The organism is uncultured Azohydromonas sp. (assembly GCF_937926365.1).
In the GTDB taxonomy this organism is placed as follows: domain Bacteria; phylum Pseudomonadota; class Gammaproteobacteria; order Burkholderiales; family Burkholderiaceae_C; genus Azohydromonas.
Window position 1 is genome coordinate 1 of sequence record NZ_CALAOH010000137.1, and the last position, 52,989, is coordinate 52,989.

General features: G+C 67.8%; 62 protein-coding genes (1 of these 62 only partly in view). 36 read left to right on the forward strand and 26 right to left on the reverse strand.

All coding sequences use genetic code 11. From position 1 onward, the window contains the following. Positions 1-299 precede the first annotated feature (299 nt). The 4 genes from Q0741_RS14405 (at position 300) to tcmP (ending at position 3,035) form a co-directional block, all read left to right on the forward strand. Positions 300-545, forward strand: a complete 246-nt coding sequence (locus Q0741_RS14405) for a hypothetical protein (protein ID WP_298233900.1) — start codon at positions 300-302, stop codon at positions 543-545. 4 nt (positions 546-549) lie between these two features. After that, positions 550-1,626, forward strand: coding sequence for a hypothetical protein (locus Q0741_RS14410; protein WP_298233901.1), 1,077 nt, complete (start codon positions 550-552; stop codon positions 1,624-1,626). Between the two features lie 16 nt (positions 1,627-1,642). Beyond that, positions 1,643-2,029: a thermonuclease family protein gene (locus Q0741_RS14415; protein ID WP_298233902.1), complete on the forward strand. Its 387-nt coding sequence runs from the start codon at positions 1,643-1,645 to the stop codon at positions 2,027-2,029. A gap of 160 nt (positions 2,030-2,189) precedes the next feature. Beyond that, on the forward strand, positions 2,190-3,035 hold the full coding sequence (gene tcmP / locus Q0741_RS14420) for a three-Cys-motif partner protein TcmP (protein WP_298233903.1): 846 nt from the start codon (positions 2,190-2,192) through the stop codon (positions 3,033-3,035). On the opposite strand, the gene Q0741_RS14425 is transcribed toward tcmP, so the two are convergent. Further along, complete coding sequence (locus tag Q0741_RS14425; RefSeq protein WP_298233904.1) at positions 3,016-3,771, reverse strand: phage Gp37/Gp68 family protein; 756 nt, start codon at positions 3,769-3,771, stop codon at positions 3,016-3,018. The genes tcmP and Q0741_RS14425 overlap by 20 nt on opposite strands. Positions 3,772-3,916: 145 nt before the next feature. On the opposite strand from Q0741_RS14425, the gene Q0741_RS14430 reads away from it, so the two are divergent. Continuing rightward, on the forward strand, positions 3,917-4,270 hold the full coding sequence (locus tag Q0741_RS14430) for a helix-turn-helix domain-containing protein (RefSeq protein WP_298233905.1): 354 nt from the start codon (positions 3,917-3,919) through the stop codon (positions 4,268-4,270). On the opposite strand, the gene Q0741_RS14435 is transcribed toward Q0741_RS14430, so the two are convergent. The 9 genes from Q0741_RS14435 to Q0741_RS14475 all read right to left on the reverse strand — a co-directional run bounded on the left by Q0741_RS14435 (position 4,236) and on the right by Q0741_RS14475 (position 9,713). Beyond that, a complete protein-coding gene (locus Q0741_RS14435) occupies positions 4,236-4,766 on the reverse strand; it encodes a hypothetical protein (protein WP_298233906.1) in 531 nt (176 codons plus the stop codon). The two genes, Q0741_RS14430 and Q0741_RS14435, sit on opposite strands and share 35 nt — an antisense overlap. Before the next feature lie 219 nt (positions 4,767-4,985). Beyond that, positions 4,986-6,245: a hypothetical protein gene (locus tag Q0741_RS14440; protein ID WP_298233907.1), complete on the reverse strand. Its 1,260-nt coding sequence runs from the start codon at positions 6,243-6,245 to the stop codon at positions 4,986-4,988. 65 nt (positions 6,246-6,310) lie between these two features. Then, positions 6,311-7,210 carry a YqaJ viral recombinase family protein gene (locus tag Q0741_RS14445; protein WP_298233908.1) on the reverse strand — a complete coding sequence of 300 codons (900 nt, stop codon included), beginning with the start codon at positions 7,208-7,210 and terminating at the stop codon, positions 6,311-6,313. A 15-nt stretch (positions 7,211-7,225) separates the two neighbouring features. Continuing rightward, on the reverse strand, positions 7,226-7,924 hold the full coding sequence (locus Q0741_RS14450; RefSeq protein WP_298233909.1) for a hypothetical protein: 699 nt from the start codon (positions 7,922-7,924) through the stop codon (positions 7,226-7,228). Positions 7,925-7,978: 54 nt separating this feature from the next. After that, positions 7,979-8,143 (reverse strand): hypothetical protein, encoded by a 165-nt coding sequence (locus Q0741_RS14455; RefSeq protein WP_298233910.1) that lies wholly within the window; start codon positions 8,141-8,143, stop codon positions 7,979-7,981. After that, the gene (locus tag Q0741_RS14460; protein ID WP_298233911.1) at positions 8,136-8,357 is read right to left on the reverse strand and encodes a hypothetical protein; all 222 of its coding nucleotides are present in this window, start codon (positions 8,355-8,357) and stop codon (positions 8,136-8,138) included. The genes Q0741_RS14455 and Q0741_RS14460 overlap by 8 nt, the downstream gene beginning before the upstream one ends. Beyond that, positions 8,354-8,704: a hypothetical protein gene (locus Q0741_RS14465; protein ID WP_298233912.1), complete on the reverse strand. Its 351-nt coding sequence runs from the start codon at positions 8,702-8,704 to the stop codon at positions 8,354-8,356. Before Q0741_RS14465 ends, Q0741_RS14460 begins: the two co-directional genes overlap by 4 nt. Position 8,705: 1 nt before the next feature. Beyond that, positions 8,706-9,062, reverse strand: coding sequence for a hypothetical protein (locus tag Q0741_RS14470; protein ID WP_298233913.1), 357 nt, complete (start codon positions 9,060-9,062; stop codon positions 8,706-8,708). Positions 9,063-9,239: 177 nt separating this feature from the next. After that, the gene (locus tag Q0741_RS14475) at positions 9,240-9,713 is read right to left on the reverse strand and encodes a transcriptional regulator (protein ID WP_298233914.1); all 474 of its coding nucleotides are present in this window, start codon (positions 9,711-9,713) and stop codon (positions 9,240-9,242) included. A gap of 135 nt (positions 9,714-9,848) precedes the next feature. Here Q0741_RS14475 and Q0741_RS14480 point away from each other — a divergent pair, with 135 nt between their 5' ends. Next, positions 9,849-10,295: a hypothetical protein gene (locus Q0741_RS14480; RefSeq protein ID WP_298233915.1), complete on the forward strand. Its 447-nt coding sequence runs from the start codon at positions 9,849-9,851 to the stop codon at positions 10,293-10,295. Positions 10,296-10,532: 237 nt separating this feature from the next. On the opposite strand, the gene Q0741_RS14485 is transcribed toward Q0741_RS14480, so the two are convergent. Next, complete coding sequence (locus Q0741_RS14485) at positions 10,533-11,681, reverse strand: PEP-CTERM sorting domain-containing protein (protein WP_298233916.1); 1,149 nt, start codon at positions 11,679-11,681, stop codon at positions 10,533-10,535. Between the two features lie 677 nt (positions 11,682-12,358). After that, positions 12,359-13,285, reverse strand: a complete 927-nt coding sequence (locus Q0741_RS14490; protein ID WP_298233917.1) for a LysR family transcriptional regulator — start codon at positions 13,283-13,285, stop codon at positions 12,359-12,361. A 116-nt stretch (positions 13,286-13,401) separates the two neighbouring features. Here Q0741_RS14490 and Q0741_RS14495 point away from each other — a divergent pair, with 116 nt between their 5' ends. Beyond that, positions 13,402-14,175 carry a 3-oxoacyl-ACP reductase family protein gene (locus tag Q0741_RS14495; protein ID WP_298233918.1) on the forward strand — a complete coding sequence of 258 codons (774 nt, stop codon included), beginning with the start codon at positions 13,402-13,404 and terminating at the stop codon, positions 14,173-14,175. 33 nt (positions 14,176-14,208) lie between these two features. Further along, positions 14,209-14,814: an NADPH-dependent F420 reductase gene (locus tag Q0741_RS14500; RefSeq protein ID WP_298233919.1), complete on the forward strand. Its 606-nt coding sequence runs from the start codon at positions 14,209-14,211 to the stop codon at positions 14,812-14,814. 40 nt (positions 14,815-14,854) lie between these two features. On the opposite strand, the gene Q0741_RS14505 is transcribed toward Q0741_RS14500, so the two are convergent. The 5 genes from Q0741_RS14505 to Q0741_RS14525 form a co-directional block, all read right to left on the reverse strand. Continuing rightward, a complete protein-coding gene (locus Q0741_RS14505; RefSeq protein ID WP_298233920.1) occupies positions 14,855-16,078 on the reverse strand; it encodes a diguanylate cyclase in 1,224 nt (407 codons plus the stop codon). A 225-nt stretch (positions 16,079-16,303) separates the two neighbouring features. Beyond that, on the reverse strand, positions 16,304-18,439 hold the full coding sequence (locus Q0741_RS14510) for an ATP-binding protein (protein WP_298233921.1): 2,136 nt from the start codon (positions 18,437-18,439) through the stop codon (positions 16,304-16,306). 201 nt (positions 18,440-18,640) lie between these two features. Further along, a complete protein-coding gene (locus Q0741_RS14515) occupies positions 18,641-18,967 on the reverse strand; it encodes a BrnA antitoxin family protein (RefSeq protein ID WP_298233922.1) in 327 nt (108 codons plus the stop codon). Beyond that, on the reverse strand, positions 18,939-19,232 hold the full coding sequence (locus Q0741_RS14520) for a BrnT family toxin (protein WP_298233923.1): 294 nt from the start codon (positions 19,230-19,232) through the stop codon (positions 18,939-18,941). Before Q0741_RS14520 ends, Q0741_RS14515 begins: the two co-directional genes overlap by 29 nt. A 321-nt stretch (positions 19,233-19,553) precedes the next feature. Further along, the gene (locus tag Q0741_RS14525; protein WP_367184119.1) at positions 19,554-20,729 is read right to left on the reverse strand and encodes an ATP-binding protein; all 1,176 of its coding nucleotides are present in this window, start codon (positions 20,727-20,729) and stop codon (positions 19,554-19,556) included. Positions 20,730-20,777: 48 nt separating this feature from the next. On the opposite strand from Q0741_RS14525, the gene Q0741_RS14530 reads away from it, so the two are divergent. The 5 genes from Q0741_RS14530 (at position 20,778) to Q0741_RS14550 (ending at position 25,100) form a co-directional block, all read left to right on the forward strand. Beyond that, positions 20,778-21,155 (forward strand): response regulator, encoded by a 378-nt coding sequence (locus Q0741_RS14530; protein WP_298233925.1) that lies wholly within the window; start codon positions 20,778-20,780, stop codon positions 21,153-21,155. 495 nt (positions 21,156-21,650) lie between these two features. Continuing rightward, the gene (locus tag Q0741_RS14535; RefSeq protein ID WP_298233926.1) at positions 21,651-22,985 is read left to right on the forward strand and encodes a patatin-like phospholipase family protein; all 1,335 of its coding nucleotides are present in this window, start codon (positions 21,651-21,653) and stop codon (positions 22,983-22,985) included. A gap of 128 nt (positions 22,986-23,113) precedes the next feature. Beyond that, positions 23,114-23,371, forward strand: a complete 258-nt coding sequence (locus tag Q0741_RS14540; protein WP_298233970.1) for a VF530 family protein — start codon at positions 23,114-23,116, stop codon at positions 23,369-23,371. A gap of 449 nt (positions 23,372-23,820) precedes the next feature. Then, the gene (locus Q0741_RS14545; RefSeq protein WP_298233927.1) at positions 23,821-24,450 is read left to right on the forward strand and encodes a hypothetical protein; all 630 of its coding nucleotides are present in this window, start codon (positions 23,821-23,823) and stop codon (positions 24,448-24,450) included. After that, positions 24,447-25,100, forward strand: coding sequence for an RES family NAD+ phosphorylase (locus tag Q0741_RS14550; protein WP_298233928.1), 654 nt, complete (start codon positions 24,447-24,449; stop codon positions 25,098-25,100). Before Q0741_RS14545 ends, Q0741_RS14550 begins: the two co-directional genes overlap by 4 nt. A 228-nt stretch (positions 25,101-25,328) precedes the next feature. On the opposite strand, the gene Q0741_RS14555 is transcribed toward Q0741_RS14550, so the two are convergent. Further along, positions 25,329-25,595 carry a hypothetical protein gene (locus Q0741_RS14555; protein WP_298233929.1) on the reverse strand — a complete coding sequence of 89 codons (267 nt, stop codon included), beginning with the start codon at positions 25,593-25,595 and terminating at the stop codon, positions 25,329-25,331. 104 nt (positions 25,596-25,699) lie between these two features. Between Q0741_RS14555 and Q0741_RS14560 the strand changes: the two genes are divergently transcribed. Further along, entirely contained in the window at positions 25,700-25,969 is a 270-nt protein-coding gene (locus Q0741_RS14560) for a DUF6516 family protein (RefSeq protein WP_298233930.1), read from the forward strand. After that, positions 25,966-26,319 carry a transcriptional regulator gene (locus Q0741_RS14565; RefSeq protein ID WP_298233931.1) on the forward strand — a complete coding sequence of 118 codons (354 nt, stop codon included), beginning with the start codon at positions 25,966-25,968 and terminating at the stop codon, positions 26,317-26,319. Before Q0741_RS14560 ends, Q0741_RS14565 begins: the two co-directional genes overlap by 4 nt. A gap of 389 nt (positions 26,320-26,708) precedes the next feature. Here the strand turns inward: Q0741_RS14565 and Q0741_RS14570 are convergent, their stop codons facing one another. Then, positions 26,709-27,689 (reverse strand): relaxase/mobilization nuclease domain-containing protein, encoded by a 981-nt coding sequence (locus tag Q0741_RS14570; RefSeq protein WP_298233932.1) that lies wholly within the window; start codon positions 27,687-27,689, stop codon positions 26,709-26,711. After that, positions 27,686-28,186: a hypothetical protein gene (locus tag Q0741_RS14575; RefSeq protein ID WP_298233933.1), complete on the reverse strand. Its 501-nt coding sequence runs from the start codon at positions 28,184-28,186 to the stop codon at positions 27,686-27,688. The genes Q0741_RS14570 and Q0741_RS14575 overlap by 4 nt, the downstream gene beginning before the upstream one ends. 252 nt (positions 28,187-28,438) lie before the next feature. Between Q0741_RS14575 and Q0741_RS14580 the strand changes: the two genes are divergently transcribed. Continuing rightward, entirely contained in the window at positions 28,439-28,804 is a 366-nt protein-coding gene (locus Q0741_RS14580) for a hypothetical protein (RefSeq protein ID WP_298233934.1), read from the forward strand. Positions 28,805-28,808: 4 nt separating this feature from the next. On the opposite strand, the gene Q0741_RS14585 is transcribed toward Q0741_RS14580, so the two are convergent. The 5 genes from Q0741_RS14585 to Q0741_RS14605 form a co-directional block, all read right to left on the reverse strand. Beyond that, positions 28,809-29,762, reverse strand: a complete 954-nt coding sequence (locus Q0741_RS14585) for a ParB/RepB/Spo0J family partition protein (protein ID WP_298233935.1) — start codon at positions 29,760-29,762, stop codon at positions 28,809-28,811. Then, positions 29,762-30,580 (reverse strand): ParA family protein, encoded by an 819-nt coding sequence (locus tag Q0741_RS14590; protein WP_298233936.1) that lies wholly within the window; start codon positions 30,578-30,580, stop codon positions 29,762-29,764. Before Q0741_RS14590 ends, Q0741_RS14585 begins: the two co-directional genes overlap by 1 nt. Then, positions 30,580-30,984, reverse strand: a complete 405-nt coding sequence (locus Q0741_RS14595; RefSeq protein WP_298233937.1) for a hypothetical protein — start codon at positions 30,982-30,984, stop codon at positions 30,580-30,582. Before Q0741_RS14595 ends, Q0741_RS14590 begins: the two co-directional genes overlap by 1 nt. Positions 30,985-31,080: 96 nt before the next feature. After that, positions 31,081-31,605, reverse strand: a complete 525-nt coding sequence (locus Q0741_RS14600; RefSeq protein ID WP_298233938.1) for a hypothetical protein — start codon at positions 31,603-31,605, stop codon at positions 31,081-31,083. 454 nt (positions 31,606-32,059) lie between these two features. Next, positions 32,060-32,608 carry a helix-turn-helix domain-containing protein gene (locus Q0741_RS14605; protein ID WP_298233939.1) on the reverse strand — a complete coding sequence of 183 codons (549 nt, stop codon included), beginning with the start codon at positions 32,606-32,608 and terminating at the stop codon, positions 32,060-32,062. 365 nt (positions 32,609-32,973) lie between these two features. Here Q0741_RS14605 and Q0741_RS14610 point away from each other — a divergent pair, with 365 nt between their 5' ends. The 16 genes from Q0741_RS14610 (at position 32,974) to Q0741_RS14685 (ending at position 49,084) form a co-directional block, all read left to right on the forward strand. Next, on the forward strand, positions 32,974-33,360 hold the full coding sequence (locus Q0741_RS14610; RefSeq protein ID WP_298233940.1) for a hypothetical protein: 387 nt from the start codon (positions 32,974-32,976) through the stop codon (positions 33,358-33,360). A gap of 14 nt (positions 33,361-33,374) precedes the next feature. Then, positions 33,375-33,875, forward strand: a complete 501-nt coding sequence (locus Q0741_RS14615) for a lytic transglycosylase domain-containing protein (RefSeq protein ID WP_298233941.1) — start codon at positions 33,375-33,377, stop codon at positions 33,873-33,875. After that, a complete protein-coding gene (locus tag Q0741_RS14620; protein WP_298233942.1) occupies positions 33,872-34,177 on the forward strand; it encodes a TrbC/VirB2 family protein in 306 nt (101 codons plus the stop codon). The genes Q0741_RS14615 and Q0741_RS14620 overlap by 4 nt, the downstream gene beginning before the upstream one ends. Before the next feature lie 6 nt (positions 34,178-34,183). Beyond that, on the forward strand, positions 34,184-34,519 hold the full coding sequence (locus Q0741_RS14625; RefSeq protein ID WP_298233943.1) for a VirB3 family type IV secretion system protein: 336 nt from the start codon (positions 34,184-34,186) through the stop codon (positions 34,517-34,519). Next, the gene (locus Q0741_RS14630) at positions 34,500-36,986 is read left to right on the forward strand and encodes a VirB4 family type IV secretion/conjugal transfer ATPase (protein WP_298233944.1); all 2,487 of its coding nucleotides are present in this window, start codon (positions 34,500-34,502) and stop codon (positions 36,984-36,986) included. The genes Q0741_RS14625 and Q0741_RS14630 overlap by 20 nt, the downstream gene beginning before the upstream one ends. A gap of 11 nt (positions 36,987-36,997) precedes the next feature. After that, positions 36,998-37,393: a hypothetical protein gene (locus Q0741_RS14635; RefSeq protein WP_298233945.1), complete on the forward strand. Its 396-nt coding sequence runs from the start codon at positions 36,998-37,000 to the stop codon at positions 37,391-37,393. Between the two features lie 7 nt (positions 37,394-37,400). Beyond that, the gene (locus Q0741_RS14640; protein ID WP_298233946.1) at positions 37,401-38,432 is read left to right on the forward strand and encodes a type IV secretion system protein; all 1,032 of its coding nucleotides are present in this window, start codon (positions 37,401-37,403) and stop codon (positions 38,430-38,432) included. A 27-nt stretch (positions 38,433-38,459) separates the two neighbouring features. After that, positions 38,460-39,188: a type IV secretion system protein gene (locus Q0741_RS14645; RefSeq protein WP_298233947.1), complete on the forward strand. Its 729-nt coding sequence runs from the start codon at positions 38,460-38,462 to the stop codon at positions 39,186-39,188. Positions 39,189-39,200: 12 nt separating this feature from the next. After that, a complete protein-coding gene (locus tag Q0741_RS14650; RefSeq protein WP_298233948.1) occupies positions 39,201-39,941 on the forward strand; it encodes a type IV secretion system protein in 741 nt (246 codons plus the stop codon). Beyond that, entirely contained in the window at positions 39,941-40,828 is an 888-nt protein-coding gene (locus Q0741_RS14655) for a TrbG/VirB9 family P-type conjugative transfer protein (RefSeq protein WP_298233949.1), read from the forward strand. Before Q0741_RS14650 ends, Q0741_RS14655 begins: the two co-directional genes overlap by 1 nt. Before the next feature lie 4 nt (positions 40,829-40,832). After that, a complete protein-coding gene (locus tag Q0741_RS14660) occupies positions 40,833-42,308 on the forward strand; it encodes a TrbI/VirB10 family protein (RefSeq protein ID WP_298233950.1) in 1,476 nt (491 codons plus the stop codon). Positions 42,309-42,323: 15 nt separating this feature from the next. Beyond that, entirely contained in the window at positions 42,324-43,343 is a 1,020-nt protein-coding gene (virB11, locus tag Q0741_RS14665) for a P-type DNA transfer ATPase VirB11 (RefSeq protein WP_298233951.1), read from the forward strand. After that, complete coding sequence (locus Q0741_RS14670; RefSeq protein ID WP_298233952.1) at positions 43,340-45,475, forward strand: type IV secretory system conjugative DNA transfer family protein; 2,136 nt, start codon at positions 43,340-43,342, stop codon at positions 45,473-45,475. Before virB11 ends, Q0741_RS14670 begins: the two co-directional genes overlap by 4 nt. 12 nt (positions 45,476-45,487) lie before the next feature. After that, positions 45,488-46,153, forward strand: coding sequence for an OmpA family protein (locus Q0741_RS14675; RefSeq protein ID WP_298233953.1), 666 nt, complete (start codon positions 45,488-45,490; stop codon positions 46,151-46,153). A 9-nt stretch (positions 46,154-46,162) separates the two neighbouring features. Continuing rightward, positions 46,163-48,625, forward strand: a complete 2,463-nt coding sequence (locus tag Q0741_RS14680) for an LPD7 domain-containing protein (protein WP_298233954.1) — start codon at positions 46,163-46,165, stop codon at positions 48,623-48,625. Positions 48,626-48,739: 114 nt separating this feature from the next. Beyond that, positions 48,740-49,084: a hypothetical protein gene (locus tag Q0741_RS14685; protein WP_298233955.1), complete on the forward strand. Its 345-nt coding sequence runs from the start codon at positions 48,740-48,742 to the stop codon at positions 49,082-49,084. A 438-nt stretch (positions 49,085-49,522) separates the two neighbouring features. Here Q0741_RS14685 and Q0741_RS14690 read toward each other — a convergent pair whose 3' ends face one another. Further along, complete coding sequence (locus Q0741_RS14690) at positions 49,523-50,050, reverse strand: hypothetical protein (RefSeq protein WP_298233956.1); 528 nt, start codon at positions 50,048-50,050, stop codon at positions 49,523-49,525. A 167-nt stretch (positions 50,051-50,217) separates the two neighbouring features. On the opposite strand from Q0741_RS14690, the gene modB reads away from it, so the two are divergent. The 4 genes from modB to Q0741_RS14710 form a co-directional block, all read left to right on the forward strand. Beyond that, the gene (gene modB, locus Q0741_RS14695) at positions 50,218-50,892 is read left to right on the forward strand and encodes a molybdate ABC transporter permease subunit (protein ID WP_298233957.1); all 675 of its coding nucleotides are present in this window, start codon (positions 50,218-50,220) and stop codon (positions 50,890-50,892) included. 40 nt (positions 50,893-50,932) lie between these two features. Then, a complete protein-coding gene (gene modA / locus Q0741_RS14700; RefSeq protein ID WP_298233958.1) occupies positions 50,933-51,688 on the forward strand; it encodes a molybdate ABC transporter substrate-binding protein in 756 nt (251 codons plus the stop codon). Continuing rightward, complete coding sequence (locus Q0741_RS14705) at positions 51,681-52,472, forward strand: ABC transporter ATP-binding protein (RefSeq protein WP_298233959.1); 792 nt, start codon at positions 51,681-51,683, stop codon at positions 52,470-52,472. Before modA ends, Q0741_RS14705 begins: the two co-directional genes overlap by 8 nt. A 137-nt stretch (positions 52,473-52,609) precedes the next feature. After that, positions 52,610-52,989 carry the 5' portion of a TOBE domain-containing protein gene (locus tag Q0741_RS14710; protein ID WP_298233960.1) on the forward strand. It continues 49 nt past the right edge of the window, so the window shows 380 of its 429 coding nt (coding positions 1-380); the start codon lies at positions 52,610-52,612; the stop codon falls past the right edge of the window.

Genomic DNA, 52,989 nt, shown 5'->3' on the forward strand with positions numbered 1-52,989 from the left:
TCGCTCGACAGGCTGCTCAATTACGCCGGGATTCGGGAGCAGTGAACAACCCTGGTTCTGGGGGCGTGCCCGTTCGGCGAGACGGCGCTGCTCCTCGATAGCCTCGAAAACGAGATCAAAGCTGCAGATCAAACGGCGAATTTAGATTCCACAGACGAGTACTTAGCTCGTCTCCGCGGCACGCAGAAACCGATGCATTCGCGGGCGACTGCCGTGCTGACGTCACTGAGCCCGGCCACAGCTTTTCCTGCCCCGGCAACGCGGCATCATCACGCCCCATGTACCAAACCGAAGACAACATGCCCAAGGGCTGGGTCAGGCCCGTTGCCAAGCCCACCCGCGAATCCCTGAAGGCCCGCGTGGCCGAGCTGCGCGCCGAACTGGCCGAGGCCGAGGCGCGGCTGCGTGAAATGGAAGAGGGGGCTCGATTGGAGGCGCTGGTGAAGATCAAGAACCTCATTCGTGCTTTTGAATTGACGCCGGCGGACCTGGGCCTTGTGCCGGCACCAAAGCGCCGCGGCCGGCCGCGAAAGGCGGCGCCCTGACACGATGGGCGTTCACCAGCACCGTGCTCGCCAGCGCCTGGACACCGTGGCGCCAAGGTATCGCCCCATCTGGGACGCGATAGAGATAGCACGCCGCGATGCGGCGACCTGGCCGGCCCATGTCTACGTGACGTCTGCTGCAGCCGGCGAGGCGGTAGCGGACACGCTGTGCTGCTCTCCCGAGCGAACCGTCGATGAACTGCTGAGCCTGGGCGAGCTCGGCATGGCCACGTTCATGTCAGCGGCCATCACGATGGGCACCTGGCGCATGACCCAGGGTATCTATCGCATCGACCCGGACCTCTACCCGGCGCTGATTGCCACCCCGGCGGCGAAGATCCCGGCCGATGTGCTTACCAGACTGCCCGAGTGGTGTTGTTATGTCGAGACGCCGGGCCTGCATTTGCCGCCGCACACGCCCGGCACGTCCGGCCCGCTGTTGCACGGCGCATGGGCACGGCTCGACGTGGGGAAGGCCGGCGCCCCACTGCTGGCCCTCACGCCCGACATCGACGAAACGGCGCCCCATCTGCCTCCGACGCAGCACATCGTGCTGAGCGCCGGCACGGTGGATGACGGCATCGAGGCCACGCTGCGCGAGTGGGAAGGTTCGGATGCGCCCATGGGCGGCATGTCGCCGCAGCTGGTCGTGAGCGAAGTCGCCGCCTGGGTACGCCCCGTGGTCAATGCCCTGCTCTACCTGTGCGCCGGTGCCGAGTTCACGCGTGGCGGCCAAGCCGCCACGCCGGCAAACCCACAGCCGGTGCCCACGAAGCGCGGGCCGCGGCTGTTCGCGCCGCAGCAGCCGACGACCTGGGACGTGGGCGTGCGCCTGGGAGCCGCGCTGCGCCGTGCCTACGCTGCGCGATGCGAGGCCTTGGGTGGCACGCATGCGGGACCGGTTCCGCATGTGCGCGTCGCGCATTGGCACGGCTTCCACACGGGGGCACGCAAACGGGCAGACGGCAGCGAGATTCCGCTGGCGCAGCGGCCTCTGGACGTGCGGTGGCTGCCGCCTATTCCCGTGGGGATCGAGGACGTGGACAAGCTGGCCAGCGTCATTCGGCCTGTGACGGCATAAGGTAGACACGCTGGCCATGGCCACGACACTCCCGGCGCTACTGGTGTGCCTTGTCGTTGGGATCTCGGACGGCGACACGTTGACGGTGCGCTGCGAAGCTGCGGCGCAGACGCTGCGCGTGCGGCTGGCGCAGGTAGACGCGCCCGAGAAGCGACAGCCCTTCGGTGAGCGCAGCCGCCAGGCGATGGCCGCGTTCTGTTTCCGGCAACAGGCTGAAATCCGACCGCAGGACACGGACCGCTACGGCCGCACTGTGGCGCATGTACGCTGTGCTGGCCGGGATGCCGGCACCGAGCAGGTACGCGCCGGAGTGGCATGGGCCCTACACCCGCTACCGGCCTGCGGCCGAGCTCGTGTAGTTGGAACGGCAAGCACGAGTTGGGCACCGCGGCTTGTGGGCTGATCCAGCGCCAGCGCCACCGTGGGATTGGCGTGCTGCATCGCGGCGCTGAGTGCCCTCACGCCTTCCCAGCCTTCAGGCACTATCTGCCCGGCAAGGCACGCATACATGGAGGTGAGGATTAGTACATCGCCGGACGTTACAGGATGTATATAGTTGCGCCATGACCCAACATCGATTTGGCGGCATGTGGACTCAGGACAAGCTGGGTGTCCTGCAGAAGTACCTGGGGTTCTACACGCAAGCGTTGAAGGCGCAACCGTTCGAATTGGTCTACATCGACGCTTTCGCCGGCACTGGCCGTTGTCGCATCAAGACTGGCCGAGGGCAGAGCGAGACCATTGACGGGTCGGCAACGATTGCTCTGAACTGCGCTCCTGCTTTCAGCCGCTACCACTTCATCGAGAAGAAGCCCAAGCATGTGCTGGAGTTGCGGGCATTGTTGGCAACTCACGCCAACGGCGGGCGCGCCATGCTGGAACCTGGTCGGGCGGAGGATGCGCTGCCTGGCATCCTGGGTAGGTACAACTGGCGACGTACTCGCGGGGTGCTGTTCCTTGATCCTTATGGCCTGCAATGCACTTGGCAGACGCTGGAGCGAATTCGTGAGACTGCGGCGTTGGACGTATTTTTCTTGGTCAGCCTGAGTGGGTTGTACCGGCAAGCAGCGGTGGACGAAAAGGCGATTGACGAGGGAAAGGCGGCACGACTGACGGCTTTCCTCGGGACCGACGCTTGGCGAACAGCCCTCTATACGAATGAGCAGTTCGACTTTTTCGACGGCTCAACTGTGACGCGATATCCGGGATACCAGGACATCCTTCGGTTCACGACCGAGAGATTGCGCAGCCTGTTCCCGCGTGTCGAGGAGCCATTGCTGCTGCGCCAGGGGAATGGCAAGGGCGCACCGTTGTTCGCCCTCTACTTCGCGGTAGCTAATCCACACCGCGCTGCCGTAGATCTGGCTGGGCGTGTCGCTCGCAACATCCTTAGCAAGCTGCGCTGCTAACCACGCGCACTGGGAAGTCGTTCCAGCGCTGGCCGGCAAGTTCTCGGCCGTTGCGCTTTTTGTCGCGGCGCACACCGTCGGGCCCCCAGGCCCCCCACTGCTTGAAGAAGAAAGCCACACCTTGAGCAAGCGCTTGGCGGCGCACGCTATCGGCCCAGGCCTCTTTCATCGGACGTGCCTTGACGCCGCTCTCGCCTCCAACGATGACCCAGTGGATGCCGGTGAGGTCCAGCTGGCCCAGATCCTCCAGCAATGGTTCTACCGACAAGAAACGCACTGACGCAGCCTGGACCTGCTGCAGCTGCGCGATACGCGGCACTCCGTACTTACGATCTTCCACAGACACGCCCAGCCACACGTTGTCCGGGCAACGGCGTGAAGCAAAGAAGGTCGGAAGGCGCTCGGCCCGTTTAGTGAGCACTTGGTAGGTGTGCTGCGGCGTGCGCGTGCACACGTCCAACACCTGCTCTATGAAGGCGTCCGGCACGCCTTCATGGAACAGGTCAGACATCGAATTGACGAAGTAAGTGGTTGGCGTCTTGCGCCGTAGCGGCTGCTCCAGCCTTTGCGGGTGCAACGTCAGCTCGAAGCCTCGGTCATAGCCGGCCGCACCCATGGCCTTGAGCCTACGTGCCATCGTCTCGGCATAGCAGTGCTTGCACCCCGGTGACACCTTTGTGCATCCGGTGACCGGATTCCAGGTGTGTTCGGTCCACTCAATCGACGACTCAGCCATGTTTTCTCCAGGCATGAGTGTAGGGCTCGAAGCTGTAAATTCTTACATGCTTAGCAGCGGCGCATGTCCGTGTGGTGGGCGTCCGAGGCCCTGACACGGACTGCCAGAATCCAGCCCATCGAATTTCCACGAGGGGCCACCATCCATGTCCGCGAGCAGCGATGCCGATACACTGCCCGAGCGCCCGAAGCGCGGCCGACCGAAGCTTTTTACCGAGCCGTTCTACCCGGAACTGCCTGAACCCACTGGAGAGCAGGTGCGTGATCTTCGGGTGCGTATGGGGTGGACGCTGAGCTACACCGCCGGCGTCGTGGGCCTCACGGATAGCTCGGCCGTCAGCGAGATCGAACGTGGCGAGGACCGCCGAGGCACACCACGCAGACTCAACAGCTGGCGCTGGACCTTGATGCTGCTTGCGGCAGGCGAACATCCAACGCTGGTCCTCTCTCCGCGCACCGAGCCAATCACGGCACCGCTGGCGCCAACCTCTCCGGAGTAGCACTGCAGTTGCAGTGACAGGCGCCAGAGCCGCGCGGCTGGTAGGCCCACTCGATCACGCGCGCCGCCACGGGCTGCCCAGCGGCTGAAAGCCACTCCGCGCCACTCCACAGGCAGCCACCTTCAACGAGCGAGCCACCTGACGTCTGCACGCGCAGCAGCACGCTCCTGAACGGGCGCGGCATGGCGCCTGGCACCGGCGGGAACCAAATGATGGTTTCGCGGCCCAGCGGCCGGGCGCGCGCCTTGCGCCGCGGCATCTCCACCGGCTCGGGAAATTCATGCGCGTGCCGCGCATCGACGTACACGCCGGGCACCTTGCCCTTGCACGGGCGCAGGTTCACGAGCAGGCGATTTCTCACCAGGCTGTAGAAGCTGTGCCGTGCGCCCTCCCCAAACTCGGCTTCAACGGCCTGCGTGGTGCGCGGCACACGACAGAACGCCACGATGCGCTTGCCAAAGGAGCCGTACTGGAAGCCACCACCGCGGCCGGACATGGGCCGTGCCCGCTGAGGTGCCGGCGCCACTGCTGGTGCTGCGCGATCAGTGCACGTCGTTGCCATCGTCTTTGCTCCAATGCTTGACCCAAGAGGGGGAAGAAGAAAGGGCGGCAGCGCGTGCGCTGCGCGAGATGGGAAGCAAGGGGGAGGACGGAGAAGCACCCCACCGCCGCTGGTGTCGCCCTGAAAACCTGTTCGACTTGGCGGCTGTTGCCGTCAGGGAGCAGTGCGGCGGCGCGGCGGCGGCACGGGAGCCGCAGGCGGTTGCTGGCGTGGCGGTTGGCCCAGCCCCGCACGCAGCCGCGCGTGCATGTCGGTGAGCGTGGCGCGCAAGTCCTCGTCCAGCACGTCCCGCAGTTGCTCGCCCAGGGCATCGAGCGTGTCGGCGTCGCCCTTGTCAGCCGCGCGCTGCATCTGCTCGGCGAAAGCGTCGGCGTCGAAGCCGCGGCGGGCCTGAGGCGGCGGCGCCATCGGGCGGTCGGGCGCAGAGGCCGCAGCCGGTGCTGGCGCGGCCTCGGGCTCTTGCCCCTCGCCTTCGGCCGCAGGTGCCGGCGCCGGTACCGCTGATGGCCTCGCGCGCTCGCGAAGCATCGCCTTGGCCTTGTCGGCAGCGGTGGGCGCCTGACCAGCAGCGCCAGCACCGCTTTCGCCTTGCGCATCGTTGGCCGCCGGCGCCACTTCCACCGGTTCGAACCAGTCGGCGGGCGTGCTCATCTCGTCGCGCAGGCTGACGTAGATGCGCTTCAAGCCCACCACCTGCGCCGGCTGAATCGACTCGATGCGGCGCTGGATGCGGCGCTCGATCTGCTCCTTGGTCACGCCGAACTCCCCGGCGAAGGTGTCGAGCAGCCGCTTGATGCCCTCGGGGCTGGTGTCGGCCTTGGCACGCAGCGTGGCGCTGGCCTGCTCCATCGCCATTTCCGTCACGTCTCCCGGGATCTGCGCCAGGATGCACGCCCGCTTGCGCCGCGCGGCCTGGTTGGCGCACAGCTCGTAGATGTCGCGCTCGTCCTTGAGCCGGTAGCCGCCATGCTTGGTGTCGCGCCAGTGGCGCACGAAAAACTGGATGACCTCGCGGTTGTTGGTTTCGTGGTCAACGCAAAACGCTTCGACCTCGGACACGCCCACGCCGTCAGGGGCGACGTAGCGGCCGATCTCACGCCACCCGCTGCTGACGTTGCCCCAGCTCTGGGCCATCGCTTCAGCGGCGCGGATGCTCGGGCCGACCACATCGCTGCCGCCACGGCTGTACTGGTACTGGGCTTTCTCGGCCAGGGTCTGCCGAGTAAAGGAATTCCTGATCCGGTCCGTGGCGCGGATCACATCGCGAGGAAAGCGCTTGGCCATCATCGCCAGCGCCATGACCTCGGCGCTCTCTCGGGCCTGCACCGCCCGCGCGCCGGCCCCTTCGGCCACGCTGCGGGAAGCGCCCGGCGCGGCGTCGAACGGGTTCTGGATGACTTCGATCTCGCTCATGTCGTTCTCCTGTGGAGGTGGACAGGGAAGGCCCTTGCTGCGCGCGCCAGCCTTCCCAAAAAGGCTCACTTGTCGTCCTTGAGCCGGAACTGCCGCCCTGGCTCGCCGGTGCGCAGGAACTCCCGATACAGCGTCGGGTGCGCGGCCTCGAAGGCTGCGGCGTCGAAGCGCCGCGCGGGCTTGGTGGCCCGCCATGTGGCGAGGGTGTGGCCCGTCGGGTCCACCAGCGTGTCGCGCTCACCCAGGGCGCCCATGAGCAGCGCCTTCAGGGCGGCCTCGGTGGCGTCCAGTTGCTCACGCTGCGCCTTGATGGCGTGCAGGTCGCGGGCCGCGCGCAGCACTTCGGCGTTGGCTGTCACCTGCTCGGCACGGCTGGCATGTCCGAAGCGCGCCAGCATGTCGTCCAGCGTGACGGGTTCCGGCGGTTCGCCGCGCTCCACAAGCCGCCAGAACTCATTGACGCCGTCCTCGATCAGCTCCTGCAGCTCGCGGTCGGCCTCGACCACGAATTCGTCGTACTCCGCGCCGCCGAACAGGACCGGCACGAAGGACACCGCCTCACCCGAAAGCAGCAGTTCTTGCTGGACCTGCAAGAGGTAGTGCTGCGGTATGTCAGGCGAGCCGGACTCGCCCCATCCCTGTCGAGTACGCGCGGTCTTGGCCTGCACGGAGAAGCGGCCGGGCACCCAGGCGTCCAAGTGCGCAAGAAGACGCCCGCGCCGCATGGTGTCGGGCGCAACGATCAGCAGATCATCAGGGTGCGCGCGCTGGAACTCGGAAAGGATGAAGGGCTCGGCCGCCAGGCCAAAGCGCATCGCCAGGTTGTCCGGGCCTTCCGGTGCCTCGCCGCGCTTGACCCGGTACAGATCGAACCGGGTCTGGTACGGACTCAGCCCCAGGGCCGCGGCGCATTCCGAAGCGCCCACGCCGGTGCGGCGCAGCGCCTTCTGAGCGTCAGAAAGCATGGCGCGGCCTTCCCCTCAGAACGGGCAGCCGTTGGGGCACTCCCAGGCACTGGCCTTGACCAGCAGCCGGAACGAGCCGCGACAACTCATGTCGCCGCACCATGCGCCGCCGCGCTCGAACACCACGCCCAGGCGCTGCGGCTTGATGAGCGACACGCGCCCGATGCGCCCGTCCATGCCCTGCACCGTGTCGCCCAGCGCCAGCGGCTCGCCGTAGGGGTCGAAGGCCGGGCTACTGGTCATGGCCGCGTGTTCGTCGTCGCCCTCGGCTGGCGGCGCGAGCACCAGGTATTCCGGCAAGAAGGTCCAGTGCTCGCTGTCCAGGCGGACCAACACCAGCCCGAGCAAGGCGCATCCCGGGTGCCCGATCACGACGCCCTCGCGGCCGGCCACGGCGGCGGCTTCGTCAGGCTCGAACGGGTGCCGCTCGTGCGTCAGCAACTCACCCACCGTGGCATCGACCCGCACGCGCTGTCCCGGCCGGAACGCGGAGCGTGGCATGGGGCGCCCGTCGCCCTCGATCCGATCCCAGCCGCGCAACGGGTCATCCTTCGGGGCGAAAGACAGCCGCCCGTGCTCGTCGGCATTGATGGTGCCCAGCGGCGTGCTGCGGCTCGCCAACAGCGCCAGCCGCTCGCGCAGGTGCGGCTTGAGCATGGCCCGGCGAGCGTCGGCGAGGCGGTTACCGATGACGGGGCCAAGAGCGTTCGACATGGCAGGTACTCCAACAAGGTCGGCAAGAAGGGCCGCCGACCGAGGCCCAGTGACTCAGAGCGAGAAGGCCGGCGCGGACAGCAGCGCCAGCACCAGCCCTGCAATGCACCCGGCGACTTCCCAGGCGAAGGAGCCGGTGCGGTCGTTGCGCGTGTGCGTGAAGGCGTCAGCCACGGCCTGCTCGGCCAGGGCCGCATCGGTGGCGTAGAGGTCACCCATGGCGGCGCTCCAGATCGCGTATCGGGCAGTCTTCGCCCGACTGGCAGCGGTGTCCGAACCGGCAAGGCGGGCAGTCCGGGTCGCTCAGTTCCTCGGCAACGCACTCGGCCTCGTGGTGTCCGACCAGGACCAGGATGCGAATGCGCTGCACCGGGTTGATAGGCAGGTGTGCGGTCAGCAGATGGATCGCTGACTGATGGGTGGCGCTGCTCATTGCATCGCTCCCAGGGCACGCGCCACGGCCACATGCGCCGCTTCAACCAGCACCGCCAGGGCTTCGGTGCTGGGTGCAGCAGGCAAATGCGCCAGGGCTTGAGCAACGGCGAACAGATCGGGCGCGGCCTTGAGCAGATGCGCGTTCGCCAGGACCGGCACCACGGCCACCAGACCGCCAGGGCTCGGCAAGTTGTCGTGAAGCACGGTTCGCCCGCTGGCTCCCAGGTAGTAGGGGCCGGGCTGAAAACCGAAATACAGGCGATCAGAAAAGGGCGTTTGGCTGGGTGCCGCCGCATGGCCCCGCGCCGGGGGCCACGGGCTGCGCGTGATGCACAGCCCTTCCATTTCAGTACCCCGCGCGGGCGTGGTGGATGCGCTCGCGCTCGGCGATCCAGCGATCCTCGGCAGCGGAGGCCGCCCAGGGATCGGCGTAGTCGTCGGGCTCGCTGTCGTCTTCGCCGGCCTTCTCGTGGTCGGCTTCGGCTTGCGCCAGCCACTTCTTCAACTGCTCGGGATGGAAGAAGCCGGCGTCTTCGCACAGATCGACCGCGTGGTCACCGATGACGCAGGCCGTCGGGATGACCACGACGTCCCGGCCACGGTGGTCCTCGTTGACTTCGACCTCGTACTGAATCTCGACCGGGATGCCAGCGAAGGTGCTCTTGAAGCTGTAGACGCAGTGGGAGAAATCAGAACCAACCATCTCTATCTCCTGTAGCACCTGCCCTGGTGCATGGAGACAATTCTAATTCAAATGAACGTATAATTGTTATTTCAAACTAAGTGACTTGTTCTAGATTGTAATTTACTGTTGGTCAGACAAAAGAAAACCCGCATGAAGCGGGATTGAATAAAGTTCTTAAATTAAATCATTAGTCCATCAGCCTGTACTGCTTGCAATAATGGCAGCTTGCACGCCTTGCAAGAACACTCTCACTTCGCGTTCGTCGCTCAGCCCATTGGCTACGGCGTGCTGGATGACACGTACCAAGTCCGAAATGGGCAACTCGATGGTGTCAGCGCGTCGCACACGGGTAGAAGCCGGTTCCTGAAGTACAGGTTGCACCGGCTTCAGCGGCTCCAGCAATGGCTGTTGGGTGGTCTCCTGTGGTTCCTTCAGCACCAGCAATTCGTCTACCGAAACACCATAGTTTTGCGCCATCCATCGCAGCGTCATGGCGTCGGGCAGCGCACGGCCCGTTTCCCATGATGAGACCGTTCCCTCACCCTTCTTGCCCAGAACGTCGGCGACCTCAATTTGTCGGAACCCCTGGCCGCCGCGTGCGCTCTTGCGGGCACGGCGGATGCGTTCGCCGATCTCCCGACGCAGTTGAGCTTCGTTGTCGATTTCCATGCAGCAGACTGTAATCATCATCACAGGGGCGCACTCTAAATTCCTTCAAGTTTTATAGTGACCCCATGGCAAGGCGGGTCCGAAACGAGGACGTCGAACGCGATTGACACTGCCAAGATTGCCACGGAGGAAGTAATGCCGCGCACTGACTTCGTTCAAGCCTTGTTCCACAGGCTCACGCTACGGTACGGCCGTGCGTTCCTAGCCCGCTGGGAAGACGTGTCGGTGGACGAGGTAAAGGCAGATTGGAAGCGCGAGCTGGCCAACTACGCAGAGCGCCCCCAGGCCATCGAATACGCGCTGGCGCTGATGGACCCGGCTGAGCCGCCTACCGCAGCTCGCTTCCGCGAGCTTTGCGCCAGCGCACCAGCACCAGCATTCCAAGCCGCTCCCGAGCCGAAAGAACCGCAGCGGGCGGCTGAGATTCGACGCAAGTACCTGCGCCCGGTTGCACCCATTGCCGGCCGGGAGCGGGCTTGGGCTGCACGGATGGTGCAGCGTGCCGATGCCGGCGAGCGCGTCTCGGGCTACAGCCTGCGCATGGCGCTGGATGCGCTCAAGCGGCCGGGCTCGCAGTTCTGAAAGCAGGTGGTTTAAGCGGCTCCTGCGCCGCACGTACAGGACTAGGCTTCGTGCTCCGCATCGAGCCCCTTCGGGCTTCAATCCCTGCCGCCTTGCGCGGCGGCCTGACGGCCGCCGCTGCGCGCTTCGCCTGCCCTCTTGGGGGACGGGCTGACGCCCACCCCCCGCCGCGCTGGCGCTTGGCATCCCCCCTGAATACCGCCGACTAGGCTGCGCCTGATCGGCCTACGCGCCGGCTCACGCCGGCGCTGCCATGGACTGGCACGAAGACCCCTTGCGCCGGGCCGCCACCGCGCCCACCACGCCCAGCCCCGCCAGCAGCAACATCCATTCCGCTGGCTCGGGCACCGGCGTCATCAGGAAGGGACGGAGCTGGCCGCTGTCGAGGAACAAGGCCGAACCGATGATTTGCCCACGGTCGTTGATCGCCGTGGCATCTCTGAGCCGCCAGTGCGCCGCGACCTCGTCCGGGATCAGGTCGTTGAGATAAATCAGTTCCCCGTCGCGGAGCAACACCGCCTCCGTTTCACCACGGCCGCCATAGCCCACGATCCAGCCGTGATTGTTGATGTCGCGGGCGCTGCTCACTCCCGGCAGCGGGGTCATGACGCCATCGCTATAGAGGTAGCCAATGTTGTTGGGAGAGTCGGCGGTGAAGGTGTGACCTACCGCCTGGCCGGCATCGTTGATGCCGTAGGCATAACTGTAAGGGCCACCCAGCGTGGGCAGCACGGTGGCTCGGGTACCGTCATGCACGAAGCCCAGGTATTCACCTTCGATGCGTCCTGGCTGCTCGAACTGGCCGGCCACGACGCCGTGCTCGTTGATGTCCCAGGGCGTGACGCCCCTGTTGCTGGGCATCTCCAGGTAGCGGCTGACATTGCCGTCATAGACAAAGCCCTGGGCGAAGTCGGAGAACTGGGGCCTCATGGTGCCTGTGACCTGCCCCTGGTTGTTGATCGCTACGGCCACGCCGTCGCTGACAGCACCGCCGAAGGTGGTACGCAGATCGATCATCTGGCCGTCGCGCCACAGCGAGGCCCGGTTGCGGTCCAGCGTTTCGCCGATGAGGTCGCCACGGTCGTTGATGCCGTGCAGGAAGCGAAAGCGGTCTGCGACACTGGTGAAAGTGCCCTGGCTGTAGATGGACGGGTTGAGCTCTGTGAAAAAGGACTTGGCGGCGTTGAGGGCTACTTCCCCCTTGTTGTTCAGCCCGACCGCCTCGAGCAGTGCGTACTCGGGCAAGTCGATGCCCTCGAAGCGGTACTTCAACGCCGCCGGCGCGGCGGCTGCGCCGGCTGGCGCCAACGCTGTGCCCAGGAGGCACAGCCCAAGCAAGGACGCCAGCACGCCAGCACGCACCCGGACATGAGGAATCAATTCCATGCTGCTTCTCCTCGTACATCGACGAAACGGCCTCAACGGGCTTGTCCCGAGGCCGGACACGTATCTAAGCAGCGGTCCAGGAGGCGAATCAGCAACGACGGGTATGCATGGCAACAAAGCCTCGGAGGCTCGGCAGCAGCGGATGCCGACCAATCCGCACAGCGCCAACGAGTGATGCCCTTCGTGTCCATGGCGGGCCAACCATGAGCGGCCGCCCTGAGGCGCCTGTCGCAGTGGCCTTGCCATCCGAGCGGCGCCCTTATCGGCAACTCTTGGCGACGATGGCGCCGCGACGCTGCTCGCACCGGACTTGCGCGTCGAGCTCGCGGCGGCCTTCCAGATCCGGGTCCGCGGTTCGGCGCACTTCGTGTGCGCCATCGGTGAGCTAGGAGACAGCCCACCTCAAGCGGTCAAGCTATTTTTTGCCAACAGTTAAGGGCGCGAATCCAAGGGCGCTGCTGTGGGGCGGCGCCTCAGCCAAGCCGCTGCACCGTGGTTGCTCTGGCCTCGCCTCGAATTGCGAATCCACGAAGCGCCAGACCTGGTGCGACGCGGCAAGTTCGTGCGGCTCTCTACCGCTCCAGAGGTGTGTTCAGTTTCCGGACGCCGTACAAGGCGGCCCAGGGCAGAACCGGCTGTCCCGGCAACGGTCTTGTGCGCCGTTGGGGTATCCCTGACTACGACCCGCCACCCAGCCGCTCCGTGAGACGGTCCTGGGCGAAGCGCTCCACTACGAAGTCCACGAACGCCCGGGTCTTGGCTGGCAGCAGCGTGCGGCTGGGGTAGTACAGCGAGATCGACCCCGCATCCGCCCACCAGCGCGGCAGCAGCCGCAGCAGCTCGCCGCGCTCGATGTGCGCCAGCACGTCCGGCACGGCCAGCAGCGCCACACCCAGTCCCAGCAGTGCGGCTTCGCGCATCGCGGCGGGCTCGTTGACGACCAGTGTCTGCGGCTGCTCCGCGGCCATCTCGCGCGCGTCGGCGTCGCGCATCGTCCAGCGCCGGATGCGCCCGGTGCGCCCGGATCGCATCACGATGCCGTCGAGCGCCTTCAGGTGCGATGGGTCCTGCGGCGCCGCCCGCCCCGCCAGGTAGGCCGGCGCAGCCACCGCCACGATGTGCGCCGGCGCCAGCGTGCGCGACACCACGCCGGGCGAGAGCTCGAAGCCGCCGCCGATGGCGGCGTCGTAGCCCTCGGCGATCAGGTCCACCATGCGGTTCTCGAAGTGCCATTCCGGCCGCACCAGCGGGTGGCGCCGCAGGAACTCGGGCAGCAACGGCAGGACGTGCGCCAAGCCGAAGGTGGGCGCCAGGCTGAGTTTCAGGACGCCCGCCGGCTCGCCACCATCGGCCGCAACACCGGCGATGGCCGCCTGCAGCGCCTCCAGGTTGCCGGCCACGGCCTGCAGGAAGCGCTCACCCGCCTCGGTCAGCGTCAGCTTGCGCGTGGAGCGTTGGAACAGGCGCACGCCCAGGCGCCGCTCCAGCAGCGCCACGTTGCGGCTCACCGCCGCGGGCGTCAGTCCCAGGCGCCGCGCCGCCGCCGAGAAGCCGCCCAGCTCGGCACTGCGCACGAAGCACTCCAGGTTCACCAGGCTTTCCATAGGCAACCACTTTAAAGCACCGCTTGAAAGTGATTCCAGCCATTGCCTGCTTATCGAAAGGGAGTGTGGCGATCACAGTCACGTCCACCCCACTCCACTTCCCAAAGGAACCCGCCATGTCCACCACCGCCCCCGCTGCTGTCGCCACCGCGCTGCCCCTGTCCGGCAAGGTCGCCCTCGTCACCGGCGGCTCGCGCTCCATCGGCGCGGCCATCGCCAGGCGGCTCGCCGCCGACGGCGCCGCCGTGACCTTCACCTACAGCAGCTCGCCCGCCAGGGCGGCCGAGGTGGCGCAGGCCATCGAGGCGGCCGGCGGTCACGCCCTGGCGCTGGCGGCCGACGCTGGCGACCCGGCCGCGGTGCGCGCCGCCGTCGAGAAGACGGTCCAGACCTTCGGCCGGCTCGATATCCTGGTGAACAACGCCGGCATCGCGCTGGGCGGCCCCATCGACGACATCCGCATCGAGGACGTGCAGCGCATGCTGGACGTGAACGTCACCGGTGTGCTCGTCGCCACGCAGGCCGCCGTGCGGCACATGGGCGCGGGCGGCCGCATCGTGCACATCGGCTCGTCCATGACGCGCTACGCCGCCTTCGGCGGCGCCTCGCTCTACACGCTCACCAAGGGCGCCGTCGCCGGGTTCACGCGCGGCCTGGTGCGCGACCTGGGCCCGCGCGGCATCACCGTCAACACGGTGCATCCCGGCCCCACCGACACCGACATGAATCCGGACGGCGGTCCGGTGTCGAAGATCGTCGGCCCCGGCATGGCCGTCGGGCGCTACGGCCGGCCGCAGGAGATCGCCAGCGTGGTGGCGTTCCTGGCCCGCGACGATGCGGCCTTCGTCACCGGCGCGGACATCGTCGCCGACGGCGGCTTCACCGCCTGAGTCCCGTTACCGATCCACCATCAGGAGCCCGTCATGACCACCCCCTCCATCGGCATCCTCGGCGCCGGCCAGATCGGCAGCGCCCTCGCCCGCGCCCTGTCTCGTGCCGGCATCCCCGCGACGCTGGCCAACAGCCGCGGCCCCGACTCGCTGCAAGCCCTGGTGCGCGAACTGCCCGGGATCACAGCCGGCACGCGCGAGCAAGCCGCTGCGCAGGAGCTCGTCGTCGTGGCCGTGAACTGGTCAAAGCTGCCGGCGGCGCTGGCCGGGCTGCCGGACTTCGGCGGCCGCGTCGTCATCGACGCCAACAACCCCATCGAGGCGCCGAGCTTCCGGGCGGTTGACCTGCACGGGCGCACATCCAGCGCGGTCTTCACCGACCTTGTGCCGGGAGCCCGCGTCGTGAAAGCCTTCAATCACCTGCAGGCGCACCTGCTGGCAGCAGCCCCTCAGGCCGAGGGCGGACGGCGCGTGCTCTTCTATTCGGGAGACGACCCGCAGGCCAAGGCGGCGGTGGCCGCGCTGATCGAACGACTGGGCTTCTTCGGCATCGATCTCGGAGGGCTGGACGTGGGCGCGCGCCTGGCGCAGTTCCCCGGCGGGCCGCTGCCGGCGCTGAACCTGGTGAAGTTCGGGTGACCACTTTCGTCCAGGAAGTGACTGAAACGGACTCGGAGCCTCAGGCAACCGCCGGATCACCAGTGCGGACTTGGCCCTTGCCTGCCCGCTTTGCCAGGTACATGTGCTTGTCGGCCGCCTTGAGCAGGGCCCCCACATCGGACTCGTCCTCATGCAGCATCGAAATGCCGATGGATGCGTCCACGCGAACCTCTGCGGCAGCGAGCGAGATGGGTTGCGTGATACGTGAACGGATCCGTTTCGCAATTGAAATGGCCTCGTGCCGCGAGCCGACACGGCGCAGTACGACGACGAACTCGTCCCCGCCCACCCGGGCCACGGCGTCATCGCTGCGGCATTGCTCCTGCAGCCTGCGGGCGATCTCCATCAACACTTGGTCCCCAGCGGCATGGCTGAACCGGTCGTTTACCGGCTTGAAGTCGTCAAGGTCGAATGCGAGGACCGCGACACGCTCGCCACCGCCCTTGGAAAGCTCATCGGTGGGGCCGGCGAGGAACTCTTCCAGACCACGGCGGTTGAGCAACCCCGTGAGGGGGTCGCGCGTGGCGTTGGTCTGCAACTGGATGACTTGCTTCTCGCTCAGGCGCAGGATCTGGCCCGAGTACCGGATGGACCACAGCATGGCCAAGGTGAACAGCACGCCAGCCAGGGCCAGTACCTGCTTGAAGCCAGCCAGCCGCTGTTGCTCGGTCGCACTTCTGGCCTTGAGCAGATCACGTTCAATGGCTTCGAGCTCGTCGAGCTGCACTCTGAGCTCTTTCGTGATATCGCGACTGACCTGGGCCGCCGTCATTTCCTTCAAGGCTGAAGGGCCCAGCTGCTGCGCGATGTCGGCCGACGCCAGGTAGATGTCGAGCACCTGCGACAGCGCTGCGAGCACCGCCTGCGCCCGCGCCTGTTCGGGTCGGCTGTCCAGCGTGAGCTCCCTCACGCGATGTGCCGCCTGAACGGATGTCGCAGCCGATGACCGCACCCGCTCCAGGTAACCCGCGGACGGATAGACGCCATAGCTGCGCAGCCAGGTACCCGCGCGCAATGCATTGAGGCGCACCTGCTCGATCTCGTCGATCAGCTCGTGCGTGTGCTCTACCCACCGGCTGGCCTTTTCGAACTCCACGAAGAAGCCGTACAGCACCCCGCCCATGCCCAGTACCAGCAGCAAGGCGATGAACTGGGTAAGACGCAGGATGCGGGTAATGCGATGCAGCACTGAAGGGCACGGTGATGGGCAGCCAGCGGATTGCAGCGGCTGCTCCCATCCCATTGAAGACTTCGCGGCCTATGGCGTAACAGCGGTCTTATCGGCAACCAAGCCCTTTGCTTGAGCACGGACCGGAATCGAGGCTGTCGGTCCTCGGCTGCCATGAAGCGATGCCGGCCAGGCCGGGCCTGTGGCCGGTACCATCCAGGCGTGGCACAGAGGTGGCCTGGGCCTCGGAGAGAGGGTGCGGCGCGCCCGCAGCTGGCGAGCGTGTGCTCAGCTACAGCTTCAACCTTGATCTGGAGGTATCTCCAGCGTCAGCCTCACGCTGAACGTGCTGCCCTGCCCCGGCTGGCTTGCCACCACCAGCGTCCCGCCCATCATGTCCACCAGGCGCCGCACGATGGAGAGGCCCAGCCCCGTGCCGCCAAAGCGCCGCGTGATGGAGCCATCGGCCTGCGTGAACGGCTCGAAGATGCGCTCCTGGTGCTCGGGCGTGATCCCGATGCCCGTGTCCACCACGTCGAAGCGCAATACAGCCAGTGGGCCGTTACGTGCGAGCTGTCGCACGCGCAACGTCACCCCGCCGCTGGCCGTGAACTTCACCGCGTTGGACAGCAGGTTGAGCAGCACCTGGCGCAGCCGCAGCGGGTCGCCGACGAGGAACCGGGGCAGCGCCGCTGCAACATCGGTCACCAGCTTCAGGAATTTGGCCTCGGCCTGTGGCTGCACCAGGGCCCGCGCCGCATCGAGCAGCCGTGGCAGCTCGAACGGCACGGCCTCCAGATGCATCTCGCCGGCCTCGATGCGCGAAAGGTCGAGCACGTCGTTGGTCAGCGCCAGCAGCTGCTCGCCGGCCTGGTGAATGTGGCGTACGTAGCGTGCGCCGTCATCAGGCAGGCAGCATCGCTGCAGCAGCTGGCTCAGGCCAATGACGGCGTTGAGCGGCGTGCGGAACTCGTGGCTCATGTGCGCCAGGAAGGCACTTTTGGCCCGGCTGGCGGCCTCGGCCGCATCGCGCGCAGTGGCCAGCTCGGCCGTGCGCTGCTGCACCCGCTGCTCCAGGGTGGCATTGATGGCGGCCAGCGCTGCCTCGGCCTCGTGCGCCTGTGTCGTGTCGAAGTTGAGCCCGATCATTCGAACCGCCCGACTGTCGGGTCCTGGCAGCACCTGCGCGCGCCCAGCCACCCAGCGCACCCGGCCATCGGGCTGCGGCACCCGGAACTCGAAGCGGAACGTGCCTTGGCCCGCGTCGACCACGGCGCGGATCGCCGACTCCAGCGCCGGCCGATCCTCGGGGTGCACCAGCGACAGCGCGCGCGCTCCGGTCATGTCGCCTTGGCGCCTGTCGGCGCCGAACAGCTCGTACTGCCGCGCATCCCACTGCAGGCCGTCCGCGCCGAGATCCCAGATGAACACACCCATGCCACCGGCGTCCAGGGCAAGACGCAACGTCTTCTCGCTTTCACGCCGCGCCGCTTGCGCGCGGGCGCGCTCCACGGCTTCCCAGGTGCGCTCTGCCGTCTCCTGCAACAGTGCCAGCTCCAGCGCCGTCCACTGGCGCGGCGTTGACTGGTTCATCGCCAGCAGCGCCACGAACTTGCCGTCCTTTATGAGGGGCAACGCCGCGTAGGCTGAGATGGACAGCGCCGTGAACGCTTGCCTGGCCGGCTCGGCGATACCGGGATCGTGGGCCACGTCGTGAACGATGACGGGGCGCCCCTGCAGCGCCTCGTAGGCGTCCCGGCCGAAGCTCTTGAGCGGGTACAGGCCGTCCGGGAAATCGAGGCCGGGCCGGCAGTACGCGTCCTCGATCAGCCAGAGGTCCTCGTCGTCCTTGCGCACGTGCTCGGCGTAGAGAACCCGGTCGGTACCCAGCTCCTCACCCAGGGTCCGCGTGGCCGTGGCCTTGATGCGTTGCGCGTCGGCCAGTGGCCGCAGCGCGTCGCTGAGCTTGAGCAAGTAGGCGTGCCGCAGCTCGGACTGCTGGTACACCTGCCGCGCCAGGACCTGGTCGGTCGTCTCGGTCGCTACACAGAAGAATCCCGCGACCCGCCCCGCGTCGTCGCGCAGCGGCGTCCAGGAAAAGGTGAACCAGCTCATGGGCCGCCCCGCGCGCCCTTGCAGCGGCACCGGGCGGTCAACGAAGTAGTGGGACTGCCCGCGCAACGTCGCCTCGGCGATGGGCCGGTATTCCTCCCAGATCTCGGGCCACACCCGCGCATAGGGCTGGCCCAGCGCGGCGGGGTGCTTGCTGCCCAGGCACGGGAGGTAGCCGTCGTTGTAGAGCAAGGTGTGCTGCGGCCCCCAGGCGATGTAGCTGGGCTGGCGGCTCGCGAGCATGAGCTCCACGGCCATGCGCAGCGGCGTTGGCCAGAGCTCGATGGCGCCCAACGGCGTGGCTGTCCAGTCATGCCGGGACAAGTGCTGTGCCATTTCGCCGTCGGCGAACGGCCAGCCGCCACTATTGCTGTCTGTTCGAATCGTCACCACACGGCAGCCTAGCCGGGGGCGGTGTCGTGCTTCATCAGGGCTGCTGTTCGATTTGCGAGAACAATTTCTCACTGGCCAGCGCTTGATGCCGCAGCTTCACGCCCTCGTTGGTACGCAAGCACGTGCGTTGGCTCACCGCCCGCCGGACGCACCGCCTGGGTGGGACTTGAGCCAATCGCGCAGCGCCTCGTTCATGCGCGTCTGCCATCCGGGCCCGCTGGCCTTGAACGCTTCCAGTACATCGTCATCCACGCGCAGGGCGATCTGGGTCTTGGTCGAGCCCGCGGGGCGACCGCGTCTGCGGCGCGCTGCTGCCAAGGCGGCTTGCAATTCTTCGGCCGTGGCGGGACGCTCGTCCTCATCAACGCCATCCCACACGTAGTAGCCCTCGGGCGGCGGCGACTTCAGCGCCTCGAGGATTGCCTGGCGCTCACTCGGCTTCTTCTGCGAGCCACTCATAGTAGACCTCCGATTCCTCCTGGCTGGCGGGCCGGAAACTGATGATGCGCTGCTCCTGGCTGCGCTGCACGTGCACGACCGTCAGCACTGCCAGCCGGCCCATCACGTAGGAGAACGACTGCACCCGGGTTTCGCCATGGCGCACCGTCGTGACGTCGAAGCGGTAGCGCGAATCGAGCACGGCGGTGGCGTTCACGAAGTCCAGACCGTGCTTGAGCAGGTTGGAGCGCCGCTTGGCTTCGTCCCATGTCAGTCGTTCATTCACCTATTTATTGTATATGCGTAAAAACAGCATGGCGCAAGTGATAATGCAGATAAGCACTCATAATCTCCCATAGACAAAAGCTCGGCGAAGTCTTCAGTTTGATCTTGTACCGGTTGAAGGTCCAAGGCTGGCAAGCACTTGCGACAGCTGCGCAGCCCTGCCCTGCCCTGGTCACAGGCCATGGCCGCATTGATCGCGCATCGGCCAGGATGGCGAGGCGCATGCTGGGTCCTGCAGACCGACGCGGCACGCGCTCGCGCTGCCTGGCACCCGCGCGCCCGACACAACCTTCGTGACCGCCGCAGCGGCGGTGGCACGTCCTCAAGCCGCCTGGCGCGGCGTCCTGGGCAGCAAGACGGTGAATACCGTGCGGCCATCGGCCGAGTCCACGCTCACCGTGCCGCCGTGGGCCTGCGCCACCTGCCGGACGATGAACAGGCCCAGTCCCATGCTGGTGCGCTCGGCCTGGGCGCTGCCCTCCGCGGCCCGGCGCAGCGGCTCGAACAGGAACTCGATGGTTTCGCGCGGGATCGTGGGGCCCTCGTTCTCCACGGACAGCCGCACGTCGGCATCGCCGCCACGCAGCCTCACCGCCACCGGGCTGGCCGGATGGCCGTACCGGGCCGCGTTCGTGACCAGGTTGCCCACGACTTGCCGGATGCGCGAGGCATCCCGGGTGCCCTGCGTCGCGCCGGCTGCCGCGTACTCGATGCGGCAGCCGGGCAGCGCGGCTCTTTGCACCTCGACCTCCTCCTGGCACACCGCGGCCAGGTCGCAAGGCGCCGGTGACACCGGCAGCCCCAGCTCCAGCGACGTGCGGCTGTAGTCGAGCAGGTCGTCCAGCAACTGCTTCATGCGCTCGCCGCTGCGGATCAGCCGCGCGGTAGGCTCGCACACCGGCGTGCCGTCGCCGATCCTGGAGATGAGCTGCGACGTCATCAGGATGGCGTTGAGCGGGCCGCGCAGGTCATGGCCCAGCACGCCCAGGAACACGTTGCGCCAGCGGTCCACCTCCCTGGAGAAGAAGTCGACCGACTCGGCGACCGCCTCGTCGATGGCCTCGTTGAAGCGGCCGATGTCCTCCACGGCCTGCAGCCCCGGCGGCTCGGCGTCGAACCACAGGCGCAGCACGCTCGCGCGCAGGGCGCGGTACTCGGCCACCAACTGCTGCATCGAGAACCCGCTGGCGGCACGTAGCAGCGCATGCGTCTGCGCGGCCGTCCTGCCCTGGATGGGCGAGCCCGTCGCCTGTCCCTTGGACTTGGCGGCCTGCTCCTGGCGCGTTTGCGGCGTCCTGAGGTCCTCGGCAATGGCCTGCAGGATCTGCTCGGCATGATCGCGCAGCGTGCCCGAGCTGGCCTGGGCCGCGGCGGGAAAAAGCGTTGCGGCAAAGTCCTCCCACGCGTTGACGATCGTGGGCATGTTCCGCTCGATGAAGTCGGCAAGTCGCACCGGCCCTCCCTCTGTGCACGCAGCCCGCGTCGATCGCGATGGCATAGGAGCCCATTTTGCTCGCAGCGGCGCATGGACGGGTCACCGCGGTGCTTGCGCATACTGGTCGTCGACGATGACCACGATGCCGCGCAGTCCCTGGCGGAACTGCTCCCGCTCATCAGCCCGGTGCCGTTGGCCGTCACCGTGGCCTTCGACGGCCAGCAGGCCGTGGACCTTGCTTGCGGCCCGAGCGCGCCACCGGACGTGGTCCTGCTCGACATGGAAATGCCGGGGCTCAACGGCTTCGACGCCGCAGCGGCCATCCAGGCGCGCCTGCGTGAGCGCACGCCCCGGCTGATTGCCGTCTCGGGCAATGCGAAGTACGTCGCGATCGCTTCATCGACGGCCCTCTTCCACCACGCGCTGGACAAGCCGGTCGATGTCGAGCGACTGGCGCGTGTGCTCGATGGCGCCGGTCCGCGGGGCTGACGGCAACGGGCCCTGGGCGGGGGGCCGGCAAGCTCACGGAGCCAGGACGCGGGAGCGGCGCAGCCCGCCTGCCATGGACTCGTCCGTGGACCATCAGCCTGTGCGCCTGGGCGGACGAGGTCGGGGCTGGGAGGCGTCGTAAAGGGCCCAGGGCCAATCGTCGCGCCAACCCGCTCGGCGGGCATGGTGCCGGGGCACTGGCGGGCGAGATGCCGGCGAAGGTGCGCCTGAACATGCGGCCGAACGCAGCGGCCCCGGGTTGGCTCACGAGGTCGGTGCGGTGAACCCGCAGGCGGCACCGATGCGGCCCGCCGCCACGAGCCGGTGCGCGTCCCACGGGGGCGCGCGGGATGGAACTGCGCCTCGTGATGCGAGCGCTACCGCGCCGGTATCGACAGCGACCCCGGGCCCGGCGTAGGCGCCTCGCACGCCTGCGGCTGCACACCCGCTGCACGAACGGGCAGCCGCGGCACGGCGCACCGGCAGGGAGGGGGCATGCCGCTGCACCATCGGGCCGTGGCCCACCTGTGGCGTGTCGACCCGGGTTATGCCGCAAATATCAGGGTTAACACCTATGCTGGCCCCTGGATTGCTGCAGCGCAGCATGGACGACGCGGCATGCCGCGTTCTGCACGCTCCGGGCATGTCCCGGCCTTGAAGGCCATCGCCACAAGCGGTGGCCACCACAGGAACAGAAAACACATGGCACGCAATGACAAAAGAAACCTGGCGCAGGGCTTGATCGAGCCTGCATGGCAGCGGCTTCGAAGCGGCGGCACCCGAGACGCCGGCTCGCTCAGGCCGCGCGCCTGGGGCACCGGCCAGGGGAGGAAAACCGTAAACCTGGCACTCCAGGGTGGCGGCGCGCATGGCGCGTTCACCTGGGGCGTGCTGGATGCACTGCTCGACGACGCGCGGCTGGACTTCGAGGGCGTGAGCGGCAGCAGCGCCGGCGCGATGAACGCAGTCGTGATGGCCGATGGCTGGGCCAAGGGCGGGCGCGATGGCGCGCGGGCCGCGCTGGCCGCCTTCTGGTCCGCCATCGGCCAGATGATGCCCGGCACGCTGCTGGCCCAGCGCATCGGCGAGGAGGTCAGCCTCACACCGGCCGGCAGGATGCTCGCCAGCCTGGCAACGCAGTTCTCGCCGGCTCAGCTCAACCCTATGGCGCTCAATGGCTTGCGCGACCTGCTCGTACGGCAGATCGACTTTGAGCGGCTGCGCCAGCACAGCCCGTTCAAGCTCTTCATCGGCACCACCCAAGCCAACACCGGCCGGCTACGGGTATTCCGGGAATCGGAACTGACGGTCGATGTGCTGCTGGCCTCGGCCTGCCTGCCCAAGATCCACCATCCCGTGGAGATCGACGGCCAGCCGTACTGGGACGGCGGCTACTCGGCCAACCCGGCCGTGTTTCCGCTGTTCTACGAGTGCGACAGCACCGACGTGCTGCTGGTGCTGCTGAGCCCGCTTGCCCGCAATGACACCCCGCACACCCCGGCGGAGATCCGCGAGCGCATCACGGAACTGGGCTTCAATGCCCACTTCATGCGCGAGATGCAGCAGTTCTCCCGGGCGATGTCGTTTGCCGCGCCGTCGTTCATCGGCCGAGGGCGGCTGGAGCGCAAGCTGCAGGCCATGCGCTTTCACATGATCGAGCCCGGCCACGCTCCCAGCATGCAGCGGCCGGAAACCCGTCTGCTGGCCCACATGCCGTACCTGGAGTTGCTGCAGGACAAGGGGCACGAGCGCGCGGCAGCTTGGCTTGCGGACTATGCCGCCACGGTGGGGGTGTGCTCCAGCATCGACATGGAGGAGTACTTTGGCTGACTTGGCTGACTTGGCTGGCGCTGGACGGTCCGAACCCGGGCCATCTGCCCAGCCAGCGCTGCCGGCCGCTCCTCTAGCGCACCACCAGCACCGGGACGCTGCAATGCCCGAGCACCCGCGGCGTTTCGCTGCCCGCAGCAGTGCGGCGAGGCCCTGTAGCCCAGCCACGCGACCCCTTGCACGGCGTCACCCTGGAGATGATCGTCACGGCACTGGCCGGCCACTACGGCTGCGCCGGCCTGGCCGAGCGGGTGCCCATGCGCTGCTTCAGCAGCCAGCCCAGCGTGTCGCCAAGCCTGAAGTTCCTGCGCAAGACGCCCTGGGCGCGGGAAAAGGTGGAAAGCCTTTACCTGTTCATGCTGCGTGAGCGGGCTCGCAGAGGCTGAGCACCGCACAGGAACCAGTCCACCTTATGGTTGCCCCTTGCGCGGCCGGCTTGGCCACTTCGGTGCCGGGACCAGTCCCCAGGTCCGCTGGCGTCAGCCACACGCGTGGGAGTTTGCGAAGCTTCACCAGCATCTTCAGCCGCGCGTCGTTCTCCATCTGCTTGGCCTGCGCCTCGGCCATGGCCCGCTTGCGCGCACGACCGGAAACCGCACCGCAGGTCATACCGGGCCACAGGCCGGCGTGGCGGCAGGGCCGAAGTCTCGCGGCCGGTGCAGCAGGTCCACGGTCTACCGGGTGCGCGAACCGGTCCGGGCTGCGCCGCCTGTCAGTCCCCTCCCCTGCAACTGCTGCTGGTCCCCAGCGTAGAGACGTCACAGCAAGGCATGCCACACTTGCCGTATCTTGTTAAGATGCAGCATGTGTGTCGATCAAGGGGGTTGTGATGCGCATGGCTCTGGTCTCGGAGGACTTCATCAAGACGCTGTCGCTCCCGAAAAAGGAGCAGCCGGCGATGATCGACCTGCCCCAGGAAGTGACGCCGGATCTCCTGAGCTCGCTCCAGGAGGCGCTGAGCAAGGCTGCGCAAGTGCTTGGCCCCAAGCTCGTGGCCGACGCGGATCAACTGGCGCAGTTGCTGGTGGGCGTGGCCACGCCGTCCGCCGACCTGGTGCGCGAGCGCATCGAGCGCAACAAGACCATCAAGCTGCTCACGCAGCAGACGCCGTGGTTCACGGCCGCCGAGATCCAGGCGGCCAATGACGGCCACGCCCGGGCAGTGGCTGACTGGAAGCGCCGCGGCCGGATCTTCTCGGTCGCGAGCCCGCGCGGCATGGACCTGTACCCCGCCTACCAGTTCGATGCCGCCATGCAGCCGCTGCCCGTCATCCGCTCCATCCTCCAGGCCTTCGGACCCGTGGCGGACCCCTGGACGCTCGTGGCCTGGTTTCACTTCCCCAACGGCTGGCTGGTTCGCAAGGACGATCCTGAGCACCGTCCGCAAGCGCCGAAGGATTTCCTGGACGACGAGGAGGCGGTCGTTCGAGCTGCCGGCCTGCGCAGTTCCAGCTATGTCGCATGACGTACACGCCCCCTCGCGCCCCGGGCGTGGACGAGCGGTTCGTCGTGCGGCAACTCACGCGCGAGGACGCGCCTTTCTGGTACCACGTCTACAGCAAGAGGGCGCCCTACGCGGCCAACACGGCGCTGAGCTTCAACCAGGGCTGGGGAAGCACGCGGTTCGCCCCCATCAGGCTTGCCGACGGCAGCTGGGCCCACACCTACTACGTGGCCAGCAGCCGCGAGGGGGCGTACCTGGAGTCCGTGCTGCACGACATCCCTCTCGGGGTGGCAGCCTTCTTCGACAAGACGGGGCTGGACGTGTCGTACCTGGCCAGGATCCAGCTGTCCGATCCGTTCGAGTACGTGAGCTTGCACAGCCATGACCTGCCGGCCCTGGGCCTCACCCGCGCCCAGTTGATCGACAGCCTCCCCGCGGACTATGGCCTGACCCGGCCGTGGGCCGAGGCTGCCCTGATCCAGCGGCCCGGCGCCGCGGCCATCGGCTACACGTCTCGCCGCAACGACTCGGCTCGCTGTCTGATGCTCGTCGAACAGCGAATGCCCAGGCCGCCGTTCACCGTGGTCGAGAACACCTGTATCGGCTCATCACCGGCGCTGCGGCGAGAAGTCCTCGACCTGGTTTCGAGCCTGGGCATCAGCGTTCTCTGACGCCAGGCGTGCTTCGGGGCAAAGGCGCTGGCGCTCCAGGGCGGACCGGAGGTCCGCACAGCGCGGTGGCGAGAACGGCGTGGCGCGCGCCAGCGCGGCCAATGCGCGCGGCACTACACCGTCCGGGCTGCGGGCACAGGCTTTGAAGAAATGGACGACGACGTGCCGGCGCCAGCTGATCCCGGGAATTCAGCACCCCACCTTTTCGAGGCGGCGCCATGACGTTCTTCAGCCGGAGTTCTTGCGCGGCCGCCCCCGGCGCTTCGCAGCTGGCACCAGCCCAAGATCCGCCGGCGTCAGCTCGAATGCCCGCATGAGATTGCGCACCTTCACCAGCGCCTCCAGTCGGGCGCCCTCTTCCATCTCGCGCAGTTGGCCTTCGGCCTCGGCCAGCTCGGTGCGCAACTCAGCAATGCGAGCCCGGAGGGTTTCGGGTGTCGGTTTGGCAACGGGCTTCACCCAACCCTTGGGCAGGTCGTTGTCGGTCTTGTACATGCCGCAATGATGCCGCCTTGCTCATCGCGAGGTACGGGCTTGGCGAGATCGAAAGCCCAGCAACTCACTGCCCCTTGTCTGGCCTGCCAAGCTGAACAGAGCCGGTGAAAAAGGCATGTGACGGTTTCGCTGGCGCACATCGCGGACAACGTGGAGAGCTTGTACGAACCGGCTGCGAGAGGTGCAGCCAGCACACCTTCAAGTACCGGCTTTACTTCGGCGCCGCAGGGGTGTGCCGCGTGCGCTACGACAACGAGCGCGGCAAGGGCGACCATCGCCACATTTGCGAGCGGGAAGATGTCTACTGCTTCACCACGGTGGAGCAGCTGCTGGCTGATTTCGAGAGCGATGTGCGCCAATGGAGGCCATCATGAAAGCGATCATCGAGGTAGCGCTCAGGAACTCCATCTTCAGCGCGGCGGCGCGTCAGCTTGAGCAGTCCCGCCGCGGACTGGAAGCGGACTTCCATCTGTCCTTCGAGAGTGCGCGGCTGCTGTTCTCGGAACTTACTCCGGCGCGGCTGGAGTTGCTCAACGTGCTGCGCGGCACGGGAGCGTCCACCGTCTACGCCCTGGTCAAAGCAGCGGAGCGCAACTACTCGAACGTCCATTCAGACCTGGCGCGCCTGGTCGAGTTGGGCCTGATCGAACGCGACAGCGACGACAAGGTCTTCGTGCCATTCGACGCCGTGGAGATCCGGCTGGCGCTGGCGCAGGCGGCGTGACGCTGGACCCGTAGATCAGGAACGCCGCAGCTGCGGCGATACCAAGCACCCAGTCGCGACCGACACCCAGGACCGCTACCAGCTATGCCAGCAGTTGGCCGAACTTGAAGCACAGCGGGCGTGACCACCCAACAGGCAGCGGGCAAGATCAGCCCATGCGCTTCCAGCGCCGTTGACCACCACACCTGTTGCCCGCGCGAGATCCAGACCGCCCTCGGGAAGCACTACCCGCATGCCTGGAAGGTGTGCGACCAGTTCCGAAGCGACAAGGGAAGCGCCCTGCCCTGCCCGACTGGCCGGATTGGGGCTTCCTGCCGCTGTCGGCCACGTTTCCCGTCATGACCGGTGGGCGCGACGTGGGCTCGCCGCAGCAACAGGCGTAGGACCAATCACCGCCCGGGCTCGGGCTCCTGACCCTGCTGCGGAACCTGCTCCACCGACTGGCGCTGCTTCTCCTGCACACGCTGCCGGGCCATGCCCGCCAAGTGCTCCACCATGGGCATGCGCTCCACAAACGCGCGCACGTCCTGCGCCAGCGCTTGGTCGGCCGTATCCGGCGAGGCGGCCAGCGCCGCGTGGATGTACCCCCACGCCTGCAGCGCACGTTCGATGGTCTGAGCCTTGACCGTTACTCGGTCCCGCAGCGGGTGCTCGCGCTCAAGTGTTCCGGCCGCGCGCGCCCGGGTGACGTAGATTGGCTCCTTGTCCCGCACCGTACCCCGCACCATGCGGTTCGTGGCGTCAGCTTCCACGCCCCGCGCGCGCAGCGCCTGCGCGAACACCTCGCGCCAGCGGTGCAGGTCGGCCTTGCGCGGGTCCAGCCGCTTCCCTCGCCACCCTTCCGCGCGCACGATCAGATGGACGTGCGGGTGCCCCTGGTGACTGTGGAAGGCCCAGGCCCAGCGGTGACCGGCGAACTCGCGCTGCGCAAACTCCACCGCCGCAGCCTGCACCGCGCGCGCATCGCCCGCGGGTATGTCCAGCGCCAGGGCGAAAGCCTCGCGCCGGCTGCCATCGACCGGAATGGGCGAGCCGGCGTAGCGCAGGTGGTCCCCAAAAGTCTTCACCTCATCGGGCGTGCGGTACTCCCGGCCCTGCTCGTCGTACAGCGGCTCGCCACGCTCAGTGATGTAGCTCAGGTGCGAACGGATGCCGCGCATGCCTGTGGGCGTGCCCGTGATCTTCACCATCACCACTGGGGCGCCGCGCACCACTCGCCTGATGTGGTTGCGGATCTCGGCCGGGGACGCCTTGGCATGGGGCATAGGCAGCCGCGGGTCATCGGCCGCCGGCCCGCGCTTTGAGCGCGGATAGAACAGCCGCGCGTACCAGGCCGCCAGCGCCGTGTTGACCTGCTCCATGCCGCTCATGCCCGTCGGCTGCGCCGCGTGGCGCTCACCGCCTCCACCATCCCCGCCGTCCGTTTTGACTGCACCCGCACCTCACGCAGCACTGCTGCCAGCTCCGGCCTCTGCTGGCTTGCCTGCAACGCCAGCTCCAGCGCCTGGAGCCGCTCGGTCAGCCCGTGCAGCGCATCAAGCATCTGCAGTCTTGAAATGCCGGCGTCATGCGCCAGCGCCAGCCGCCCCACGTGCTCGGCCTGCGACACGCCGTCAGCCTCAGCCCCGGCGCGTAGCGCGTCGGCTTCCTCGGCCAACAGCCGGTAGGTCGCCGTCACCCAGCGCCCGCCAGAGCGCCGTGCAGACACCCGCGTGGCAGGTACAGGCGGCGTCTGCAGCGCCCGCGCCAACTGCTCCCGCACCCACGCCGCCGCGCCCTTCCCCTGAATCTGCGCAGCCTCCAGCACCAGCGGCTTCAGCTCGCCCAGGTCCACGTTCAGCGTCTGCCGGCCCTTGACTTCAGACATCGAGTTCCACCGTGTCGCCTACCGAGCACTTTTGTAGCAGTTTCGTGGCCATCGCCAACGGTTTGGCATTGTCCCAGCCCGCCCGCTGCCGGTTGTCAGCTGCCCTGCACAGTTTCAGTTCGTGGCACCCCACACGCCAAACTAGCCGGTGTCCGCGTCCAGCTCACCGTACCGATGCATGGGAGGGGCCGGCCGGCTGATGCCAGTGCTCCACTGCCATGAGCAGCGGGCCTCGCGCCACTCCCGCGACCGGTGGAACTGCTGAACACCACCCTTTGTCCTATCGCCGTGGTCGGCTGCTGCTCCTGCCAAGACGTCGGCATCGTGCTCCTGCTCGCGCGGCATGTGCTTCAACTCTTCGTCGGCAGCCACGCATGCCTTGCGGATCGTGAACGTCTCCATCAGAACCCGGCCGAAGTACGGCCCGCTACCTGCAACATGACAAGGATGCCCTGCCCATCACTTCAGCTTTGGCAACGTCGGGAGTTGGGGGAAACGCTCGATGTCCATCCAGAGCTGCACCGAGAACAGTCCCTGAGCAACGAAGTCACAGTAGGGATAGTGCAGTTGAATGTGGCACAAAAAGGAAAGTTTCCCCGGGGAAACTTTCCTGCGTGACAGGTCAGCCCTGCACGAATCCGACGAGCTTCACGTCGGACGCCGGCACGGTCAGCCGGCGCGTGCTGCCCGGCCGGCGTCCGAACAGATGCCCCGGCGCAGGCGGTGCGTTCGTCGTGTCCAGTTCCAGCGGCTGCCCCTTGTACTCGGCCATCAATACCAGCGCGGTAGGCGCCGGCTTCGCCGTTTGACCAACAGCAGCTGCCTTGGCTTGTTTCGCCGGGGTGGTCGCCGCAGGCGCCGACGCCGACGCCTCGGTTGCCTGCGCTGAAACGGCAACAGCCGGTGGCGTCTCCAGCCGCTCGCGCAGTTCCACGATGGCAGCGCGCGTGACTTCCTGCGGCGCGGCCACCAACTGCTCCACTGCCTCGGGGTGTGCCGCGTGCAGGTTGATCAGCTCGTAGGCCGGCGTCACGCCGACCACCTTACCGGTGCGCACTGCCTCCACCACCACCGCCGGAGCCTCGGCCAGCGCCGCGGCCTTGCTGACATAGCCCTTGCTCTTACCGAGGCGCTGTGCGATTTCCTGCTGCGAGAAGCCCTCGGCCACGCGGTCCCGGATGAAGGCGGCCAAGTCCAGCGGCGACAAGTCATCGCGCTGCTCGTTCTCGATAATCTGGGCAAACGAGTCGCACTGGTGGCCGATGAAGTACGGCACATCAGCCAGCCCGGCCATGCGCGCGGCGCGACAGCGGCGGTGCCCGAAGTTGATGATGTAGCGCCCAGGCGCGTCCGGGTTAGGGCGCAGCGACACGGGTTGCAGCACACCCCTGGCTGCCGTGATGCTGTCGGCCAGCTCCTGCAGCGTCTGCGGGTTGAACTGCTTGCGCGGCTGGTGCGGGTCTTCGTCGATCAGATCCAGCGCCATGCGCGGCGGTTCCTCGCGCGGCGGCAGGTCGTCACCGAGGCCCGCAACGTCGAGCAGGGGTGGCAGGTCCAGAGTTGGCAGTGCGGCCATCAGGCGGCTCCCATCAGAGTGGCGATACGGTGCATCACGGGTTTGATCTCGTTCCATGCCTCGCGGGCGGCGGTCTTGCGCACCGCGAACAGTTCCTGCCCGGACGCCTGAACTTCCTGAATGGCGACAGCCTTCTTGATGAAGGCGAAGTCGGCGCCGCTCTTGGGCTCGTCCACCAGCGTCAGCAGGCGCGCCCGGTATTGCGGGGTGCCCATCAGAACCTCAAGGTTCGCCCTCTGGAAGGGCGTGGGCTCCACCATCATCGGCAGCATCCCCATGAAGCGCAGCTTGCGGTTGAACTGCTGCTGCACCGTGGCAATGCCCACACGCGGATGTGCCAGCAGATCGCCGATGCCGGTGATGGCCTCCTGCGTCAGCGTGATCGGCGCAAGCACGAAGTCAGAAGACACCAACGCGGCCAGCACCCGAATGTCAGGCGTGGGGTTGGTGTCGATGAGCACGTAGTCGAAGCGGTCGCGGTGCCGGCTGAAGAACGAGCGCAGGTTGCGGGCGAAGTCGGTATAGCGCGCCGGCTGGCGCTCCAGCTCCTGCAGCGCCTCCTTGGTCCGCGGCACCAGCACGAAGGGTGCGTCCTCGACGGTGGCCTCCGGGTCCGTCAGCAGCTTGTCGGCGGTGGTGCTCGACACCACCCACTTGCCAGACTTCGTGAGCGGGTCCGTGAAGTTGCCCTGGTGGTCGAAGTCCACCGCAAGCACGCGCGCGCCGAGCGAGCGCAAGTAGTGGGCAATCAGCACGGCCAGCGCTGACTTGCCCACGCCGCCTTTCTGGTTGGTGAGGGTCAGAACGCGTGCGGGCATCATGCTTCTCCATTGTGGTTGGCCAGCAGCAGCACGCGCTCGCCGTCGCCTTGCTCGATGGCCTGACGCGGCGTGCGCCCGTCCAGCTCACCAAGCGGGGTTTCGAGATAGGCTAGAAGCGCCCATCCCTCGGTCGTGTGCAGCGCGGCGGCCAGCTTCGGCACCACGTCCCACATGCCCGGGTCGAACTGCCAGCGCGGCAGCTTGAACCCTCGCTTGATCTGCGACAGCCCAATGGCGCGCCCCTTGTCGATCCAGGCGCCGATGGTCTTGCGGCTCACGCCGGCCAAGTCGGCGGCTTCGTCCATGGAAAGCATGTCGTCGGCGGCCAGGCGCTGCTGGCGTACCTCCTGGCTGCGCGCCAGCAGATCAGGAGAGATGGGAACGTGGTCGGCCCGTGTCATAAGAAGTTTTGGAAGTATGGGAACACTATAACCTTTGCCCTGTTTGAGAAGGGCATGATTCTCTGCCGGTCCACTGCAGCAGGGCGGCGCTACAGGTCAGCCCTTGCTACCTGGCTTCGCGTGCTTGCCGGCCTTGCGCGCGATGCCGTGCTTGTGCATGAGCGCAGTGTTCTCGGCCACGATGCGGTCCAGGACCGCGTTCCATCGAGGCATGTCGGTTGGGGCTTCCTGCTCGGCAATCAGCGCCTCCAGTTCCGCTTCGTGGGCTGCCTGTTCCTCAGGCGTGCGCTTGGGCTGCTCTGGCTCCTCGTCGCCTGGGTCTACGAACCACGCGGCACCGAGCCGGTTGAACTCGTACCGGCTGGGCACGCTGTAGAAAGTGACCATGTGCGCGAAACCCTGGGCGTCCTTTGCCAAAAAGACACCGGTTTCGGCATCGAGTACATCAAGCACCTGGCTGGCATCGAAACGCAGTTTCAGGTTCGGCTTTTCGCTGCAAGAGAAGCGGTAGAACGCTCCATCCTTCTTCCAGTCGACCTCGACGAATTCATCCACCAGCACCACGTCGGACAGGTTTGTCGCATCGTTCAGCGTCAAGGGGGCAGGGCGCTCGTCGACCATGTGGCACTCCGGTTGATGACAGGGACGGGATCAGGGGAGGACACCGGACGGGACAGCTCTTGCCTGCCTGGTGGGGCTGCTGACCAGTCAGCTGGCTTCGATGGTGGCCATCGCGCACAGAATGTTCTCTTCCTGTGAGTTCAAGGCGAACGGCTGCCAGCAGTCATCTTGGCAGCAGTGCTGCAGGAACCTCTGCTCTGTATCTTCCCAGCACCTGTTTGTTGGCCGACACGAATTACCTGCCCGCGATGGAGTGCACGAAGGCTTCAACTCGGCCTTGCGCTCGCTCACGGACAGCCGCTACACCACGGTCAGCCAGTAGCTGCTCAACTTGCTGCACCGGGCAATCTCACAGCCCTGGTCATTGCCGTGAGCGGGAATGATCACGCCCGGCGGTTTGCCGGACAAGGGGCATCCGGAATGGGGAAGGGCGAATGCCTGTTCACCTGCTGCGTCAGATGCTCTCCGGTGATGACGGCTGGTGCTGCATCAACAGCAAGTCCACTTCACGCGCGGCCATCGTAATGCCCGATGAGGATACAACCACCCACTGGCCAGGTGCGCCCAGCGCAACGTATCTCGCAGCGAACGGTGGCAACGCCTCTCCTGGTCGAAGCCGCACCTTGCACGGCAGGCGCGCGCTGTCGACGACCAACAGCGCCGGCTCCGTGCCGGCCATCAGCGCAGGCTCCATCACCTGCAGAAATGTCTCTCCGAAGCGCCGCGCGATCTGCTCCACCTCCGGTGGCGTCAGCGGTTGCTTTCCCGTCAGCTTGCGGTTGCTCTGAGAGCGACTGAGTTCCAGCGTTTTCGCAACGATGCTCCACTGTTTGTGCTTGGGCACGCCGTGGCGAGCTAGTAGAGCGCGCAGACACCACGCGGTGATCTCGGATGCGCCTTCTGGTACCTCGGGCGTCTGATTCTTTGCCATGTAAATCAGGGGGAGTGGCGCGCGATTGTGCGGCCTCTCCTCGTGCGAAGCGCCGGGGTCCAGAGCGTCCAAAAGTTGTCTCCTCGGGATCGGAAAGTGAAGCTTCTCGCATATCAAGCACGAAAACGGCGAGCGGTGGAAGTTGGGCTTGATTAAGGGGTTGGTTGCGCGAAACAACGTAATACAAACAAACGTGCAATGGATTTGCTGTTTATATAAACAGCCGCCTACAGTGGCGCATCAAGTGCGCGAATCTAGCGATTGATGTTGTCTCAACGCATGCGCTGAGACCGCTGGAGTACCCCCAAATGAAGTACCTCGTGGCAGCCGCTGCCTTGGCAGCGGTGGGGACGTCCGTTTGCATGCCAGCTATGGCGTTCGATGGATGCAAAGTCATCCTTTGTCTTGCAGGGCCCTGGCAGCAGATCAGCGAATGTGTGCCCGACGTCAAGGAGGCGCTCAAGTGCATGGCGCGCGGTCGGTGCTGGCCGACCTGCAAAGACGCGCCCAACGTGTCGCTGTCGTACACCACCCCCGCGGCGTGTCCGCCGCAGTACGGACTCTATGAACTGGACGCCTGCGGGCGCCAGGTGCTCACCGGCTGTACCAAGACCGGCGTCATCAACGTGGCGCAGGACGGCAACCCCTCGTGGACCCGCGTGTGGTTCAACACCGGCGCGGTCGAAAACGGCGCCGTCATCGAATACAGCGAGGCGGCGCGCGCTGCGCTGGGCACGGCCATTGATCCGACATTTGATCTGGACTACCGAGCCTGGGTCGCCACGCAGCCGCCCGCGCAGCCGCCGCTGACCTGCTATGACTAGGGTGGCGGCCACTGATGGAGAGCGCCGACCTGATGGCCGACATGGCGCGCTGCGCCCCCGAGGTGCATCCCCGGCTGCTGCTGCGCGTGATGCACTCGGAGAGCCGGCACAACCCGTTCGCCATCGGCGTGAACCGCGGCCCGGTGCGGCTGCTGCGCCAGCCGCGCACGCTGGGCGAGGCGGTGGCGACGGCGCGCGAGCTGCGCCGGCTGGGCGTGAACTTCGATGCTGGCCGCGCACAGATCAACGTGGCGAACTGGCACTGGCTCGGGCTCGATGAGCGCAGCGTCTTCGACACCTGCCGGAACCTGCAGGCCGCCCAGCGCGTGCTGCTGGACTGCAAGAAGCGCGCTCCCTCGCGGGACGCGCAAACCGCGTTGCGCGAAGTGTTGAGCTGCTTCAACACCGGCAACCCCCGCCGCGGCTTCGCAAACGGCTATGTCGGCCGGGTTGCGAACGCACCCGCCGCGGTTCCTTCCCCTGTCCGTCAAACCCCGAATCAGGACTCGCTATGAAACGCCGTTCTCTCTCTGCCCGCCGCGCTGGTGCCCTGCTGTCTGCCGTGGCCGCCACCGCGCTGGCGCTGCTGCCCGACATGGCGCTGGCGCAGCTCACCGACAAGCCACAGCGCATGGTCAACGACATTGCCACGATGCTGCAGTTGCTGGGCATCGGGCTGTTCACATGCGCGGTGCTCTGGGCAAGCTACAAGATGATTTTCGAGGGTGCGCGCTTCGGCAGCATCGCCAACATCTTCTGGGGCGGCGTGCTCGCCGGCAGCGCCGGGATCATTGCCGCCTGGGCCATGGGCGCCTGAAGCGCCATGCAGGAGCGTATCTACAAGGGCGCTACGCGCCCGGCCCTGTTGCTTGATATGCCGATGGCTCCCGCCCTGGGGCTGTCGGTGGTCGCGCTCGTGGGCGGCATGTGGGGCTGGTATCTCTCGGGGCGCTGGTACTGGCTGGCCGTGGCCGCCCTCATCCTGGCGCCGCTGCTGGCCGTCATGCGCGACGTGACCAAGAAGGACGACCAGCGGGTGTTCCAACTCTGGTGCCGCACGCTGCTCAACCTCAAGCACCGCAACCGCAAGTTCTGGGGCTGCCGGTCCTACTCCCCAACCGTCAATGAAGGAGCGAGCGATGCTTGGATGCCTCACTGACGCCGACGACGCGGCGCACCGGGCGCGGCTGGACGTGCCCTTCGCGCGCGTGGTGTCCCTGTCCAGCATGGTCAGCGAGCACGACATGCGCACGCGCGATGGCGACCTGATGCGCGTGTACGAGCTGCGCGGCGTGCCCTATGAAACGGCCATGGCGCTGACCCTCCAGAGCCGCCACGGGACGCTGTGCAACCTCATCGGCACCCAGGGCGCCAAGGCCGACTGCATGTTCTACATCGTGCGCGGGCAGCACTTCGTCAGTGATCGCCTGGACCCCGTGCGCGACGGCGGCTTCGCCACGGTGTTCGACAACCTGTGGGCCAGCGTGCTGGAGTCGTTGCCCTCGCTGGAAAGCCGCCTGTACCTGGTCATGCTGTACCGGCCGCCCGCGCTGCCTAAGGGCCTGTTCCGCCGCAGCCGCACCCTGGTGCAGATTAGGCAACACCTGCAGCACGCGCTGCGAGTGATGGAAGAACGCAGCGCAAGCATGCTGCGGGCGCTGCGCGACTTCCACCCGCGGCTGCTGGGCCAGCGCCAGCACCGGGGCCGTGCGTACTGCGAGGTCAGCGAGTTCGCCGGCTGGCTGGTCAACGGCTCGTGGAGCCCCGTGCGCGTGAGCCCGGGGCCGCTGTACCGGCGGCTGCCGCGCGTGCGCCTGGCAGCCAACGCCGGCGTGGTGGAGTTCCACGGCCCGGAGGGCTCCCGCTACGCGGCCCTGCTCGACATTCAGGATTATGGCGAGGGCATCGTTGAGCCGGGCTGGCTCAACGCGCTGTTGTACGAGCCGCTGGAATTTATCGAGGTCCACTGCTTCGAGCCCTACGGGATGCGCAAGTCGCTGTCCGTGCTCAAGACGCAGCGCCGCCAGCTCATCGCCACCGACGATGCCTCGCAGTCGCAGATTGATGAGATGGACCGTGCGCGTGACGAGGTGCGCAGCGGTACGCTGCACTACGGGCGCTATTGGTACGGCCTCGCGGTGTTCGGCAACAGCGCCGATGAGGCACTGATGGCCGCGGCGCGCGTGCGCGGCACGTTCGCGGAAAGCAACGGCATCAACCTGGCGCTGGTGGACTTGTTGGCCGAGAACGCATGGCTCGCCATGTGCCCCGGCAACCACCGTCGCCGCACGCGCCACGCCGACATTTCGCACCGCGCGTTCTGCGCCCTCGCGGCCTGCCATGACTTCTACCGCGGCAAGCGCGACGGCAATCCCTGGGGACAGACGCTCATGGCCGCGCGCAACCGCGCCAACCGCCGCGTGTACCTGAACCCGCATGCCAGCCGGCCCGGTGAGGACAACGAAGGCGAGAAGTTCCCCGGCATCAGCGTGTTCACCGGCCTCACCGGCTCAGGCAAGACGTCGCTGCAGGCCGCGTGGCTGATGCTGTCGCGGCATTGGGCGCCCGCGCCGGCCCTGGTAGTGCTCGACAAGGACGGCGGCCTGGAAATCGCCCTGCGCGCCATGCGCGCGACCTACCTGCGGTTGCAGGAGGGCGTGCCCACGGGCGTTTGCCCCTTCCAATGGCCGGTGAGCCCGGCGCACACCCGCGCGCAGGTGGAGACCCTGAAGGCCATGGTGTCCACGCCGGGCCTGCCGTGGCTGCCCAGCGAGCAGGCGGCGCTGGAAACCGCCGTGAACGCCAACGACCAGCTACCGCAGGAAAAGCGCGGCGTGTCGGCCATCTGGCAGCGGCTGCCGGTGGATGGCCCGCACGGGAAGGAGCTGAGCCTGAAGAAGCGGCTGTTCCGCTGGACCGCCGGGCAGGCGCTGGGCTGGGTCTTCGATGAGGCCCCGGACACGCTACCGCACTGCAGCGGCGGCATGACCGGGTTCGACTACACGGATTTTTTGGACCGCCCCGAAATCCGCACGCCCATGACGATGGCGCTGCTGCAGTTCGCGGAGGACCGCCTGGACGGCAACCGCGTGATGCTGGTCATGGCCGAGGCCTGGAAGCCGCTGGCCGACCCGGCGCTGGGTGCCTTCGCCCGCGACAAGGCGAAAACGATTCGCAAGCAGAACGGGCTGTGCCTGTTCGACACCCAGGAGCCCGGCGACCTGTGCAACGACACAGTGGAGGAAACCGTCGCCAGCCAGGCCGCCACCGTGGTGTGCTTCCCAGATCCGGGGGCCAAGGAGGCAGTCTACTGCGGCGTGCTCAAGCTCACGCCGGCCGAGCTGGAGATCGTGCGCACGCTGGACCAGCACGGCGACCGCGCATTCCTGTTCAAGCAGGGCCACGAGTCGGCCGTCGTGCAGTTCGACCTCACCGGGCATGAGGAAGCCATCTGGGTGCTGTCGGGCTCGACCGACAACGTGAAGTTGCTCGATGCCGTGCGCGCCGAAGTGGGGGACGACCCTGACGACTGGCTGCCCGTGCTGTTCCGCCGCATCCGCGAGCGCAAGGCCCGCAACCGCGCCATGGCCGCCGCCAACCGCGAGCCGGCCCTGTCCACCCACTGAAGGAGCAAGCCATGAAGTACCTGCTCGCCGCCGCTGTCCTGGCTGCCTACGCCGCGGCCCATGCCGGGGCGCCCAACGAGGCCGTTCGCACGCTGCCCGGTGGCATACGCATGGTCGAGGAACCCCCGGGGCCGCGCAACGAGTTCGGACGCCCGACGCCGATGCCTGCCGAGGCATGGAGCAGCGGCGCCGGGCTGCCGGGCTACGTCATCGAGACCCGCACCGGGCGGGTCGAGTGCCTGCAGCCCTGGATAGAGAAGAACTGCCGCGTTTACCAGCCCGGGGCCGAGCAGCGGCTGCGCGCGTGGGTGATCAAGCGCGGCGGCCAGTGGCTCAAGTGCCCGCGGCAGGACAGCGCGCAGTGCGTGGGCTACTACAGCTTCCCGCTCACCGAGGTGCAGGAGTAAGCGCAGCATGGACCCAATCATCAGCGTTCTCGGCACACAGATCGACAACACCCTGTTCGCCTTCGTCGGGCAGGTGGTGCGTCAGCTCATCGCCTACCTTGGCCCGATTGCGCTGGGCCTCGTGACCATCTGGGTGCTGCACTTCGCCATCATGACCATGTTGGGCAAGAGCAGTGACCCGATCATGGAGTTCGCCTGGAAGGCGTCCACGCTGTACCTGATCGTTGGTACCGCAACGGTAGGTGGCTTCTACCACGAGTGGGTCATCGACACGCACAACGCGCTGGCAACGAACGTCGTCACGATGTTCGCGCCGCCCGGCTCCCAACTGAAGAACATCAACAGCGTGTGGAACGCGCTGGACGTCTTCAACACTGCTGCCAGCAACCTCGCCGGCCAGATGCTCTTGAACAGCGCATTCAGGACCATCGACCCGGTGCTGGGGCTGGTCGTGGCGGTGGCGTTCGCGTTCGGCAACGTGATCTTCCTGTTCTTCGCCTTGTGCGTGGTGTTCTTCGTCAAAGCCATCAGCAGCTTCCTGCTGGGCGTGGGGCCGATCTTCATCCTCACGCTCATGTTCCAGGCCACGCGCCAGTACTTCTTCAACTGGCTGGGCGCGCTGCTGGGCAGCGTGGTCCTCACCTGGGTCGTGTTCTTCATTCTGGGGTTCACGCTGAACATGAACACCGTGCTCGTGGGTGCGCTCTCGGCCAACCTTGGCGTGCTCAACGTGTTCGCCAAGCTTGCGGTGTTCCTCGCCTTCTGCCTGGCCTTCGGCCTGTTCCTGTGGCAAGGGCCGTCCTTCGCAGCCGGCCTCACTGGCGGCAGCCCGATGCAGATGGGCGCCGGGGCCGTGATGCAGATGTACCACCTGCTCAAGAAGGGCAAGCAGCCCGCCCCGAACCCGAACGGCGCAGGCGGCGGTTCCGTCGCACCCAATCGCGCCTACAACGCCGGGCAGGCCATGGGCAGCGCCGTGGCCTCCAGTGCGCAGTGGGCCTACCAGCGCATCGCCGCAGCCGGTGGCCGCCGGCCCTGACGCCCCCTCTACACCCTGGAGCACGACATGCGTCCCCTCCGCACCCTGCGCCGCACGGCAGCCGCCGTGCTGCTCGCGGCCAGCACCGCCGCGCACCCCGCCGGCATTCCAACCTACGACTTGATAGACGACATCAACTCCAAGTTCGAACTGGCGCAGTGGCTGACGCAGCTCGCTGACAACATCACGATGATCCAGCAGTACGCCGCGCAGATGCAGAACCTGCAGCAGCAGCTCGGCAGCATGAACGGCGCCCGGCTGCTCGGCTCCCTGCTGCGTGCCCCGGCGCTGGACCACTACGTGCCGCCCAACGCGCAGGCGCTGATCCAGGGCGCGGCCACGGGCGGCTTCGGCGGCCTGACCGCAGCGGCCCGTGCGCTGCGGGCGCAGTCCATGACCTACGGCTGCACTGGCGCGCTGACGCCGCAGCAGCGCCAGCAGTGCGAGGCGGCGCTGGGCATGCCCTACCAAGAGCGCGCGATGCTGGTCGATGCGATGAACAAGACCGGGCAGCGGGTCAACGTCATCAACGGGCTCATCAACGCCATCAACGGCACCAACGACCAGGCCGCGAAGCTGGAAATGATCGCGCGGCTCAACGGCGAGCAGGCGGCCCTGGCCAACGCCTCCACGCAGGTGCAGACGCTGACCGCCACGCTGGACAACCAGCGCCGCGTCGAGGACGCCGAGCGGACTGCGCGCACCGTCGAGATGCTGCAGCGGCCGGGGCGCCTCGCCGATCACCTGAAGTTCTGAAAGGCCCGACCCATGAGCACCACCGCCGACGCCCTGACGGCACACCTGAAACCTGACGCCGACCCCTACGAGCAGAACGCCACCTGGGAAACCGACCGCGAGTTGATGCGCGACCAAAGCGAGCGCCGCGCCTGGAACGTCGCCAAGGGACTCGGCGTGCTGCTGGCGCTGGCCGTGGGCGGCATCGCCTCCATGGCCGCGCTGCGCGAGCAGGTGTTCATCCCCATCGTGGTGGACAGCGTGACCGGCGCCACCTTCTACGGCCAGCGCCTGGATGACGACACGGTGCCGGTGGTGGAGGCCATGGACAAGGGCAACGCCGAACGCTTCGTGCGCGCCCGCGAGGGCTATGTGTACCGCATGCTGCAGGCCGACATGGACGCTGTGGCGCGCATGAGTACGCCCCAGGTGTTCGCCCCGTACTTCCAGCCCTTCGACCCCAACGAAACGCGCAAGCCCCGCGACGAGGACTGGAAGGGCAACGTGGAGCAGCGCGTGGAGATCATCGGCACGCGGCTCACCGGCGCGGCGCGCGACGGCAGCAAGGCCCGCGAGGCTGTCGTCACCTACGACCTGGTTTCGACGCACTTTGACGGCTCGCGGCCCAACTCGCGCCAGCGGTACGTGGCAACGGTGCGCTTCGAATACCGACCGGGCATGAAGATGAAGCCGCAGGATCGCAACGAGAACCCCTTCGGCTTCCTCGTGACGGCCTACCGCTCGGACGTGATGGCAACGGGGGTGGTGCAGTGATGAGGCGCCGCCTGCTGCCTGCCGTACTACTGCTGCCTGCCGCCGTGCTGGCGCAGCAAAAGGGGCAGATCCCGGAGGCAGCCCCGGTCATCATGGAGGTGCCCTACGACGCCAAGCGCCCGCTGGTCATCCCCGTGCGCCGTGCCGTGGGCACCACCATCCAGCTCCCGCCCGGCGAGGCCATCACGCAGGAGCCGCTCGTGGGGCAGGGCTCGGACTGCGACAACGAGGCCCATCAGTGGTGCGTCGTCGCCGTCCCCGGCATGCGCACCATCGGCGTGAAGCCCCGCGGCGGCGCCCCGAGTGGCAACACGCTCACCGTGGTCACGGCTCAGCGTACCTACAGCTTCATCTTCAACATCGTGCAGGGCCGGCAGGCGCCCGCGCTGCGCGCTGAGGTGGTGCTGAACCGCGCGCCGGCCGACCCGCTGCAGGCGCTGGCGCAGCAGCGCATGCAGCAGGCGCTGGCGGTGCTGCCGCGGCCCGAGGAAGTGCTCGACAGCCGCCTGAAGGCACGCCCGCTGGTGAAGAACAGCGCCTACACCGTGGCCGCCGACGACAAGAGCGCGCACATCGTCCCCAGCGCCGTCTGGGATGACGGCCGCACGACCTATCTGGAGTTCCGGGGCAACCGCCCGGTGCCGGCGGTGTTCGAGGTGACGCTCGATGGCCGCGAGCACATGAGCAACGTGACGGCGCTGCCTGACTTCGAGCTCGTCGCCGTGCCGCTCGTGGCCCCGGGCCTCGTGCTGCGCGCCGGCAGCGCCGTGGTGTCGGTGCGCAACGGCGCCTACGACCCGGAAGGGCGCGGCCCCGTGCGCGGGGCTTACGCCGATGGCGTGGAGCGCCAGGTGGCCGACCCGCGTACCGGGCAATTCAAGGAGTGATGCCATGACCACGCCAAGCAGCAACCCGCCGCAGCAGCCGCCGGCCGCGGCGCCCGCGCCTGTGTCGACGCCGGCAACGGCGGCCCCAGCGCCCGCCGTGCGCATCCCGAACGTGGCCGCACTGCACAGCCCCGGGCTGCCCCACAAGACCATTGCGATGGCGGTGGGCGCCGTGGTGGTGGCCTGCGCCGCCGTGGCCGCAGGCACATGGAAGCTGGCGCAGTGGCAGCGGGCCGGCGACCAGGCGCGCGCGGAGCAGGAGCAGGAGCGGCTGGCCGCCGAGGAACTGGCGAACCGCCGCCGCGTGAAGCTGGATGACACCCCCGCGACGCCGCCCCCTCGGGCCTCCGAGCCCGCCTCGGCGCCCAGGCACAACGACAAGAAGCCCGAGTACGCGCTGGACGACCTGCAGCCGGCGCCCATGCAGCGCACGGAGCAGCCTGCCGGCGGCGGCGGCGGCGGCGGCGGCGGCGCTGGCACCTACGCGGGCGCCAGCGGCAAGCCGGCGCAAGACCCGCGCGATGCCACCATGCTGCTGTCCAGCCGCGCACGCGCCGCGGCGGCGCCGGCCGCGCCCGGCGGCGCTGTGCCCATGGCTGGCAACGACGCCGAGCTGGAGCAGATGAAGGCCAGCCTGCGGCAGCAGGCCGCCGTGCTGCTGCAGGACTCGCAGCGCCGCATGCAGCAGCAGCAGCAGCAGCAGGCTCCCGTGCCCGTGCCGGCGCCCGCCGCTCCGGGCTTCATGCCCATGAACTACGTGCCGGGCCGCGACATGCCCGCACCGGCCCCGGTGCCCATGCCGCAGGCGGCGCAGCGCCCCCCAGTGCCGGCAGCGCAGCCGCCGCAGCAGCGCGACGACGAGCCGGTGCAGGCGCGCATGCTGGGCGACCTGTCGCTCACGGCACCGGCCGGCGACAGCATGGTTTGCCACCTCGCCACGAAGGTCATCACCAGCACGGCCGGCGAGGTGAAGTGCGTTCTCGCGCGCGAGCTGCGCGGCGCGGATGGCCAGGTGGTGCTGGCCGAGAAGGGCTCGGTGCTCACCGGCAACTACCAGATGGTGCAGATCCAGCCCGGTATCGTGACGATCCCCGCGACGTGGACCCGGCTGCGCACGCCCCGCGGCGTGGTGGTCAACATCGACTCGCCGGCCACTGGCCCGCTGGGCGAGGGCGGCATCCCGGCGCACGTCAACAACCGCTGGGTGGAGCGCATCGGCGCCTCGGTGCTGTTGTCGCTGCTCGATGGCGTGGTGCGCGTGGCCGTCAACGCCAGCTCGCCCGACAGCAGCGGCGCCACCGTGGTGCTGGGCAGCACGGCACAGGGCGGCAACCGCATCGCGGAGGAAGTCCTCAACGCCACCATCAAGATCAAGCCGCTGCTCACCGCCAACCAGGGCGACGAGGTGGCCGTGCTGCTGCAGCGCGACCTGTCCTTTGCGGGCGTGTACCGGCTGCGGCCGGCGGCGCTGCCGCGCTGAAGAGGGGGCGCGCACATGCTGCACTCCCGCTCCATGGTGGCCGAGTTCTTCGCCGGCCCGCTGCAGGACTACCTGGCGCACGAGGACGTCACCGAGGTGTTGATGAACCGCCCCGGCGAGGTATGGACCGAATCGCGCAGCGGCTGGCAGCGGCATGAGGTGCCGGTGCTGGACCTGCCGCACCTGATGCACATGGCCGAGGCCATCGCCGCCTACCGCGGCGCCACGCTCGACGCCGAGCACCCGCTGCTGTCCGTGGGCCTGCCCGGGGGCGAGCGCGCTCAGTTCTGCATCTACCCGGCGGTGCCCGAGGGAACCTTCAGCCTCACCATCCGGCGCCCCTCGTCGCACATTCCGACCGAGCAAGACATAGCGCCGCTGTTCCGGCTCATGAAGCCGGGAGCCCGTGCGCTACCTGTCATGGACCACGAGTTGATGAGGCTGAAGGACGAAGGCGACTTCCTGGGCTTCCTGCGGCTGGCCGTGACGATGCGCAAGACCATCGTGGTCAGCGGGCAGACCGGCGCGGGCAAGACCTATGTGCTGAAGTATCTGTGCAGCCTCATCGATCAGCGCGAGCGGCTCGTGACCATCGAGAGCGTGCGCGAGCTGATGCTGACGCAGCCCAATGCCGTGCATCTGCTCTACACCGACGACGAGCAGGGGCTGGCGCTCATCACGCCGCGCCAGTTGCTCAAGGCCGCGCTGCGCATGCGCCCCGACCGAATCCTGCTGGCCGAGGTGCGCGACGAGGAATGCTTCTTCTTCGTGCGCGCCGCCGCCAGCGGCCACCCGGGGAGCATGACGACGCTGCACGCCGGCACCTGCGAGGAAGCCTTTGCGCAGATGGCACTGATGATTCGCCAGGGTCCGGGCGGCGCCGGCCTGCCGCTGCAGGAAATCGACCGCCTGCTGCGCATGGCCGTGGATGTGGTCGTGCAATTCGGCAACGACCCCAGCGAAGGCCGCTTCGTCAGCGAGCTGTATTTCGACCCGCAGCGGCGTCTGCGCGCGGCCCAAGGAGCGCAGGCATGAGCGAAGATCGCAAGACGATCAGCGGCCGGACCGTGGCGAAGTGCATCTTCGTGGGGGCCGCCGCGCTGGGCGCCATGGTTGCGGGCACCTGGCTGTCGGGCGCCGCCTTCGTGGTGCAGAACAAGCAGTACGGCGTCATCCCGCATGTGCGGCTCACGAGCCTGCCGAAGTATTGGGACCGCCATGGTGCCGACCCTGTGCAGCGGCCCCGGCTGGTGAAGGCCACGGCCGGGGGCTACGCCTTCGCGCTGGGCATCGTGCCGGCGGCCATCCTCGTGTCGCGGCTGCGTCGCCGCCGCGCGCTGTACGGGGATGCGCGCTTCGCGGACGCTGCCGAGGTGGAGGCCGCCAGGCTGCTCACCGGCGAGGGGATCATCGTCGGCAAGTTCCAGGGCCGCTACCTGACGTTTCCCGGCCAGCAGTACGTGTGGGTCGCCGCGCCGCCGCGAAGCGGGAAGGGCCGCGGCATCGCCGTCACCAACCTGCTGAACTTCCCCGGCAGCACCATCGTGCTCGACGTCAAGGGCGAACTTTTCGATGCCACGTCTGGCATCCGCGCCGCCTACGGGCAGCAGGTGTTCCGCTTCGCACCCTTCGACGAGGAAACCTTCAGGACGTGCCGCTACAACCCGCTGGGCTACATCCGGACAGACCCGCTGCGGCGCGTGGCCGACATCCAGGAAATCGCCCGCATCATCTTCCCCAAGGACGGCAGCAAGGGCGAGGGTGACACGGGCAACTTCTTCGCGGACCAGGCATTCGACCTGTTCCAGGGTCTGTGCCTGTACCTGCTGGAGACGCCCGAGCTGCCGCGCACGCTGGGGCAGATGCTGCGGCTGGCCTCGGGGCATGGCGAGCCGCTGCAAAAGACGCTGGCCGACCTCATCAACGACCGCATCAAGGCCAAGCGAGCGCTGTCCTCGGAGTGCGCTGACGCTCTGAACCGCGTGCTGTCCAGCCCGGCCAACACCTTCGGCGGCATCAAGAGCACCTTCACCGGCCCGCTGACGATCTTCGCGGACCCGCTGCTCGATGCGGCCACCAGCACCAACGACTTCGACCTGCGGCAGGTGCGCCGTGAGCTGATGAGCATCTACCTGTGCATCCCGCAGCGAAAGCTCGCGCAGGCTCGGCTGCTTACCACGCTGCTGCTCACCCAGGCCATCAACCTCAACACCGACAAGCTGCCCGAGCAAGACACGACGCTCAAGCACCAATGCTTGATGCTGCTGGACGAGTTCACCGTCCCGGGACGCATCGACGTGATCGCGCGGACCATCGGCCTGATGCCGGGCTACGACATGCGGCTGCTCATCATCTGCCAGTCCGAGGCGCAGGTGGCCGGCGAGTACGGCAAAGAGACGGCGCGCGCCATGCGTACCGCCATCGCGCTGCAGGTGCTCTTTGCCCCGAAGGAGACCGAAGACGCCGAGGCGTACTCCAAGATGCTCGGCACCTACACCGAGCGCAACGTCAGCCACAGCCACGGCACCTCGCACGGCAAGGGCGGGGGCGGCAGCAGCACCGGGCAGAACGAGGCACAGGCCAGCCGCCCGCTGATGTACCCGCAGGAGCTGCGGCTGTTGGACAGCAGGAAGCAGATCCTCATGCTGGAGGGGCACCGCCCCATCCTGTGCGACAAGTCCTATTGGGACCAGGACCCGGCGCTCAAGGGTCGCGCGATACCACCAGCCAAGGTGCAGCCGCTGGACGTGAAGCTGCACCTGGCCAGGGTCCATAAGCAGGTGCGCCCGATGCGGCCCGACGAAGGCGTGTCGGAGCCGCTGCCCATGGAGCGCCTGGCGATCAACACCGCCGCGCTGCCGCCGGTCAAGGCCAACGCCTCGCCGGTGGAAGTCAAGGCGCTGGTGACCGGCATGTGGACCGCCATGGGCGGCGAGCCGCTGGACGAGGGCACCGCCAAGAAGCTGCGCAAGCCGCGCGCGCCCAAGGCCCCCGCCGCCGCACCAGCCGCGGCGCTGAAGAAGGGCAGGGTGGGCAAGCCGGCCCCGACCCTGGATGACGTGAACGACGCCGCTACCGCCGCCGGGGGCAGCGCCTACGACGACGAGCTGCCCGCCGACTTCGGCATGCCCCCCGCTGCCGGCTCCTCCCACCCCTATCACCCCTGAAGGAAACGCCCGATGCGAACCACGATCCTGACCGCATCCCTGGCGCTGGCCGGTGTCCTTGCCGGCTGCTCGTCGGCGCCCAAGGTGGCACAGGCCCCGGAGCACACCCGGCGCGAGGTCAACGACCCGGCGCGCATCGCCATGCTGGCTGCCACGGCAGAACTCGACCGCGCCCGCGCGGAGCTGGCGCTGCAGCGGCGCATGAGCGAGGCGCAGCGCCTGATGAACGAGGCACAGAACCCGGCCATGGTGCGCACCGCGCTGGGCATCCCGGTGCTGGACGTCGCCGCCAAGGGCGCCAACGTGGTATTCACGGTGCGCTTCCCCAGCGGCGGCAGGACGCTGACGCTGTCTCCGCGTGCACGCACGGTGCTGGCCAGCGCGGCGCAGAAGGCGCCGCTGGTGATGGTGCGCGGGCGTACGGACGCGGTGCGGGCCACGCTGGCGGACGAGCGCATCGCGCGCGAGCGTGCCGAGGCCGCCCAGGTGCTGCTGGTGCAGCTCGGCGTGCCCCCGCAGCGCATTCGCACCACTTGGCAGGCCGCAGGCGACTCGGTGGCGCCGGTGAACACGGTTGAGGGCCGTGCGCTCAACCGCCGCGTGGAAATCGAGCTGTACGGCGCCGAGCCGGCACCAGGCTTCCTGGAGGACACCACCGCGACGGTGGCGCAACAGTGAGGGCCGGGCATGGAAAAGCACCTGGGCACCCGCTACGAGCTGCTGGCCGAGGGTCGGGAGTCACGCACGTTCATTGACCCGCAGCGTGCAGGCGCTGCCTTCTTTGACGCCCATCGTGACGAGCTGCCGCAGCTGGTGCAGCACGATGTGTATTCCATCAATGGGGGCGACCCGCAGGCGCGCCACGCGATCATTGGCGTGACCGAGCACGACAGCGCCGGTGCTCCCGCGCACAAACTGCTGGGTATGCCGGCCGACGTGCGCCAAGGCTACGACGCGGCGGCACAGCGCAGCCCGGCCAAGGCCATCTCGTTGACCGAGGAGCCACACCAGTCCCAGGGCCTGCACTCCGGGCTGACCAATGCCCCGCGCGAGCCGGTGACGCTGGCGCTGTATGAGCGTTTCGAGCTCCACCGTAAGGACCATGCACCGCAGCAGTTCGGCAACGCCCGGCAAGCCGGTGCTGCTTTCTACGCCGCGCCCATCGAGCAGCAGCCGCGCCTCGTGCACCTCCAGCCGGATCGGGAGCCGCGCGAAGTCGGCTCCACCGCATGGACGGTGGGCATGCTCACGGACCTCGGCGTGTACCAGCACCCGAACAAGCTCCTCGCCAACGATCTGCTGGTGGACGTGGACGTGCGCGCGGGCTACTTCAGCGCGATGGAGCAGTCCGTCATCAACGGGCTCCATGTCACCGACTGGACAGCGGCCACGGACAGCAGTCGATGGGTGGTGCCCAAGCTCGATCAGCGTCTGTACGGTGACTTGCAGGAGCTGACGATGAACCACCGGGAGCTGGCGCTGCAGGCCTGGCTCGACCATGCGCCTGAGGATGTGCAGCGTCCCACGTTCATTGACCTGTCCACCGGGCAGGTCGCCACGCTGGACAAGACGGCCGACATGAGCGTGGCCAGGAGCGTCCAGCGCTACGTGTACGGGCAGCTCCCGGTGCTGGTGCCGCCGCTTGACCCGAAGGCCGCACACCTTGCGCCGGCCCATGCCGCAGCGATGGCGCTGCTGCCACAGGACCGGTCAGCCACGGCGACGCAAGAAGCCACCGCCGGCGCCCCGACACCGCCTGAGCCAATGCCGCAGGCAACCCAGCCCGAGCCCTTGAAAGGAGCCTCCGTGAGCGAACAGCAGAACCCGGCGCCCAAGCCACAGCAGCAGGTTTCCGAGAAGCAGGCTGGCGAGCCGGTGCGCAACGGCAGCAGCGTGATGGAACGCCTCACGTACAGCAAGCGCAGCACGCCTGAAGGCGTGTGCTATGACGTGCGGGCCTACGACGCTGGCAACAAGCTGCTGGCCGAGCACAAGGACGTCTCACTGGACGATCTGTCGGTGCCGCTGGGACAGCGCGTGGTCAATGCGCTCATCGACGCCAAGGGGCGCACCGGCACCATCACTGCTGCGCAGATCGAAGCGCCGGAGCAGCGCCCGGTGCAGGCGGCGCGCGCCGAAGTGGTGAACACCATCGAGCCGGCCGCGGAGCGCGTGCAGGCAGCGGTGCAGCAGGCTGCTCAGGAGACACAGCAGACTGCTGCACCTGAGCCGGTGGCACAGCCCTCACGGCCTGCCTGGCAGGACATGCGTTTCTTCCAGCACGCCCTGCATGACCACACCGAGGGCGGACGCGTGGCGCGTGAAATGGTGGGCGTGCCCGAGCCCGCCGCTGCCGCTGTGCCGGCACCGCAGCCGGCGCAGCCGCTGGACCCACGCTCTGCGAAGGAGGCCAGGCAGCGCGAACTGCTGGCGGCGCTGTACGAGCGGTTCGACGTGCGCGGCAACGACTACCTGTTCAAGGGCGAGGCGGGCCGCGTGGCCTTCACCGACCACGGCAAGCAACTGTCCAGCAAGACGGACATCCCGGCGGTCGTACGCGCCATGGCCGACATGGCGCAGGCCAAAGGTTGGGAGGGTATCCGTATCAATGGCACGCCAGAGTTCAAGCGGTCCGTGTGGCTGGAGGCCAGCCTGCGCGGCATCGACGTGCAGGGCCACACGCCCACCGCCGAGGACCGCAAGCGGCTGACGCAGGCCCAGGCACAGCAGCAGGCCGCGAAGGAGAAGCAGGGGCCGCAACAGGCCGCAGCGAAGCAGCCCGAGCGCAGCGGCAACACGATGGAGCAGGCCGCGCCGGCACAGGGCAGCGCCCAGCAGCCGGCGCAGCAGCAGCCCGCCGCACGGGCCGCCCAGCAGGCGGCACAGCAGTCGCAGGCGCCCGCGGTCGACGTGAAGCGCGAGCAGGCGATGAACGCCATGCGCTCCTATCTGGACACCCAGAAGCTCGATGCCGCGACCGTAGCGGACGCCATGAAGGAGTGGGGCGCGCATATCGACAAGGCGATTGCGCAGGGCAAGGCAGTGCCCACGGTGCAGGTCTATGACCCGGCGGTGGCACGCACTGCGGCGCCGACGCAGGCTGTCGTGCCACAGGTGGCCACGCAGGAGCGAGCGGCTCCCACTAGGTAACAGCCCCGCATCCGTGCCCGGGGGGAGCTGCAACTCCGGGTTGTCCTTTTTTCACCCCACGCCTTGCCTGGCCTGCCGCTCGCGGGTCCAGTCATCGACCATCAGGAGCCAGCCATGAACCACCCGACGACAACTCGCCGCAACCTCGCGGTCATCGACGCGCTGGCCTGGCCCGCGCTGGTGCAGTGGGGCGCCTTCCAGCAATTCGGCCCGGAGGCGTTCGGGCTGCCGCTGCTGCTCATCGGCATCTGGACGCTGTTCCGGCTCAACGCCGCGCTGGAAAACCGGCGCATGACCTTCCGCGTCGCCTTCCCGGTGCTGGGCATGTGGATCATGCCCGGCGACGAGATTGGCGGCGGCCCCTACCGCTTCACCACGGCGCTGCTGCTCACCTGGGCCATCTGCGGCGCCATCATCCTGGGGGTGTTCTGGGGGCTGTACCTCGTGCTCGGCCCCTGAGGCGGCCGCTGTTACGCAAAGGGCGCCCGGGAAGGCAGCGGCTCACGCGGCATTTTCAGAAACGATAGTGATGGGCAAAGTTGCGAAGCTCCGCCAACGTTGTATTGAATCCCTAGCACCGCGGTTGGCACAGATAGCTGCGGTTGCCCGACAGCAACAGGAACGCCGCGCGGCTTCGACACCCAACGGGAAGGCGTCCTGTCCAAAGGAAGAACCGGGTGAGGATGAGAGGCAGGGTGCCTCGCCTACAGCGGACTCACCATCCGAAAGCAATACCGTCGCCGGCCAGCGAAATCCTGTCTGACCTGATTATCCCCGGTATTCAGATTGCTACTCACTGTGAGTTGGCTGTATGGCCTTGATTGCCTGGGCCTTCTCGCTACTCACACTTTTCGTCTTCTCAGCGCGGCGACGGCACCGACGTCTTGCCCAGGACGCTCAACGGCGGACGACCAAGGCGCACAAGTTGCGCACGTGCCGCGGGCCCGGACGCAAGTCGCCGAGCGAGCGCAACGCCAGTGGTCCGGCCGCGGCGTCCAGCGCCTTGCCATCCTGGGTCGAGATGACCAGCACCTGCTCGCCCAGGCTTGAGTTGAAGAGCTCGCCCCAGCTGAACACAGCGCGGTAGCCGTCGGTCGCCACGGCCTCGATCACGCCCACGCGGGCGCCCCTATCCGTCGGCGCACCGAAGCCAGCGCGCGCCAGCACGTCACGCAACAGCACACCGGCATAGGTCACGCTGCGCTCGCTGGCGCCACTGGCGCTCGACGACACCGTCTGCCGCTGCACAAGACTGACCTGCGGCAGAGCCGCCAATCCTGCGGCGTCCAGGGCGACGCCGGCAGGGTTCGCCCCTTCGACCGATAGCAGCGTCGTAGGCGCGCGGGGTCGCGTGTCCGCAGGGCAAGCGGCGGCGGCCCAAGGCAAGGCCGTGAGCGCGGCGCAAAGCACGACGGTTTTCTTCATGAAGTCCTCCAGTGTTGGCCATGCAGTCTCGTGCCGGAAGACGCACGACCGTGGCCAGCCCCGTTCCCAGGTTCAACGTCTGTGCCGACGGGTGTACTGGCGACCCTCCCGGCACGATCCATGCACTACGATACGTTATGAAGTGAGGTATGTAACGTTTGTCTGGAATGTCCGAGTTGCTACAACAGTTCGACGCGGCGCCCTTGGCGCTCACCCTGCAGGTGGCCATCGTGGCCACGCTGCTGGCCCTGCTGCTGGGCGTGGCGCTGGGCTGGGCGTTCGCCCGCACCCGGCTGCCCGGACGCGGCGTGCTGGAGGCGGTGTGCATGCTGCCGCTGGTGCTGCCACCGACGGTGCTGGGCTACGGCATCCTGCTGCTCATGGGCCGCCACGGCGTGCTGGGCGGTTGGCTGCGCGAGCACTTCAACTACACGGTCATCTTCAACTGGCACGGCGCGGTGCTGGCCTCGGCGCTGGTGGCGCTGCCGCTGGTGCTCAAGGCCGCCAGCACCGCCTTCTCGCAGGTGGACCGCAACCTGGAGGCCGCCGCGCGCACGCTGCGCCAGTCACGCTGGAGCGTGTTCGCGCGCGTGACGCTGCCGCTGGCCTGGCCCGGCATCCTGGCCGGCACGCTCCTGGCCTTCGCCCGTGCCATGGGCGAGTTCGGGGCCTCGCTCATGGTGGCGGGCTCCATCCGCGGCCAGACGCAGACCGCCTCCATGGCCATCTACGACGCCGTGCAGTCCGGCCAGGACCAGGCCGCGCTGCTGCTGGCTTTTGTGATCTCAGCCGTGTCGGTGGCCATCCTCGTGGCCTCCAACCGTTTCCTGGCCGCGCGCTGATCCGCATACCCCAACGACCTACCCCTGGAGCCTTCCAACCATGAGACTCTCCCGCCGCCTTGCCGCAGTGCTCGTCCTGGCTGCCGCGCCGCTGATGGCCGCCGCGCAGCAGCTCACGGTGTCCGCCGCCGCCAGTCTCACCGACGCGTTTCGCGAGATCGGCACGCGCTTCGAGGCCGTCAAGCCCGGCACGACGGTGCGCTTCAACTTCGCCGCCTCCGGCGTGCTGATCCAGCAGATCCTGCAGGGCGCGCCGGTGGACGTGTTCGTGAGCGCCGACCAGGAGACCATGGACCGTGGCGTCAAGGAGAAGGTTCTTGATGCCGCCACGCGCCGGGACTTCACCAGCAACTCGCTGGTCATGGTCACGCCCATGGCCGGCGCGCCGACGCTCTCCAGGATCGCTGACCTGACCCGGCCCGAGGTCAAGCGCGTGGCCATCGGCAAGCTCGCCACCGTGCCCGTGGGCCGCTACACGAAGCAGTCCCTCGAAGCAGCCAAGGTGTGGGAGGCGGTGGAGCCCAAGTTCGTGTTCGCCGACAGCGTGCGCCAGGTGCTGGACTACGTCGCGCGTGGCGAGGTGGAAGCCGGCTTCGTCTACCGCACCGACGCCGAGCTGATGAAGGACAAGGTGCGCGTCGTACTCACCGCGCGTGACCATGCGCCGGTGACGTACCCAGCGGCGGTCGTGACGGACAGCAGGCAGCCGGCGCTGGCACGCGAGTTCGTGGCGTTCCTCTCCTCGGCCGAGGCGCAGTCCATCCTCGGCCGCTACGGCTTCGGCAAGCATGATTGACGTCGCCGTCGAGCTCTCGGTCAGTGACGGGCGCCGGCGCTTCGACCTGGACGTGCGCTTTGCCAGCGAGGCACCGGTGGTCGCGCTCTACGGCCCATCGGGCGCGGGCAAGTCGCTCACGCTGCAGGCCATGGCCGGGCTGCTGCGGCCGAACGCCGGGCACGTGCGCGTGGGTGGACGCACCTGGTTTGACAGCGCCGGCGGCATCGCCGTTCCGGCCGAGCAGCGCGGTGCGGGCTACCTGTTCCAGCACTACGCGCTCTTTCCGCACCTGAGCGTGCGCGACAACGTCGCCTTCGGGCTCACGGCCTGGTGGCGGCGCCTGTCGCGCGCCGACGCCCGGCGCGTGGACGAGTTGCTTGACGGCTTCGGCCTCACGGCGCTGGCGCACAGCCGCCCGGTCACGCTCTCGGGCGGCCAGCAGCAGCGCGTGGCACTGGCGCGCGCCCTGGCGTGCAACCCCCAGGTGCTGCTGCTGGACGAGCCCTTCGCGGCGCTCAACCCGATGCTGCGCCAGCAGCTGCGCGAGGAGCTTGGCGCGGTGCGCCAGCGCTGGGGCATCCCGGCGGTGATGATCACGCACGACATGGAAGACGTCCTGGCGCTGGCCAACGTCGCCTTCCTCATCGAGGGCGGCCGCGCGGTGCGCGAGGTGGACCTCGACCGTGCGCTGAGCCGCGAGGTGGCCCAGCAGGCACTGCAGCCACAGCCACCCCGCGCGCCGCGTGCCCTGGAGGCACGGCTGCGGGCCTTGCTGGCCGCGGGCCACACCGCCACGACATGAGCCGCGCCGCGACGCCAGGATCAGCCTCGGCGTGCACCGGCAGCCGTGCTCGCCCGCCACAACCCGGCATTTCCGGCCACCTGGATGCCTTCCAGTTTTTCATTCCGGCCCACAGGCCAAACCCATAGAGGAACGCCATGAAGACTTCTGCCCGCAACCAGTTTCCCGGCACCATCTCCGCCGTCAACAAGGGGCCCGCCACCTCGCAGGTGACCATCGGCATCGCCGGCGGCCTGGAGATCACGGCCTCGATGACCACCGGGGCGGCCGAGCGCCTGGCTGTGGCCGTCGGCCAGGAGGCCATTGCGCTGGTCAAGTCCTCCGAGGTGGTGCTGGTCACGGACTTCGCCGGCTACAAGCTCTCGGCGCGCAACCAGCTCGCTGGCACCATCTCCCGGGTGCAGAGGGGCGCCGTGACCTCGCTGGTGGGCGTCACGCTGCCCGGGGGCGCCGTCGTCACGGCCAGCGTCACCAACGACGCGGTGGACGCCCTGGGCCTGGCTGTTGGCCAGCAGGC

What these genes read in the sequence shown, in the direction of transcription:
- Q0741_RS14475 (WP_298233914.1), bottom strand. Translation starts at nt 9,713, where the DNA reads ATGGAAATCGACAACGAAGCTCAACTGCGTCGGGAGATCGGCGAACGC.
- Q0741_RS14690 (WP_298233956.1), bottom strand. Translation starts at nt 50,050, where the DNA reads ATGAAGAAAACCGTCGTGCTTTGCGCCGCGCTCACGGCCTTGCCTTGG.
- Q0741_RS14545 (WP_298233927.1), top strand. Translation starts at nt 23,821, where the DNA reads ATGGCTCTGGTCTCGGAGGACTTCATCAAGACGCTGTCGCTCCCGAAA.
- Q0741_RS14685 (WP_298233955.1), top strand. Translation starts at nt 48,740, where the DNA reads ATGAACCACCCGACGACAACTCGCCGCAACCTCGCGGTCATCGACGCG.
- Q0741_RS14490 (WP_298233917.1), bottom strand. Translation starts at nt 13,285, where the DNA reads ATGGAAAGCCTGGTGAACCTGGAGTGCTTCGTGCGCAGTGCCGAGCTG.
- Q0741_RS14675 (WP_298233953.1), top strand. Translation starts at nt 45,488, where the DNA reads ATGCGAACCACGATCCTGACCGCATCCCTGGCGCTGGCCGGTGTCCTT.
- Q0741_RS14595 (WP_298233937.1), bottom strand. Translation starts at nt 30,984, where the DNA reads ATGACACGGGCCGACCACGTTCCCATCTCTCCTGATCTGCTGGCGCGC.
- Q0741_RS14505 (WP_298233920.1), bottom strand. Translation starts at nt 16,078, where the DNA reads ATGGGATGGGAGCAGCCGCTGCAATCCGCTGGCTGCCCATCACCGTGC.
- Q0741_RS14415 (WP_298233902.1), top strand. Translation starts at nt 1,643, where the DNA reads ATGGCCACGACACTCCCGGCGCTACTGGTGTGCCTTGTCGTTGGGATC.
- Q0741_RS14525 (WP_367184119.1), bottom strand. Translation starts at nt 20,729, where the DNA reads ATGCCATCGCGATCGACGCGGGCTGCGTGCACAGAGGGAGGGCCGGTG.
- Q0741_RS14615 (WP_298233941.1), top strand. Translation starts at nt 33,375, where the DNA reads ATGGAGAGCGCCGACCTGATGGCCGACATGGCGCGCTGCGCCCCCGAG.
- Q0741_RS14435 (WP_298233906.1), bottom strand. Translation starts at nt 4,766, where the DNA reads ATGTCCGGCCGCGGTGGTGGCTTCCAGTACGGCTCCTTTGGCAAGCGC.
- Q0741_RS14585 (WP_298233935.1), bottom strand. Translation starts at nt 29,762, where the DNA reads ATGGCCGCACTGCCAACTCTGGACCTGCCACCCCTGCTCGACGTTGCG.
- Q0741_RS14535 (WP_298233926.1), top strand. Translation starts at nt 21,651, where the DNA reads ATGCCGCTGCACCATCGGGCCGTGGCCCACCTGTGGCGTGTCGACCCG.
- Q0741_RS14625 (WP_298233943.1), top strand. Translation starts at nt 34,184, where the DNA reads ATGCAGGAGCGTATCTACAAGGGCGCTACGCGCCCGGCCCTGTTGCTT.
- Q0741_RS14555 (WP_298233929.1), bottom strand. Translation starts at nt 25,595, where the DNA reads ATGTACAAGACCGACAACGACCTGCCCAAGGGTTGGGTGAAGCCCGTT.
- Q0741_RS14660 (WP_298233950.1), top strand. Translation starts at nt 40,833, where the DNA reads ATGACCACGCCAAGCAGCAACCCGCCGCAGCAGCCGCCGGCCGCGGCG.
- Q0741_RS14480 (WP_298233915.1), top strand. Translation starts at nt 9,849, where the DNA reads ATGCCGCGCACTGACTTCGTTCAAGCCTTGTTCCACAGGCTCACGCTA.
- Q0741_RS14565 (WP_298233931.1), top strand. Translation starts at nt 25,966, where the DNA reads ATGAAAGCGATCATCGAGGTAGCGCTCAGGAACTCCATCTTCAGCGCG.
- Q0741_RS14645 (WP_298233947.1), top strand. Translation starts at nt 38,460, where the DNA reads ATGCGTCCCCTCCGCACCCTGCGCCGCACGGCAGCCGCCGTGCTGCTC.
- Q0741_RS14620 (WP_298233942.1), top strand. Translation starts at nt 33,872, where the DNA reads ATGAAACGCCGTTCTCTCTCTGCCCGCCGCGCTGGTGCCCTGCTGTCT.
- Q0741_RS14430 (WP_298233905.1), top strand. Translation starts at nt 3,917, where the DNA reads ATGTCCGCGAGCAGCGATGCCGATACACTGCCCGAGCGCCCGAAGCGC.
- Q0741_RS14440 (WP_298233907.1), bottom strand. Translation starts at nt 6,245, where the DNA reads ATGAGCGAGATCGAAGTCATCCAGAACCCGTTCGACGCCGCGCCGGGC.
- Q0741_RS14460 (WP_298233911.1), bottom strand. Translation starts at nt 8,357, where the DNA reads ATGAGCAGCGCCACCCATCAGTCAGCGATCCATCTGCTGACCGCACAC.
- Q0741_RS14640 (WP_298233946.1), top strand. Translation starts at nt 37,401, where the DNA reads ATGGACCCAATCATCAGCGTTCTCGGCACACAGATCGACAACACCCTG.
- Q0741_RS14635 (WP_298233945.1), top strand. Translation starts at nt 36,998, where the DNA reads ATGAAGTACCTGCTCGCCGCCGCTGTCCTGGCTGCCTACGCCGCGGCC.
- Q0741_RS14410 (WP_298233901.1), top strand. Translation starts at nt 550, where the DNA reads ATGGGCGTTCACCAGCACCGTGCTCGCCAGCGCCTGGACACCGTGGCG.
- Q0741_RS14495 (WP_298233918.1), top strand. Translation starts at nt 13,402, where the DNA reads ATGTCCACCACCGCCCCCGCTGCTGTCGCCACCGCGCTGCCCCTGTCC.
- Q0741_RS14680 (WP_298233954.1), top strand. Translation starts at nt 46,163, where the DNA reads ATGGAAAAGCACCTGGGCACCCGCTACGAGCTGCTGGCCGAGGGTCGG.
- Q0741_RS14670 (WP_298233952.1), top strand. Translation starts at nt 43,340, where the DNA reads ATGAGCGAAGATCGCAAGACGATCAGCGGCCGGACCGTGGCGAAGTGC.
- Q0741_RS14575 (WP_298233933.1), bottom strand. Translation starts at nt 28,186, where the DNA reads ATGTCTGAAGTCAAGGGCCGGCAGACGCTGAACGTGGACCTGGGCGAG.
- modB (WP_298233957.1), top strand. Translation starts at nt 50,218, where the DNA reads ATGTCCGAGTTGCTACAACAGTTCGACGCGGCGCCCTTGGCGCTCACC.
- Q0741_RS14445 (WP_298233908.1), bottom strand. Translation starts at nt 7,210, where the DNA reads ATGCTTTCTGACGCTCAGAAGGCGCTGCGCCGCACCGGCGTGGGCGCT.
- Q0741_RS14405 (WP_298233900.1), top strand. Translation starts at nt 300, where the DNA reads ATGCCCAAGGGCTGGGTCAGGCCCGTTGCCAAGCCCACCCGCGAATCC.
- Q0741_RS14590 (WP_298233936.1), bottom strand. Translation starts at nt 30,580, where the DNA reads ATGCCCGCACGCGTTCTGACCCTCACCAACCAGAAAGGCGGCGTGGGC.
- Q0741_RS14630 (WP_298233944.1), top strand. Translation starts at nt 34,500, where the DNA reads ATGCTTGGATGCCTCACTGACGCCGACGACGCGGCGCACCGGGCGCGG.
- Q0741_RS14425 (WP_298233904.1), bottom strand. Translation starts at nt 3,771, where the DNA reads ATGGCTGAGTCGTCGATTGAGTGGACCGAACACACCTGGAATCCGGTC.
- Q0741_RS14705 (WP_298233959.1), top strand. Translation starts at nt 51,681, where the DNA reads ATGATTGACGTCGCCGTCGAGCTCTCGGTCAGTGACGGGCGCCGGCGC.
- Q0741_RS14550 (WP_298233928.1), top strand. Translation starts at nt 24,447, where the DNA reads ATGACGTACACGCCCCCTCGCGCCCCGGGCGTGGACGAGCGGTTCGTC.
- Q0741_RS14655 (WP_298233949.1), top strand. Translation starts at nt 39,941, where the DNA reads ATGAGGCGCCGCCTGCTGCCTGCCGTACTACTGCTGCCTGCCGCCGTG.
- Q0741_RS14515 (WP_298233922.1), bottom strand. Translation starts at nt 18,967, where the DNA reads ATGAGTGGCTCGCAGAAGAAGCCGAGTGAGCGCCAGGCAATCCTCGAG.
- Q0741_RS14570 (WP_298233932.1), bottom strand. Translation starts at nt 27,689, where the DNA reads ATGAGCGGCATGGAGCAGGTCAACACGGCGCTGGCGGCCTGGTACGCG.
- Q0741_RS14650 (WP_298233948.1), top strand. Translation starts at nt 39,201, where the DNA reads ATGAGCACCACCGCCGACGCCCTGACGGCACACCTGAAACCTGACGCC.
- Q0741_RS14450 (WP_298233909.1), bottom strand. Translation starts at nt 7,924, where the DNA reads ATGTCGAACGCTCTTGGCCCCGTCATCGGTAACCGCCTCGCCGACGCT.
- Q0741_RS14470 (WP_298233913.1), bottom strand. Translation starts at nt 9,062, where the DNA reads ATGGTTGGTTCTGATTTCTCCCACTGCGTCTACAGCTTCAAGAGCACC.
- Q0741_RS14600 (WP_298233938.1), bottom strand. Translation starts at nt 31,605, where the DNA reads ATGGTCGACGAGCGCCCTGCCCCCTTGACGCTGAACGATGCGACAAAC.
- virB11 (WP_298233951.1), top strand. Translation starts at nt 42,324, where the DNA reads ATGCTGCACTCCCGCTCCATGGTGGCCGAGTTCTTCGCCGGCCCGCTG.
- tcmP (WP_298233903.1), top strand. Translation starts at nt 2,190, where the DNA reads ATGACCCAACATCGATTTGGCGGCATGTGGACTCAGGACAAGCTGGGT.
- modA (WP_298233958.1), top strand. Translation starts at nt 50,933, where the DNA reads ATGAGACTCTCCCGCCGCCTTGCCGCAGTGCTCGTCCTGGCTGCCGCG.
- Q0741_RS14500 (WP_298233919.1), top strand. Translation starts at nt 14,209, where the DNA reads ATGACCACCCCCTCCATCGGCATCCTCGGCGCCGGCCAGATCGGCAGC.
- Q0741_RS14485 (WP_298233916.1), bottom strand. Translation starts at nt 11,681, where the DNA reads ATGGAATTGATTCCTCATGTCCGGGTGCGTGCTGGCGTGCTGGCGTCC.
- Q0741_RS14455 (WP_298233910.1), bottom strand. Translation starts at nt 8,143, where the DNA reads ATGGGTGACCTCTACGCCACCGATGCGGCCCTGGCCGAGCAGGCCGTG.
- Q0741_RS14465 (WP_298233912.1), bottom strand. Translation starts at nt 8,704, where the DNA reads ATGGAAGGGCTGTGCATCACGCGCAGCCCGTGGCCCCCGGCGCGGGGC.